This window comes from Paraburkholderia sp. CNPSo 3076, from assembly GCF_026343935.1.
Classification (GTDB): Bacteria; Pseudomonadota; Gammaproteobacteria; order Burkholderiales; family Burkholderiaceae; genus Paraburkholderia; species Paraburkholderia nodosa.
This window is the reverse complement of sequence record NZ_JAPMAL010000032.1, coordinates 57,011-108,933: the sequence shown is the minus strand read 5'-3', so window position 1 is coordinate 108,933 and position 51,923 is coordinate 57,011. Positions and strand designations below refer to the sequence as shown.

45 protein-coding genes (1 of these 45 cut by a window edge) are annotated in these 51,923 nt (G+C 66.4%); 24 read left to right on the top strand and 21 right to left on the bottom strand.

Annotated elements, in window-relative coordinates; translation table 11 throughout:
* Together M3A49_RS32055 and M3A49_RS32050 are read left to right on the top strand one after the other, a co-directional pair.
* Positions 1 to 328, top strand: a 328-nt coding sequence (locus M3A49_RS32055; protein ID WP_266232545.1) for an isocitrate/isopropylmalate family dehydrogenase, incomplete at its 5' end; no start/stop codon positions are given.
* Between the two features lie 16 nt (positions 329 to 344).
* Positions 345 to 1,307: a LysR substrate-binding domain-containing protein gene (locus tag M3A49_RS32050; RefSeq protein WP_266232544.1), complete on the top strand. Its 963-nt coding sequence runs from the start codon at positions 345 to 347 to the stop codon at positions 1,305 to 1,307.
* A gap of 18 nt (positions 1,308 to 1,325) precedes the next feature.
* Here M3A49_RS32050 and M3A49_RS32045 read toward each other — a convergent pair whose 3' ends face one another.
* Entirely contained in the window at positions 1,326 to 1,586 is a 261-nt protein-coding gene (locus M3A49_RS32045) for a hypothetical protein (RefSeq protein WP_266232553.1), read from the bottom strand.
* A 167-nt stretch (positions 1,587 to 1,753) separates the two neighbouring features.
* On the opposite strand from M3A49_RS32045, the gene M3A49_RS32040 reads away from it, so the two are divergent.
* Entirely contained in the window at positions 1,754 to 2,371 is a 618-nt protein-coding gene (locus M3A49_RS32040; RefSeq protein ID WP_266232543.1) for an HAD family hydrolase, read from the top strand.
* 73 nt (positions 2,372 to 2,444) lie between these two features.
* Complete coding sequence (locus M3A49_RS32035; protein WP_266232542.1) at positions 2,445 to 3,104, top strand: DUF4410 domain-containing protein; 660 nt, start codon at positions 2,445 to 2,447, stop codon at positions 3,102 to 3,104.
* A 13-nt stretch (positions 3,105 to 3,117) separates the two neighbouring features.
* Here the strand turns inward: M3A49_RS32035 and M3A49_RS32030 are convergent, their stop codons facing one another.
* From M3A49_RS32030 to M3A49_RS32010, 5 genes are all read right to left on the bottom strand, one after another.
* Entirely contained in the window at positions 3,118 to 3,822 is a 705-nt protein-coding gene (locus tag M3A49_RS32030; RefSeq protein WP_254357788.1) for a glutathione S-transferase N-terminal domain-containing protein, read from the bottom strand.
* A gap of 149 nt (positions 3,823 to 3,971) precedes the next feature.
* A complete protein-coding gene (locus M3A49_RS32025; protein ID WP_266232541.1) occupies positions 3,972 to 4,283 on the bottom strand; it encodes a cupin in 312 nt (103 codons plus the stop codon).
* Between the two features lie 46 nt (positions 4,284 to 4,329).
* On the bottom strand, positions 4,330 to 5,103 hold the full coding sequence (locus tag M3A49_RS32020; RefSeq protein WP_266232540.1) for a hypothetical protein: 774 nt from the start codon (positions 5,101 to 5,103) through the stop codon (positions 4,330 to 4,332).
* Between the two features lie 126 nt (positions 5,104 to 5,229).
* On the bottom strand, positions 5,230 to 5,952 hold the full coding sequence (locus M3A49_RS32015; RefSeq protein WP_266232539.1) for a dienelactone hydrolase family protein: 723 nt from the start codon (positions 5,950 to 5,952) through the stop codon (positions 5,230 to 5,232).
* A gap of 85 nt (positions 5,953 to 6,037) precedes the next feature.
* Positions 6,038 to 6,457, bottom strand: a complete 420-nt coding sequence (locus M3A49_RS32010; protein ID WP_028205404.1) for a secondary thiamine-phosphate synthase enzyme YjbQ — start codon at positions 6,455 to 6,457, stop codon at positions 6,038 to 6,040.
* 180 nt (positions 6,458 to 6,637) lie between these two features.
* Here M3A49_RS32010 and nfsB point away from each other — a divergent pair, with 180 nt between their 5' ends.
* Complete coding sequence (gene nfsB / locus M3A49_RS32005; RefSeq protein ID WP_266232538.1) at positions 6,638 to 7,288, top strand: oxygen-insensitive NAD(P)H nitroreductase; 651 nt, start codon at positions 6,638 to 6,640, stop codon at positions 7,286 to 7,288.
* An 88-nt stretch (positions 7,289 to 7,376) separates the two neighbouring features.
* Entirely contained in the window at positions 7,377 to 7,832 is a 456-nt protein-coding gene (locus tag M3A49_RS32000; protein ID WP_266232537.1) for a PACE efflux transporter, read from the top strand.
* 15 nt (positions 7,833 to 7,847) lie between these two features.
* Here M3A49_RS32000 and M3A49_RS31995 read toward each other — a convergent pair whose 3' ends face one another.
* The 4 genes from M3A49_RS31995 to M3A49_RS31980 are packed head-to-tail and all read right to left on the bottom strand — an operon-like array spanning position 7,848 to position 17,268.
* Positions 7,848 to 9,431, bottom strand: a complete 1,584-nt coding sequence (locus M3A49_RS31995) for an efflux transporter outer membrane subunit (protein WP_266232552.1) — start codon at positions 9,429 to 9,431, stop codon at positions 7,848 to 7,850.
* A gap of 32 nt (positions 9,432 to 9,463) precedes the next feature.
* The gene (locus M3A49_RS31990) at positions 9,464 to 12,778 is read right to left on the bottom strand and encodes an efflux RND transporter permease subunit (RefSeq protein ID WP_266232536.1); all 3,315 of its coding nucleotides are present in this window, start codon (positions 12,776 to 12,778) and stop codon (positions 9,464 to 9,466) included.
* On the bottom strand, positions 12,775 to 15,933 hold the full coding sequence (locus tag M3A49_RS31985) for an efflux RND transporter permease subunit (RefSeq protein ID WP_266232535.1): 3,159 nt from the start codon (positions 15,931 to 15,933) through the stop codon (positions 12,775 to 12,777). Before M3A49_RS31985 ends, M3A49_RS31990 begins: the two co-directional genes overlap by 4 nt.
* Positions 15,934 to 15,951: 18 nt before the next feature.
* Positions 15,952 to 17,268 carry an efflux RND transporter periplasmic adaptor subunit gene (locus M3A49_RS31980; RefSeq protein ID WP_266232534.1) on the bottom strand — a complete coding sequence of 439 codons (1,317 nt, stop codon included), beginning with the start codon at positions 17,266 to 17,268 and terminating at the stop codon, positions 15,952 to 15,954.
* Between the two features lie 370 nt (positions 17,269 to 17,638).
* Between M3A49_RS31980 and M3A49_RS31975 the strand changes: the two genes are divergently transcribed.
* On the top strand, positions 17,639 to 17,860 hold the full coding sequence (locus M3A49_RS31975; protein WP_266232533.1) for a hypothetical protein: 222 nt from the start codon (positions 17,639 to 17,641) through the stop codon (positions 17,858 to 17,860).
* A gap of 25 nt (positions 17,861 to 17,885) precedes the next feature.
* Here M3A49_RS31975 and M3A49_RS31970 read toward each other — a convergent pair whose 3' ends face one another.
* The 5 genes from M3A49_RS31970 to M3A49_RS31950 form a co-directional block, all read right to left on the bottom strand.
* Entirely contained in the window at positions 17,886 to 18,698 is an 813-nt protein-coding gene (locus M3A49_RS31970; RefSeq protein ID WP_266232532.1) for an AraC family transcriptional regulator, read from the bottom strand.
* Between the two features lie 46 nt (positions 18,699 to 18,744).
* The gene (locus M3A49_RS31965; RefSeq protein WP_266232531.1) at positions 18,745 to 20,475 is read right to left on the bottom strand and encodes an ATP-binding cassette domain-containing protein; all 1,731 of its coding nucleotides are present in this window, start codon (positions 20,473 to 20,475) and stop codon (positions 18,745 to 18,747) included.
* Between the two features lie 103 nt (positions 20,476 to 20,578).
* Positions 20,579 to 22,315, bottom strand: coding sequence for an asparagine synthase-related protein (locus M3A49_RS31960; protein ID WP_266232530.1), 1,737 nt, complete (start codon positions 22,313 to 22,315; stop codon positions 20,579 to 20,581).
* A 7-nt stretch (positions 22,316 to 22,322) separates the two neighbouring features.
* Positions 22,323 to 22,940, bottom strand: coding sequence for a lasso peptide biosynthesis B2 protein (locus M3A49_RS31955; RefSeq protein ID WP_266232529.1), 618 nt, complete (start codon positions 22,938 to 22,940; stop codon positions 22,323 to 22,325).
* A gap of 52 nt (positions 22,941 to 22,992) precedes the next feature.
* The gene (locus tag M3A49_RS31950) at positions 22,993 to 23,124 is read right to left on the bottom strand and encodes a hypothetical protein (RefSeq protein WP_266232528.1); all 132 of its coding nucleotides are present in this window, start codon (positions 23,122 to 23,124) and stop codon (positions 22,993 to 22,995) included.
* 336 nt (positions 23,125 to 23,460) lie between these two features.
* On the opposite strand from M3A49_RS31950, the gene M3A49_RS31945 reads away from it, so the two are divergent.
* From M3A49_RS31945 to M3A49_RS31935, 3 genes are all read left to right on the top strand, one after another.
* A complete protein-coding gene (locus M3A49_RS31945) occupies positions 23,461 to 24,690 on the top strand; it encodes an AAA family ATPase (RefSeq protein ID WP_266232527.1) in 1,230 nt (409 codons plus the stop codon).
* Positions 24,691 to 24,704: 14 nt separating this feature from the next.
* A complete protein-coding gene (locus M3A49_RS31940; RefSeq protein WP_266232526.1) occupies positions 24,705 to 26,480 on the top strand; it encodes a cobaltochelatase CobT-related protein in 1,776 nt (591 codons plus the stop codon).
* 118 nt (positions 26,481 to 26,598) lie between these two features.
* Positions 26,599 to 27,729, top strand: a complete 1,131-nt coding sequence (locus M3A49_RS31935; RefSeq protein ID WP_266232525.1) for a DnaJ domain-containing protein — start codon at positions 26,599 to 26,601, stop codon at positions 27,727 to 27,729.
* Positions 27,730 to 27,742: 13 nt separating this feature from the next.
* Here M3A49_RS31935 and M3A49_RS31930 read toward each other — a convergent pair whose 3' ends face one another.
* Together M3A49_RS31930 and M3A49_RS31925 are read right to left on the bottom strand one after the other, a co-directional pair.
* Complete coding sequence (locus tag M3A49_RS31930) at positions 27,743 to 28,084, bottom strand: DHCW motif cupin fold protein (protein WP_254357802.1); 342 nt, start codon at positions 28,082 to 28,084, stop codon at positions 27,743 to 27,745.
* Positions 28,085 to 28,129: 45 nt separating this feature from the next.
* Positions 28,130 to 28,555: a MarR family transcriptional regulator gene (locus M3A49_RS31925; protein WP_081771745.1), complete on the bottom strand. Its 426-nt coding sequence runs from the start codon at positions 28,553 to 28,555 to the stop codon at positions 28,130 to 28,132.
* Between the two features lie 231 nt (positions 28,556 to 28,786).
* On the opposite strand from M3A49_RS31925, the gene badH reads away from it, so the two are divergent.
* The 4 genes from badH to aliA all read left to right on the top strand — a co-directional run bounded on the left by badH (position 28,787) and on the right by aliA (position 33,365).
* Complete coding sequence (badH, locus tag M3A49_RS31920; protein WP_266232524.1) at positions 28,787 to 29,554, top strand: 2-hydroxycyclohexanecarboxyl-CoA dehydrogenase; 768 nt, start codon at positions 28,787 to 28,789, stop codon at positions 29,552 to 29,554.
* Positions 29,555 to 29,604: 50 nt separating this feature from the next.
* Positions 29,605 to 30,387 (top strand): 2-ketocyclohexanecarboxyl-CoA hydrolase, encoded by a 783-nt coding sequence (gene badI / locus M3A49_RS31915; RefSeq protein WP_266232523.1) that lies wholly within the window; start codon positions 29,605 to 29,607, stop codon positions 30,385 to 30,387.
* A gap of 61 nt (positions 30,388 to 30,448) precedes the next feature.
* Positions 30,449 to 31,600, top strand: coding sequence for a cyclohexanecarboxyl-CoA dehydrogenase (gene aliB, locus M3A49_RS31910; protein WP_266232522.1), 1,152 nt, complete (start codon positions 30,449 to 30,451; stop codon positions 31,598 to 31,600).
* Positions 31,601 to 31,646: 46 nt separating this feature from the next.
* Complete coding sequence (gene aliA / locus M3A49_RS31905; RefSeq protein WP_266232521.1) at positions 31,647 to 33,365, top strand: cyclohexanecarboxylate-CoA ligase; 1,719 nt, start codon at positions 31,647 to 31,649, stop codon at positions 33,363 to 33,365.
* Here aliA and M3A49_RS31900 read toward each other — a convergent pair.
* Entirely contained in the window at positions 33,301 to 34,884 is a 1,584-nt protein-coding gene (locus tag M3A49_RS31900; RefSeq protein WP_266232520.1) for an inorganic phosphate transporter, read from the bottom strand. The genes aliA and M3A49_RS31900 overlap by 65 nt on opposite strands.
* 316 nt (positions 34,885 to 35,200) lie before the next feature.
* Between M3A49_RS31900 and M3A49_RS31895 the strand changes: the two genes are divergently transcribed.
* Complete coding sequence (locus M3A49_RS31895) at positions 35,201 to 36,853, top strand: AMP-binding protein (protein ID WP_266232519.1); 1,653 nt, start codon at positions 35,201 to 35,203, stop codon at positions 36,851 to 36,853.
* A 27-nt stretch (positions 36,854 to 36,880) separates the two neighbouring features.
* Here M3A49_RS31895 and M3A49_RS31890 read toward each other — a convergent pair whose 3' ends face one another.
* The 3 genes from M3A49_RS31890 to M3A49_RS31880 form a co-directional block, all read right to left on the bottom strand.
* Positions 36,881 to 38,236: a PucR family transcriptional regulator gene (locus M3A49_RS31890; protein WP_266232518.1), complete on the bottom strand. Its 1,356-nt coding sequence runs from the start codon at positions 38,234 to 38,236 to the stop codon at positions 36,881 to 36,883.
* A gap of 136 nt (positions 38,237 to 38,372) precedes the next feature.
* Positions 38,373 to 39,551 carry a porin gene (locus M3A49_RS31885; protein ID WP_266232517.1) on the bottom strand — a complete coding sequence of 393 codons (1,179 nt, stop codon included), beginning with the start codon at positions 39,549 to 39,551 and terminating at the stop codon, positions 38,373 to 38,375.
* 121 nt (positions 39,552 to 39,672) lie between these two features.
* Positions 39,673 to 41,589: a bifunctional sugar phosphate isomerase/epimerase/4-hydroxyphenylpyruvate dioxygenase family protein gene (locus M3A49_RS31880; protein WP_266232551.1), complete on the bottom strand. Its 1,917-nt coding sequence runs from the start codon at positions 41,587 to 41,589 to the stop codon at positions 39,673 to 39,675.
* A 306-nt stretch (positions 41,590 to 41,895) separates the two neighbouring features.
* Here M3A49_RS31880 and aroQ point away from each other — a divergent pair, with 306 nt between their 5' ends.
* The 9 genes from aroQ to M3A49_RS31835 all read left to right on the top strand — a co-directional run.
* A complete protein-coding gene (gene aroQ / locus M3A49_RS31875; RefSeq protein WP_028205387.1) occupies positions 41,896 to 42,351 on the top strand; it encodes a type II 3-dehydroquinate dehydratase in 456 nt (151 codons plus the stop codon).
* Complete coding sequence (locus M3A49_RS31870) at positions 42,348 to 43,268, top strand: shikimate dehydrogenase (RefSeq protein ID WP_266232516.1); 921 nt, start codon at positions 42,348 to 42,350, stop codon at positions 43,266 to 43,268. Before aroQ ends, M3A49_RS31870 begins: the two co-directional genes overlap by 4 nt.
* Before the next feature lie 246 nt (positions 43,269 to 43,514).
* The gene (locus M3A49_RS31865) at positions 43,515 to 44,813 is read left to right on the top strand and encodes an MFS transporter (RefSeq protein WP_245623715.1); all 1,299 of its coding nucleotides are present in this window, start codon (positions 43,515 to 43,517) and stop codon (positions 44,811 to 44,813) included.
* 185 nt (positions 44,814 to 44,998) lie between these two features.
* Positions 44,999 to 45,667, top strand: coding sequence for a TetR/AcrR family transcriptional regulator (locus M3A49_RS31860; RefSeq protein ID WP_266232515.1), 669 nt, complete (start codon positions 44,999 to 45,001; stop codon positions 45,665 to 45,667).
* A 327-nt stretch (positions 45,668 to 45,994) separates the two neighbouring features.
* Positions 45,995 to 47,668 carry a methyl-accepting chemotaxis protein gene (locus tag M3A49_RS31855; RefSeq protein ID WP_266232514.1) on the top strand — a complete coding sequence of 558 codons (1,674 nt, stop codon included), beginning with the start codon at positions 45,995 to 45,997 and terminating at the stop codon, positions 47,666 to 47,668.
* 13 nt (positions 47,669 to 47,681) lie between these two features.
* A complete protein-coding gene (locus M3A49_RS31850) occupies positions 47,682 to 48,176 on the top strand; it encodes a chemotaxis protein CheW (RefSeq protein WP_266232513.1) in 495 nt (164 codons plus the stop codon).
* Positions 48,173 to 49,639, top strand: coding sequence for a CheR family methyltransferase (locus M3A49_RS31845; protein ID WP_266232512.1), 1,467 nt, complete (start codon positions 48,173 to 48,175; stop codon positions 49,637 to 49,639). Before M3A49_RS31850 ends, M3A49_RS31845 begins: the two co-directional genes overlap by 4 nt.
* A complete protein-coding gene (locus M3A49_RS31840; RefSeq protein ID WP_266232511.1) occupies positions 49,632 to 50,336 on the top strand; it encodes a chemotaxis protein CheW in 705 nt (234 codons plus the stop codon). Before M3A49_RS31845 ends, M3A49_RS31840 begins: the two co-directional genes overlap by 8 nt.
* Positions 50,333 to 51,923, top strand: the 5' portion of a protein-coding gene (locus M3A49_RS31835) for a hybrid sensor histidine kinase/response regulator (RefSeq protein ID WP_266232510.1). Its footprint extends 695 nt past the window's final position; only the first 1,591 of its 2,286 coding nucleotides appear in the window; it begins with the start codon at positions 50,333 to 50,335; its stop codon lies beyond the right edge, outside the window. The genes M3A49_RS31840 and M3A49_RS31835 overlap by 4 nt, the downstream gene beginning before the upstream one ends.

Sequence of the window (51,923 nt, the reverse complement as noted above, 5' to 3'; positions counted from 1 at the left end):
GGATCTCGGCCCCGCATGCACGGGCACGATCGGTCTGGCGGCTTCGGCGAACCTGAATCCCGAGCGCAAGTTTCCGTCGCTGTTCGAGCCTGTGCACGGCTCGGCGCCCGACATCTTCGGCAAGCAGATCGCCAACCCCATCGCGATGATCTGGTCGGGCGCGATGATGCTGGACTTCCTCGGCAACGGCGACGCGCAATACAAGGCCGCGCACGACGCGATCATGCAGGCCATCGAGAAGGTGCTGGTGGAAGGCCCGCGCACACCCGACATGGGCGGCACGGCGAACACGACCGAGCTGGGCGAAGCGGTAGCCGCCGCGCTGTGACGCCGCCGTGACGCCTATGCCGGACGCACCGAAAGCGCCGAAATCCGTCGCGTCGCCGGAGCTCGACGACTTGCGCGTGTTCTGCATGGTCGCGCGCAAGGCGAGCTTCACCGCGGCGGCCGAAGCGCTTGCGGCGTCGCCGGCCTATGTCAGCAAGCGCGTGGGCGTGCTCGAGGCGCGCCTCGGCACGCGCCTGTTGCACCGCTCGACGCGGCGCGTCGCGATGACGGAGGCGGGCGAGCGCGTCTATGCCTCGGCGGGCAAGATCCTCGACGACGTGGAGCGGCTCGTGGACGACGTTTCCACCACGCGGCGCATTCCACGCGGCACGCTGCGCGTGTCGAGCAGCTTCGGCTTTGGCCGCAACTTCGTCGCGCCCGCGCTCGCCGGGCTTTCCGAGCGTTATCCGCAACTGAGCGTGCGCCTCGAACTGTTCGACCGGCTCGTCGATGTGGCGGGCGAAGGCTTCGATCTCGACGTGCGTATCGGCGACGAGATCGCCGGCCATCTGATCGCGCGGCGTCTCGCCACGAACTATCGCGTGCTCTGCGCCGCGCCCGCGTATCTCGCGCGGCGCGGCGCGCCACAGGAGGTCGCCGATCTCGCCGAACACGCGTGTCTCGCGATCAAGGAGCGCGATCATCCGTTCGGCGTATGGCGCCTGGACGCGCATGGCGAAACGGTTTCGGTGAAGGTGGCGGGGCCGCTCTCGACCAATCATGGCGAGGTGGCCGTGCAGTGGGCGCTGGCGGGACGCGGCATCGTGCTGCGCTCGATGTGGGATGTCGCGCCATTGCTGGAGAGCGGGCGCCTGCAGCGCGTGCTGCCCGGCGTGACGCAGCCGGCCAATGTCTGGGCCGTGTATCCCGCGCGCCTCGCGCAGTCCGCGAAAGTGCGCGTGTGCGTCAATCATCTGGAAGAAACGTTCGCGCGCATCGGCATTGCCGCGCCTGCGAACGAGGACGAGAGCGGGCGCTGACCGGGTTCGGCGGGTGCCTTACTCGCCTTCGGGGAGATCGAGCGCCTTGCGCTCGCGTCGTTCCTCGTTGCCGCGCCGCGCACGCTGGCGCTGGCGCGAAAGCACGGTGATGATCTGGCCGGTGGTGGCGTCGGCGGGGATTTCGTTGCGGATTACGTTCGCGACCATCGGCAGCCCCTTGCGCTGGCGGTGCAGCGCCAGCGCGATCGCCTGGCGGCACGCTGGCCCGTGGCAATCCCATTCGTCGCGCAGTTTTCCGCAGTAACGGCAGGTGTCCATGCGTTCCAGTTTACCCAAAATCGATTGACGGTTTAGGGGCGCGATCGGCGCGCGCCGCGCTTGTGCCACTCGTGCGCCGCCAGGCGCGGGCCGGCGGTATGATCGGCTGCGGACGTGGCGGGGCCGCGGTGGGATCGCAGTGGGATATCTTGTGGCGGGAGCGGCAGATGGCGGCGATCGGCGTAGTGCTGTTCGACATGGAAGGCGTGCTGTCCCACTACGATCGCGACGCGCGCGTGGCGAGCCTCGCGGCCGCCACTGGCGCGCCGCCCGCAACGGTGCGTCACGCGATCTGGGGCTCGGGTCTCGAAGCGCGCGCCGACGCGGGCGAGCTCGATCCCGACGCTTATCTGCGCGCACTCGGCTCGATGCTCGGATGCGAGGTGGGCCGCGATATGTGGCTGGCTGCGCGGCGCGCGTCGATCACGCCGAACGTGGCGGCCCTCGCGCTGGCGCAGCGCGTGGCCGCGCGATGCCGCATCGCCGTGCTGACCAACAACTGCTCGCTCGTCACGCATCACCTCGACTATCTGAATCCGCCCGTGGCGCGGCTTTTCGGTTCGCAGGTCTACGCGTCCGCGACGTTCGGCGCGGTCAAGCCGGCCGCGCAGACCTACCTTGGCTGCGTTGCCCAGCTCGGCGCGCAGCCCCAGGAAACGCTCTTCATCGACGACAGCGAAGCGAACGTCACGGGCGCGCTCGATGCGGGGTTGCAGGCGTGCCACTTCGTCGAAGCCGATGCGCTCGCGAGCGACCTGGCGCGGCTCGGGCTGATCGACGGTTGATGGCCGTGCCGCACGCGGCCATGGCGTGAATGAATGAACGGATGGATGGCTGGCGAACGTACGGGAGCTTGCGATGAAAATGCAATGGAACTGGAAGCGGGTCGCGACACTCTGCCTGTGCGCGTTCGCGTCGCTCGCCGCGGCTCAACAACCGGGCGCGCCGCTCGTCTACGTGACGGACTTCGAACTCGACGCGGCCAACGTCAAGCAGGATTCGAATCCTGTGGAGAGTGCGCGCGAGCACATGGGCGGCTTGCTGCCACGACCGCTGTTGCGCCACCGCGACCCGCAGCAGCAGGCCGATCAGGTCGTCACGAAAATGGCCGATGCGCTGGTCAACGACCTGCGCGAGAAAGGCCTCGATGCGCGCCGCCTGCCCAGCGGCACGCCGCTACCCGCGCAGGGCTGGCTGGTGCGCGGCGTATTCCTGAGCGTGGACGAAGGCAACAGCATGCGGCGCGCGGTGGTGGGTTTCCGCTCGGGCGCGAGCCAGATCGAGCTGGCGGTGGCCGTTGACAACCTCGCCACCCAGGCGCCGCAGCCGCTTTATCAGGTGATCGACAGTCAGTCGAGCCACGCGAAGCCGGGCGCCGGCGCGGCCATCGCGCTCAATCCGTATGTGGCGGCAGCCAAATTCGTGCTTGCGCGCGCCGACGACCGCAAGAACGTGGACCGCGCGGCGGCCGAAGTGGCCGACTCGGTCGCGGCGCGCGTGAAAGCGGCGCCGCAATGACGCGCCGGGCGCCTTAGCCGCGCGGCGGAATGTTGAGCCCGCGTGCGACCGCAGGCCGCGCGACGAAGGCTTCGAGCACGCGCGCGACGTTTTTGAAATCGGCGTAACCCACGAGGTCACCGGCCTCGTAGAAGCCAACAAGGTTGCGCACCCAACCAAACGTGGCGATGTCGGCGATGGTGTATTCGTCGCCCATGATCCACTTGCGCCCTTCGAGGCGCTGGTCGAGCACGGCGAGCAGGCGCCGCGACTCGGCGACGTAGCGGTCGCGCGGACGCTTGTCCTCGTACTCCTTGCCCGCGAACTTGTGGAAGAAGCCCACCTGGCCGAACATCGGTCCAATGCCGCCCATCTGGAACATGACCCACTGGATCGTCTCGTAGCGCGCCGCGCCTTCACGGGCGAGGAAGCGGCCGCACTTGTCGGCGAGATAGATGAGGATCGCGCCCGATTCGAACAGCGCGAGCGGCTCGCCGCCTGGGCCGTTCGGATCGAGGATCGCGGGAATCTTGTTGTTGGGGTTCAGCGAGAGGAATTCCGGCGACATCTGGTCGTTCGCGTCGAAGCGCACCAGATGCGGCTCATACGGCAGGCCGCTTTCCTCCAGCATGATCGAGACCTTGACGCCATTGGGCGTGGGCAGCGAATAGAGCTGGATGCGCTCGGGGTGAAGCGCTGGCCACTTGTGGGTGACGGGAAATGCGGAAAGGTCGTTCATGCGGGGTCCTTGAAGTCCTTCAACGGCGGGGCGCGGGCAGTGCCTGGCGCGCCGCGGTCTGATCGAGAGGCGGGAGTGGAGTCAGGCCGCCAAGTTTAGTGGAAATGGCGCGCGCCGTCTTTTCGCCGCGAGGCGCGGATTACACGCTGCTACACGCTACCTTCGCGCTCGACCACGAGAATGCGCGCCTCGCCGCGCGGGTGCGCGACATGCTCGCAGCCCACGCCCGCGAAGAACACGTCGCCGGCTTCGAGCACCGCGACCTGCTCCGCACCGTCTTCGCGGTAATGCATGTCGACCACGCCGTCGAGCACGGCGAACACTTCCTCGCCGTCGTTGACGTGCCATTTGTATGGCTGGTCGGTCCAGTGCAGGCGCACGGTGGTGCCGTTCATGCTGGCGATGTCGAGCGCGCCCCAGGGGCGGCCGGCGGTGAAGGTTTTCGAACGGATGACTTTCATGGCTGTACGGGCATGGGCGTGATCGTGCGGCACCGCGGGACGGTGCTCAGGGATTGGCAGGCATGGATTGCGCAAGGCTCATCAGATTGAGCGGCGCGACGCGAATCAGGCCGCCGCGCGGGCTGTCGATATCGGCGATGAGCGTGAGCGAAAGCGTCACCGTAATGGGCAGGACGAGCAGCAGCACGCGCCGGCCGACCTGGCCTTGCGCGCCATAGCCCTGCATCAGGTTGCTGAAGATGGCAATCACGATCATCAGCGTCCAGGCGGCGACGGGAATGCGGTTGATCCACGCGGCTTGGGTGTAGCCCTGGGTGTTGATGACGTCGTTCATGCCGGCGACCACGAGCGCCATCACCGGATTCGGTTGCGCCTTCGCGGGATCGCGCACACTCGCCCAGAGCTGCGTCTGGAGCTCGCCGGTGTCGCGGTTGATCTGATCGAGTGCGCCGGGCTCGTGCACGACGTAGAAGTGGATGCGCGCCTGAAGGTAGCGCGCAAGCAGCGCCTGGGTCTGGGCCGCCGCCTCGCCGCCAAGAAGCTCGGCGCGCAGATACTCCGTGCCGATCGCGTTGGCTTCCTCTTCCTCCAGGTTCTTGCGCTGGTCGTAGCGGCCCACGGCCATCGAGAGCGTGAAGCCGATCAGGAGCGCGAGCAGCGTGAGCGTCGCGCCCTGCACGATCTTGTAGTTCTCACGCGCCTCCTCGGCGAGCGGAAAGTATTTATGCAGCACGTTTGCGCCGAGCGCGGCGGCAAGCGGCAGCGCCACGATCAGCACGATGAATAGAAGCGAGGGGCGCTGGAGGATGAGCGGCGTCATGGAGTCTCCGCGAAAAGCGTGAGAGGGACGAAGGCGCTGCAATGCAAATCGGCGTCGCCCGCGCGAGACGGGGCGACGCCGATTCTACGACAGATCCGCGCGGCGGCGCGGGGCGCTGCCAGCGCTTCAGCGCGCCGCGCGTTGCGGCCACATCGTACGGCCCCAGAACGTCAGCGAGCGGTCCCACGCGAGCTGTGCCCAGACCGGGTCGTACTGCGTGATGGGGATGCGGGTCGGGCCCACGGCGGTCTCGTTCGCAAACGCGTGGTGGGCAAGATAGCGATGGAATTCGACGTCGACTTGGGCGCCCTTGAGCTTCGTTTCGAGCTCTGCCACGGTTTCGATGCTGAAGGCCTGGTCCTGGGTCGCGAAGTGGCCGAGGATGGGCGCGGTAATCTTGCTCGCGTCGATGTATTCGAGCGGCGGGAAGCCGTACCACACCACGGCGCTCGAAAGGCCCGGCACCATGGTGGCCGCGAGCAGCGTGAGCGCGCCGCCCATGCAGTAGCCCGTCACGCCCACGCGGTCCGTGAGCGTCTTCAGATAGTTGACGGCGCCGAATACATCCTGCGAGGCCGCGTCCGCGAAGTCGAGGCCCGTCATCAGATGGTGGGCCTCTTCCTGTTCGACCGTGCTCTTGCCGCGATAGAGGTCGGGCACGAGCGCGAGGTAGCCCGCTTGCGCGAGCCGGTCGGCCACGCCGCGGATCTGGTCGTTCAAGCCCCACCACTCCTGGATCACGACGATGGCGGGCGCGCCTTCGGTCTTTTCCGGTTTGGCGAGATAGCCCTGGAGCGACTGGCCGTCAGGGCGGGTGAAGGAAATCATGGATCCGGCGGACTGTTTCATTTGGGGCAACCCTCGATGAGTCGGTTGAACGGAAGCCGTAGCATAGCGCTTGCGTACGGGATTTGCGTGTCTGCGCCTGATCTGCTCATTCGCCGATCAGATGCAGCACGATATCGCGCGTGTGCGCCGCGCGGCGATGTTCGAACACATAGATGCCCTGCCACGTGCCCAGCACGGGAGTGCCGTGCTCGACCGGGATGCAGAGCTGCGTGTGCGTGAGCGCCGTGCGCAAATGCGCGGGCATGTCGTCGGGGCCTTCGGTGTCGTGCTCGTAGCGCTGCGGATCTTCGGGCGCGAGCTGCTCGAAGTAACGTTCGAGATCGCGGCGCACCGAAGGATCGGCGTTTTCCTGGATGACGAGCGACGCCGACGTGTGGCGGCAAAAGAGGGTGAGCAGGCCGGTGGCGATGCGCTGTTCGCGCACGAACGCGCGCACCTCATGGCTGATTTCGACGAGCCCGCGCGTGCGCGTGCTCACCGGCAGATGATGGATGGCCTGGCGCATGATCGGTCTCCTTGCGGGCGGCTGCGCGCGGCTGCTGAGCCGTCGCGGCGATGCCAGCCTTCAAGCATAGCGCAGGCGCGCTGGGCGCGCAGACCGCCCCGCGGCCTGCGCACGATGCTGGTACGATGTCGGCCTTGCCGGGGCTTGCCTCGGCCGACCGCATACGAAGGAGAAAACCGCTTGAACCTCACCCGCTTCGCGAAAGCCCGCCACGCCACCAAGGCGTTCGATCCCGCCCGCAAGATTCCCGCGGCCGTCATCGACGAACTCAAGGAGCTGATCCGCTTCAGCCCTTCCTCGGTGAACTCGCAGCCCTGGCATTTCGTGCTGGCCGAAAGCGACGCCGCGCGTGCGCGTATCGCCAGGGGCATGGAAGGTTTCGCGTACAACGAACCGAAGGTCACGCGCGCCTCGCACGTGGTGGTGCTGTGCGTGCGCACCGAGATGGACGAAGCGCACCTCGCCGAAGTGCTCGCGCAGGAAGAAGCGGACGGCCGTTTCGCCAACGCCGAGGCGAAGGCGGTTCAGGAAAAGACGCGCTCGTTCTATGTGAACCTGCATCGCGAGCGCAACGACCTGCCGGCGTGGTTGGAGAAGCAGGCGTATCTCGCGCTCGGCGCGCTGCTGATCGGCGCGTCGACGCTCGAAATCGACGCCTGCCCGATGGAAGGCTTCGACGCCAAGGCGCTCGACGAGGAACTGGGCCTGCGCGAGCAGGGCCTCACCGCGCTCGTGGTGGTCGGTCTCGGCTACCGCAGCGCCGATGACTTCAACGCGAAACTGCCGAAGTCGCGCTTGTCCGCGGCTTCGGTATTCACCGATCTCGGTTGATTCGCGCAGGTTTTCGCCGCGCTCGCAGCAAGCGCGGCGATTGACACGGCACGAAGCCACGCGGGAACCGCATCAGGAGCATTCGTTCATGCAGGGTATCAAACGCCGGATCGTGTACGTCACGCTGTTCGAAGGCATCGCGATCCTGATTACCGGCACGAGCTTCGCCTCGCTCTCGGGCAGCGGCATGGACCGCGCGGGCGCGGCGGCGGTGTTTTCATCGCTGATCGCTGTGGGCTGGAATTTCGTCTACAACATGCTGTTCGAGCGCTGGGAAGCGCGCCAGACGAAACGCGGCCGCAGTGTCGCGCGCCGCATTGCGCATGCGGTCGGCTTCGAGGGCGGGCTGGTGGTGTTCCTCGTGCCGATGATCGCGCTCACGCTGCAAGTGACGTTGATCGAGGCGTTCGCGATGGATATCGGCCTCTCGGTGTTCTTTCTCGTCTACAACTACGTCTACAACCTGATCTTCGACGCCGTGTTCGGCCTGCCGGCCTCCGCCATGCCGGTGACGGGCGCTTCGGAAACGCGGCCGCGCGCGTAGCGCGGGTTCTCTCGATCAGGGGCTCGCAGCGGCGCCTTGCGTCCCGCTCGCTTCCACGTTCGCGGGACTGCTCGCGCTCGCGCCCGCCGCCGCGGCGTCGGAAGCCGGCGTCACCGCACGCGCCGGATGCTGCGCATCGTGCAGTTGCCCGGACCAGCCGCCGCCGAGATCACCGATCAACGAAGCCGTATCAAGCAGCCGCTGCTGATGCACGTTGAGCGCGCTCTGCTGATTGGTCACCTGCGTGGCCAGCGCCGTGGCGACCGTCGTGTAGTCCACGGTGCCCGCCTCATATTCGTTTTGCGCGATCTGCGCGCCACGGATGGCGTCGCGCACGGCGTCGTCGAGCACGTCGGCCTGCTGCGCGAGGATGCGCAGCCCCGAGAGATCGTTCTCCACCCCCTGGAACGCCGTCAGCACGGTGCCGCGATAGTTCGCCACCGCCGCGTCGTAGCTCGCGCGCGCGGCCGCCACCTGGCCGCTGCGCAGGCCGCCGTCGAAGATCGTCTGGGTCGCGCTCGCGCCGAGCGACCACACATAGTTGCTCATGTGCAGCAGGCCCGAAAGCGGCGACTGCGTGAAGCCGTCGAGCGCGGTGAGCGAGATCGACGGATAGTACGCGGCCACCGCCACGCCGATCGCCGCATTGGCCGACGCCATCTGCCGTTCGGCGGTCGCAATGTCGGGCCGCCGCTGCAGCAGCGTGGAGGGCACGCCGGCGGGAATCGCGGGCATCGCGGGAAGCTGCGTGCTGTGCGGGATATCGACTTCTTCTGGGTTGCGGCCCACTAGCACCGCAATGGCGTGCTCGTTTTGCGCGCGCGCCACGCCCAGGGCGATCAGGCTTGCGCGCGCCGATTCGAGCTGCGTGCGCGCGGATATCAGGTCGGACGGCGGCACCGTGCCCGCCTGGTCCTGGTTGGCCACCACGCGCAGGAAGTCCGTGTAGGCCTGCACGGTATGCGTGAGCAGGTCGATATCGGCATCGGTGATGCGCAGATCGATCACGGCGTTCGCCAACGCGATTTGTTCGGATAGCGTAGCGTTCGCCAGCGTCGCCTCGCTCGCCTGCGCCGTGGCCGACTGTTCCTCGATCTGGCGGCGCACCTGGCCCCAGAGGTCGATGTCCCAGCTCGCGTTCGCTTCGAGCGTGCCGCCGTTGACGATGCGCGCGCCGCTCGGCGTCGACGTGATGCTGCTCACGCTGCTGAGCGTGCCGGTGGAGGAGCGCTCGCGCGCGAGCGAGCCGGTAATGCCGACGGTCGGGAAGAGGCTCGCACGCGCGACGCGCACTTCGGCGAGCGCTTGCTGGTAATTCGCGTAGCTCTGCCGCACGGTCTGGTTCGAGACCTCGACGAGCGGTTCCAGTTCATCGAGCAGCGGGTCCTGGAAGACGGTCCACCATTCGCCCTTGGGTCCCTGGGCGGCTTCGGGCTCGGCCTGGGTCCAGCCGGGCAGTTCTTTCCACGTGGCGGGCGCGGCGACCTGCGGGCGGTGGTAGTCCGGCCCGACCATGCAGCCCGCGAGCAGCAGCGCGGCGGTGAGGGGCGCGAGCGGCAGCGCACGCGCGGCGGCGCTTGCGGCGGCGGAGATCAGCATTCGCATGAGCGATGGATTAAGGCGAGTCTTCATCATGATGCGCTCTCATCGGCCTCGCGACTCCACGGCAGGCGCGCGGCCCAGCGCGCGAGGCGTGCGCGCAGGCGGTCGAGGAACAGGTAAATCACCGGCGTGGTGTACAGGGTAAAGACCTGGCTCAGGAGCAGGCCGCCCATCACCGTCACGCCGAGCGGCTGGCGCAGCGAAGCGCCCTGGCCAATGCCGATGGCGAGCGGCAGCGCGCCGAGCACGGCCGCGAAGGTCGTCATCATGATCGGGCGCAGGCGCACCACGGCGGCTTCGTGAATCGCGCGGCGCGCCTCGACGCCCTCGTTGCGCTGCAACTGGATGGCGACGTCGACCATCATGATGCCGTTCTTCTTCACGATACCAATGAGCAGAATGATGCCGATCATCGCGATCACCGAGAACGGCGTGCCGAAGATCAGCATGGCGAGAATCGCGCCGATGCCGGCCGAAGGCAGCGTGGAGAGAATCGTGAGCGGGTGGATGGTGTTCTCGTACAGCACGCCCAGCACGATATAGACCACGGCGAGCGCGGCGAGAATGAGCAGCGGCACGACGCCCATGGACTGCGCGTAGGCCTGCGCCGCGCCCGCGAACGCGCCGTGGATGGAGGCGGGCATGCCGATGTCGCGCTCGGCCTGCTCGATGATCGTGCCGGCCTCGGAAAGCGAGCCGCCCTTGGGCAGATTGAACGAAATCGTGCCCGCCACTTCCGTGCCCTGGTGATTGACCTGGGTGGCCGTATGGCGAGTCTTCCAGTCCATGAGCGCCATGAGCGGCACCATGGTTTCGGCGGCCGTGCTGTCCGCGCTGCCGCTGGAGCTGCCGCCCTTGCTGTTGGCGATCGCGTTGTTCTGCTGATTGGCCACCGCGTTGGCGTTGCGCTCGTTGGTGGTGCCGCTCGCTGCGGTGGTCGTGGTCACGGCCGTGAAGGGCGTGACGCCGGAGATGACGCTCGACGGCATCTGCGTTTGCGCGGCGCCGCTCGCGTTGCCGGCCGCCGTGCTCAGCCAGATGTCCTGGAACGACTGCGGAAACTGCCAGTATTGCGGCGCTACTTCCATCACGACGAAGTACTGGTTGATCGCGTTGTAGATGGTCGAAACGGTACGCTGGCCGAAGGCGTCGTAGAGCACGTTGTCCACCTGGTTCGGGTCGAACCCGTAGCGCTTGGCGGTCGTGCGCTGCACCGTCATGTAGGCCTCCAGACCGTTTTGCTGCAGGTCCGAGTTCACATCCGACATCTGGCCGCGGTGCTTGTTCAGCTCGTCCACGAGGCGCGGCACCCAGGTGAAGAGGGCGTCGGCGTCGTCGCTCGTGAGCGTGTACTGATACTCGGCCGCCGACTGCCGGCCGCCGATCTGCAGGTCCTGCTGAGCCTGCATGAAAAGCCGTGCGCCCGAAACGGCATTGAGCTTGGGACGCAGGCGGTTCACGACCTCGGTGGCCGTAAGACGGCGCTCGTTGAGCGGCTTCAGTTCGACGAAGACTGTGGCCGAATTGAGCGCGCGCCCGCCCGTGAAGCCCGCCACCGATTGCACCGCCGGGTCGGCCTTCACGATGGCCTGTAACTGCGCGAGCTTCTTCTCCATCGCCGTGAACGAAATGCTCTGGTCCGCGATGATCTGGCCGATCAGAATGCCGGTGTCCTGCTCGGGGAAGAACGTGCCGGAAAGCAGCCGCGCGAGAAACACATTGCCGACCAGCAGCGCGAACAGGATGAAGATCGTGAGCCGCGCGTGATTGAGTGCGACGTCGAGCGTGCGCGAGTAGAACTGCTTGAAGCGCTCGAACTGCGCGTCGAGCCACACGGCCGCGCGCGAGGGCTTGCGGTGCAGCGTCTCGCGCTTCAGCACGTAGGCGCACATGGTGGGCGTGACAGTGAGCGAGATCACGAGCGAGATGAGGATCGCGATGGAGAGCGTCATCGCGAACTCGTGAAAGAGCAGGCCCACAATGCCGGGCATGAGCAGAATGGGCAGGAACACGGCGATGAGCGACAGGCTCATGGAAAGCACCGTGAATCCCACTTCGCCCGCGCCCTTGAGCGCCGCTTCCTTCGGCTCCATGCCGGCCTCGATGTGGCGCACGATGTTCTCCAGCACCACCACGGCGTCGTCCACCACGAAGCCCGTGCCGATGGTGAGCGCCATGAGCGAGAGATTGTCGATGCTGTAGCCGAGCAGGTACATGGGTCCGAACGTGCCCACGATGGAAAGCGGCAGCGCCACGGCGGGGATCAGCGTGGCGCGCGGCGATAGCAGGAACACGAACACCACGCCGATCACGAGCAGCACCGCGATGAAGAGCGTGCGCTCGGTGTCGGCCACGGAGGCGCGCACGGACTCGGAGCGGTCGATCGCCACGTCCACCTTGATCGTGGCGGGCAGCGCGGCCTCGATGGAGGGCAGGCGCGCGCGGATCTGCTGCACCGTCTTCACGACATTGCTGCCGGGCATCGGGTAGACGATCACGAGCACGGACGACTTGCCGTTGTAGAGACCCGCGTTGCGGATGTTTTCGTTGGAGTCGATGACGGAAGCCACGTCGCGCAGGAACACGGGCGAGCCGTTGCGATAGGCGATCACCACGTCGCGAAACGGCGCGGCCTTGCTGATCTGGTCATTCGACGTCACCGTGTAGCGCTGGTTGCCCTGGTCGATATGGCCTTTCGCGCTGTTCGCGTTGGCCGCGCCAATGGACGCGCGCACGTCTTCGAGGCCGATGCCGTAGCTGTTCAGCTTGCCCGGCTCCAGCTCCACACGCACCGAGGGCAGCGCGCCGCCGCCCAGCGTGATCTGGCCCACGCCGTCCACCTGCGAGAGCTGTTGCTGGATGACCGAATCGGCGGAATCGTAGAGCTGCGCCTTGGTGAGCGTGTCCGAGGTGAGCGCGAGCACCATGATCGGCGCGCTCGCGGGGTTGTACTGGCGGTAGGTCGGGTTGCTGCGCAGCGTGGTGGGCAGATCGGCGCGCGCGGCCTGGATAGCCGCTTCCACGTCGCGCGCCGCGCCGTTGATGTCGCGGTTCAGGCCGAACACCACCACGATGAGCGCCGAACCCGTGTTGCTGATCGAGGTGAGCTGGCTGACATCCGCGATGGTGCCGAGGTGGCGCTCCAGCGGCTCGGCTACGGTGGACGCCATGATGTCCGGGCTCGCGCCCGCCATGTTGGCCTGCACCACGATCACCGGGTAGGCGATGTTGGGCAGCGGCGCGACCGGCAGCCGGAAAAAGGCGAGCGTCCCCGAAATGAGGATCGCGATCGCAAGGAGTGACGTCGCGACCGGCCGCCGGATGAAGAGCGCCGAGAGGTTCACGGCGTGCCCTCGGGCGCGGGTGGCGCGCCGTTGCCGGAACCGCCGGCCGCATCGCCGCCCGCATGGCTTTCAGGCTTGCGCTTGCGGCCGAAGCGTTCGGCCAGCCGATCGAAGAGCAGATAGATCACGGGCGTCGTGAAGAGCGTGAGCATCTGTGAAAGCGTGAGCCCGCCGATGATCGCAAGACCCAGCGGACGGCGCAGCTCCGAGCCCGTGCCGCTGCCGAGCAGCATGGGCAGCGCGCCGAGCATGGCCGCGAGCGTGGTCATGAGAATAGGCCGGAAGCGCAGCAGCGACGCTTCGAAGATCGCGTCGCGCGGCGGCTTGCCCTGCACGCGTTCGGCTTCGAGCGCGAAGTCCACCATCATGATGGCGTTCTTCTTGACGATGCCGATCAGCAGCACGATACCGATAATGCCGATCACGTCGAGGTCCTTGCCCGCGATCATCAGCGCGAGCAGCGCGCCAATGCCGGCCGAAGGCAGCGTCGAAAGAATCGTGACCGGGTGCACGTAGCTCTCGTACAGCACGCCCAGCACGATATACACGGCCACGAGCGCGGCGATCAGCAGATACACCTCGCTCGCAAGCGAATCCTCGAACGCCTGCGCCGCGCCCTGGAACGACGAGGTGATCGAGGGCGGCAGGTTCACGGCGGCCTCCGCCTTGCGCACGTCGCGCACGGCGGCGGAGAGCGACGCGCCATCGGCGAGATTGAACGAGATCGTGACCGAAGGGAACTGCGCGAGGTGGCTGATCATGAGCGGCGAGCGCGTAATGCTGATCTTCGCAATGCCCTTGAGCGGCACCTGGCCTTCGCTGCTCGTCTGGCTCGGCAGATAAAGGTCGCCAAGCGATTCGACCGTGGGCAGCGCCTCGGGCTTCGCCACCAGAATCACGCGGTACTGGTCCGACTGCTGGAAGATGGTCGAAACGATGCGCTGGCCCAGCGCATCGTAGAGCGCGTTGTCGATGGTCGCCGCCGTGATGCCATAGCGCGCCGCAAGCTGGCGGTTCACTTCGACGTTGACGGAAAGGCCATCCGTGTTGAGGTCGCTCGTCACGTCGCGGATCGACGAGATCTGCTTCATGCGCGCGATGAGCGCGGGCACGTACTGGTCGAACGCGTCCTGCCCAGGCCCGCGCAGCACGAAGTTGTACTGGTTGCGCGAGACCGTGGTGTCGAGCGTGAGGTCCTGCTCGGGCTGGATGTAAAGGCGCACGCCCGCCACCTTCGCGACCGACTGCTGAATGCGCCGCCCGATTTCGTCGGCGGTTTCCGAGCGGTCGTCGTGCGGTTTCAGGTTGATGAGGAAGCGCCCGTTGTTGAGGGTGTTGTTGATGCCGTCGATGCCCACGTACGAGGTGAGCGAAACGACATCGGGGTCCTTGAGAATTTCCTCGGCCAGTGCGGACTGGCGCCGCACCATCGCCTGGTAGGAGATGGAGTTGTCGGCCACGCTGATGCCTTGCAGCACGCCCACGTCCTGTACCGGGAACAGGCCCTTCGGAATCACGACGTACAGCAGCCCGGTGAGCACTACCGTCACCACGAACACGACGAGCGTGAGCGTCTGGTGGTCGAGCACCCAGCGCAGGCCGCGCTCGTAGGCGTTGAGCGTCTTGTTGAAAAGCCCTTCGCTGATGCGCTCGAAACGGCTGGGGTGGCGCTCCGCCTGGGCGCGCAGGATGCGCGCGCACATCATCGGCACGACGGTGAGCGAGACCACGGCCGACAGCACGATGGTCACTGCGAGCGTGACGGCGAATTCGCTGAAGAGGCGGCCGATCACGCCGCCCATGAAGAGTAGCGGAATCAGCACGGCGATGAGCGAGATCGTCAGCGAAAGAATCGTGAAACCGATCTGGCCTGCGCCTTTTAACGCCGCCTGCAAGGGTTTGTCGCCTTCCTCGAGGTAGCGCACGATGTTTTCGATCATCACGATCGAGTCGTCCACCACGAAGCCCGTGGCGATGATGAGCGCCATCAGCGAGAGGTTGTCGATCGAGTAGCCCAGCTCGTACATGACCGCGAGCGTGCCGATCAGCGAGACCGGCACCGAGATGCTCGGAATGACGGTCGCGGGCAGATTGCGCAGGAACACGAAGATCACGGCCACCACGAGCGCCACGGCGAGCACGAGTTCGAAGGCCGCGTCGCTCACCGAAGCGCGGATCACGCCCACGCTGTTCGACACCACGGTGACCTGCATGCCCGCGGGCAGCGCCGCTTCGAGTTGCGGCAACTCCCGCATGATCTGGTTGACGGTGGCGATCACGTTCGCACCCGGCTGACGCTGCACGTTCAGCACGATGGCGGGCGCCTTGTTGTACCAGGCGCCGCGCTCCACGTCCTGCGCGGCCGTGGACACGCGCGCCACGTCGCGCATGAACACGGGCGAGCCGTTCTGATAGGCAATGACCGTGTCTTCGTAGTCCCTCGGGTCCGAGATCTGGTCGTTCGAATTGATCGTGTAGTTCAGCTCGGGGCCATCGAAGTTGCCCTTCGGGTTGCTCACGTTGACGTTGGCGAGCAGCGTGCGCAGGTCGTCGAGATTCAGGCCGTAGGCGGCGAGCTTCTGCGGGTCGGCCTCCACGCGCACGGCGGGCACGTTGCCGCCCGCCGTGGTGACGAGGCCCACGCCCGGCACTTCGGAAATCTTCGTGGCGAGACGGTTGTTGGCCGCGTCCTGCAGTTGCGTGAGCGACATCGACTTCGACGTGACCGCGAGCGTGAGGATAGGCTGGTCGGCCGGGTTCACCTTGGCATAGGTCGGCGGCGCGGGCAGGCCGCTTGGCAGGAAGCTGTTGGCCGCGTTGATGGCCTGCTGGACGTTCTGCTCGGCCACGTCGAGGCTCAGCGAGAGGTCGAACTGCAGCGTGATGACCGAGGCGCCCTCGGAGCTGTACGAGATCATCTGCTGCAGGCCCGGGATTTCGCCCAGTTGCACCTCGAGCGGCGCCGTGACGGTGGTCGCCATCACGTTCGGGCTCGCGCCCGGATAGAAGGTCTGCACCTGGATGGTGGGATAGTCCACCGCGGGCAGCGAGGAAACCGGCAGGAACTTCATCGCGACGAGGCCGATCAGCACCATCGCGATCATCAGGAGCGAAGTCGCGACCGGCCGCAGGATGAAGAGACGCGAAATATTCATCGGCGCTGGGTCCGGGGCTTAACCCGCTTGCGAGGCCGCGGCGCTCGCGTCGGAGGCGTTCGGCGCCGTGGCGCCGGGTTCGCTGGCCGCGCCCGGGGCGCTGCCATGATGCGGCGCACTGGCCGCGCCCGCGTGCGTGGCGGGCCTCGGCCCCGCGGGCTGGATCTTCGCGCCGTCGTTGAGGCGGTCGAGGCCGTCGGTCACGACCTGCTGACCCTGCTGCAAGCCCGCGGAGATCACCGTGTAGCGGCCATCGCTCGGGCCGAGCGTGACCTTGTGGACCGACACGGTGTTGTCGGCGTTCACGAGGTAGACGTAGTCGCCGGGCGCGCCGGTCTGCACGGCGGGCGTCGGCACGAGCACGGCGTTCTGCAGCGTGTCGACCAACAGCCGCACGTTGACGAACTCGTTGGGAAAGAGCGCCTCGCTGTCGTTGGGCACGCTCGCGCGCAGTGTGACCGTGCCGGTGGCCGTGGCCATCTGGTTGCTGAGCGCGAACAGCGTGCCGTTGGCGATCTGGCGGGTGTTGTCGCTGCTGAAGACGGTGATCGGCAGTTTCGCGCCAGCATTGACGCGCTCGAGCACGCTGCCGAGCGAGGTTTGCGGTATGGCGAACTGCACGGTGGTGGGCTTCATAGTCGTGATGACGGCAATGCCCGTGGAGCTGGACGAAGTCACGTAGTTGCCCGGGTCGACGAGCCGCAGGCCCACGCGCCCCGAGACCGGCGCCGTGATGCGGCAATAGATCAGATCGAGCTCGAACAGCCTGACGTTCGCCTTGTCGGCCTGCACCGCGGCTTCATACTGCTTGACGAGGAACTGCTGGTCGCTGTAGGTCTGCGCGGCGATCGACTGCTTTGCGTTCAACTGCGTGTAGCGCGCGAGGTCGGCGCGCGCCTGCGCCAGCAGGGCCTGGTCCTTGGCGAGCTGCGCGAGCGCCTGCTCCTTGCTGATCTCGTACTGGCGCGGGTCGATCTGCGCGAGGAACTGCCCCTTCACGACATCCTGGCCTTCCTTGTAGCCCACCTCGGTGAGGTAGCCGCTGATTTGCGGCAGAACCGTGACAGTGGCGACAGGCGTGACGGTGCCGAGCGCGTTGAGCGTCACGGGCATGGGTCCGAGCGTGGCGGCGGCCACGGTCACGACCTGCGGCGCCGCGCCGTGCTCCGTCTTCTTGTTGCGCATGATGTGCACGATCACGAGCACGCTCAGCAGGATCACGACAATGGCGAGAATGAGCGGACCGAGCCGGCGGCGCTTCGGCGCCTGCGGGGGCGGTGCGGGCGGCGGCGGTGGAGGTGGCGGCGCGGGTTGCGTCTGAGGGACGTCGCTCATGCCTGCCTCCAGGAGGTCGGACCACCGCGCGAGGCGGTGCGGAGAAACGAAGTCGGCGCGCTCAACGGCTTGGCCGCCGCGAATTGCTGCCGGTGACTGTCGAGTTGCTGCATACGCATTCTCATGATTGTTATGCCGTCGAAGCCGTGCCTCACCGTGCGGCGAAGGCCGAGACTCGCAGTCTAACCAACTCGTGCGCCAATTTCGAAACGTTAGTTATTTGTAAGGTTTTCGCGGGATTACAGCGGGCGGGCCGGATAAAAGTATGGGCATCGGCCGGGGTGTGCAATGCATCGCAGAAATGCTTGTTTGCGTGCGCGCCTCCGACTGTCTAGATTGGAAGGGATCAACGCCTTGCAAGGAGTCCGCAATGTCGAAGCTGTCGATGCTGTCCGTGTCGGCGTGGTTCGCGCGGCGCGGCCGGGCGAACCGGCCGCCGCCCACGCCGCAAGCCGATGAGCCCGAACTGCGCGACGCGTCGCGCGCAACCGAGCAGCTCGAACGAATCGCCACCTATGCACGGGCCGGTTACTTCAATATGGGCTATACGCCCGACATGTTTCCGCTAGTGGGCGATCTGCCGCCGCATTGAGCCGCGCCACGCGGCTACGCGCGCGTTACTGCGCCGCGCTTTCCTCCGCGAAACCCGCTGTGCCGCCAAGGGTGCCGGCGGGCCGGAACTCGCTGGGCGCAACGCCCAGTTCGCGGCGGAACATGTCGCTGAAGCTGCTGGGCAGAAAGCCCAGCCTGTGCGCCACGGCACTCACGGGCTCGCCTTCCGCGAGGCGCGACACCGCGAGTGCGAGTTGCACCTGGCGGCGCCATTTCGCAAACCCCATGCCAAGCTCGCGCGTGAAGAGCCGCGAGAGCGTGCGCACGCTCGCGCCCACCCATGCCGCGTGCTGTTCGAAGCCGATATCGGCCGAAGGGTTGTCGATCACCGCGCGGCACAGCGTGGCGAGGCGGCGGTCGGACGCATCGGGCAGCGGAATGCGCAGCGTGGAGCGCGGCGCGTGGGCGAGTTCGATCGATGCGAGGCGATGGGCCGCGTCTAGCCAGGCGTCATCTTCGCGAGTGCGTTCCGCGAGGCGCGTGATGAGTTCGCGCAGCAGGCCGTTGATCTCGAACACTTCGCACCGCTCGCTCAGGTGCCGGCTGTCGCATTCGTGCAGATAGAGGTTGCGCATCTCGACGGCGCTCAGCATGTGGATGGCGTGCTGCGTGCCGGGAGGCAGCCATACGGCGCGCTGCGGCGGCACGACGAGCGCTTCGCGCTCCACCTCGACCCACATCACCCCGGAGACGGCGTAGAGCACCTGCGCCCACGTATGCGTGTGCGGCTCGATCTGGAGGCCGCGCGGGTAGTGGCGTGCGAGCGAGCGGCCGCGTCCGGGCTCGTCGTCGAGTTCGGGTGGCGCGGCTTGTGGCATGGGCGGGGCTCCGGGTGAATTGCGGTGTGGCGAGTGCTCCGCGACATTATCCGCTCTGACTGGTCGTGGCCGCTTTTCTTCTGGCACCCGATTCGACGACGCACCCTTCATCAACCCGATAGATACGATCTGCCATTTCCAGCAACGCTTCACGATGTGTGATCGCGACGATCGTCGGAACGCGACGGCGGACCTGTTCCAGCACACGCGCCTCGCGGGACGGATCCTGTGAAGAGGTTGGCTCGTCGAGGACGATGACTGAAGTGCGGCGCGCAAGCGCGCGACCCAGCGCGACACGTTGCCTTTCGCCGCCGGAAAGCGCTCTGCCCTGTACGCCGAGGATGACGTCGAGTACGTTACCGCCCGACTCGCCGGCTAGTCCTTGCAGTTCCAGCGCGCAGACCAGCGCCAGCAATTGCTCGTCGGGCGGCGGGTCAGCGCAGCCGAAAGCGAGATTTTCACGGAGCGTTCCGCTGATGATCAGCGGATTTTGCGGAACGACCGCGACAATCCGCGATATCGAAGCCGGAGAGAGTGTAGAAACGTCCACGCCATTCAACTCGACTCGCCCGCGTTCGGGGCGCAAGAGGCCGAGCATCAGATTGACGAGTGTCGACTTGCCATGTCCAGATGGCCCGATCAGGACGGTTACCTCGCCTCGATTCGCGATAAGGTTGGCTCCGCGAAAAATAGTTCGCTTTCCGAATGAAATATTGACATCCGAAAGGGCATAAACGGGGTTTGCGTCGAGCGCAATTGCGACCTCGACGCCACCCGGCTCGGGTGGCAGTGCAAGAATGCCGAGGCCTTCGTGCAAGGCAAGCTGATTTCTGCGCAAATCGGAAAGCGAAGCGGCGAGGCCGGTGAATGGCGCGGTCAGCGCCACGACATAACCGGTAATCATTACAAAATCGCCGATTCGGAAAACGCCGCTCGTGACCGATGTCGCCGCGACGATCGTGAAGATTGTCAGCACGAGCCCGGTGAAAAACGCTTGCGCTGCAAGCAGCAGCGCAAGCCGTGCATTGCCGTGCGAAATTTGTGCGACATAACGGGCAAGGATGCGGTCGAGTCCGGCTTCTTCGCGCTCGTAGGCGTTGTTCAATTTGATGTCTAGCATAAAACCTAGCCGTTCCACGAGATGGCTGGAGAGAAGATTGGATGCATCGAAAATCTGGGCGTGCGCGCCTTTCGTTCTCGCAGCGAGCCGCCACGTCGCCACGAACAGTGCACCGATTGCGCCGACGAACGCGGCTGCAAATGCGAGGTTGGTCACGCGCCAAAGAATCGATGCCGTGACAACGAGCTGGAAGAGCGCAGGCACGATTACCCAGAAGAGGGTCAATGTGATTGCACTGAAAGCGGTGCGGCTCCTGGCGATGACCGATACCATCGCGCCAGGATCGATCGTCGCGAGCCGGGCGTATTCGACGCGAATAAGATGCGCATAGTAGGCTTTCTGAAACGCGGCGTCGGATCGGGCAAGCGTGGCGGACGAGAATATTGTTTTGACCCACTCCGAGACGCGTGCTGCGGTCCAGCATAGGCCATAGACGCCAGCGAGCGTGACGGCGGCTCCCCCGAAGCCAGGGGCTCGCTCGACCGAGAGCGCGTTTGTGCTTTCTCGCAATAGCCACGGCACTGCGCTTTCGAGAGCGACGACGGCGATCATCACCAGCGTTGCCGCAGCAAAGCGAGCGGGAAGTGCCTTGTCGTGGTTAACGGCAATCCGGTACGCGGCGATGTATTCGCGTACCAACTCCAACGGAAACGACATGCGGGCCCCTCGGGAATTGCGAGTGATGTGGGTTTGCGACTACGATGAAAATGTCGACATGTCATGCAGGCACGGGCTAAGTTATGTGCACGTGTGTAGACAGCTATGACCTGTGCCCGGCTCCTTGCAGGAATATCTCAGTTGCATAGATACGCGTGATCTCGCAAAGACCATCTGGGAATCCCAGCGCTGCGCGTTTGATGAGTCTTTCCAACGACTGCCGATGCACCAGAGATTTAGCAACGCAGAATCCATCGAGACAAGTCTCGCGGACGTGGTCGTAGTGAACATGAAGCCCTTGGAGGGCGGAGTGCGTCGTGTCCCCCTTGTCGGTTCGCCAGAGATTCGGCAGCTTTGATGTCGCGTAGGCCGAACGCCGAATGGTCAACCGATTATGGTAGCCCGTGAAGAGATCCTCGAGGGGCGTCCGTAATGCAAGCTCAATGATCGGCTGTGAGAGAAACGGCAGAATCGGCCTGCGTGCGGTCGGACGGACTTGAACGACCGTTTCGTCGAGCGTCGCTCCGAGGGCGGCGATCTGGTACCGCCGGCCTGGGCGCAAGCGCAACTGCCCTTGTGCCAGTACATCGTCATACACGCCGTGCGGCGCCGGCAACGGATAGGCTTGCACGACATCAAGCGAGGCATGTTGCCCAAGTGCGCCGCGGAAATATTGCGTCGTCGCACGCATTGATCGTTCGATGGCAGTCCAGATCGGGACTCGATACGTGATGGCGAGATCACGCACGACCGCGGCTGCTCGCAGAAGCCGGAAGCTGGCGGCCGCGTCCAGGGCGACGCCAAAGGGTGGTGGCGCGAGGAACAAGGCATCGCCTCCGTGCCCGTTTACAAGTGTCCCGTCTGCTCGCGCATGGCCGGCGTTAGCAAGACTGCTGGACTGCGCAAGGAAGCACAGTTGTGTTGAAGGGCGCGCAACAAACGGGATGATTGAAACTGGCGCAAACGGTAACTGCGCGAGCAAGGGAAAGGTCTTGTATCGCAACTTGCAGTGGCTGGCCACGCTTCGAGCGACGGATATTTCATTCGACGATGATCGACGCGGATCGAAATGTGTGACGGCGATAATTCGCGTGGAAAGGCCTGCACGATGCAAGGCAACGGCAAGCGCCGTTGACTCTATGCCACCGGACAACTCGAGTATTGCCTCTGGCACGGACTCGAGTAGAGAACTGACGACAGTGGTGAGCACGGCTATGGGGTCATCGTTCATCCGAGGACGAGTTGGCTTGGCTGGCGACCAGAGTCTCGAGAATTGGAGATTGCCGCCTTTGAACGTGAGCAGAGTGCCCGGCGGAAGCAGGGAGATACCCTTCCAGCCCGTCTCGTGCGCTTCGCCATAGCCGTACGTTAGATAGCCGTGGAGCCAGGAGATATTCGGTTGCGCGACGTCCCGCTCGCCGGGCGTCAAATCCGCGGCGTCGGATGCCAGATTGAGTTCGCCATTTGCGCCGGTTGAGTAATAGACGGGGAACTGGCCGCAGGGATCAGAGAAACCCAGAAAGCGGTCTCTTTGCCGATCGTAGACGACGATGGCATAGGTGCCCCAATATCGCTCAGGCACTCTTTCGCCGTCATGCAGCAATGTTGTCACCAGGTCCGTTTCACGGGCAGGCGACCCCTGTGACAGTGAGAAGATTTGACCGGCGATGCACCACGAGGCTGCTGCGCTCTCGCCGAACCTTACTGGGGAATCGACGCTTCCCTGGCGGGCAATGCGAAAGCTGGCGACGCGATCTGCACCGGAGGTCCATGTGCGCGCAGTCGGGGCATCGCCGCACGCGTGCCGGCGATCGCGTGCGTAGAGGGTGGCGTTGATCATTGGCGGCCTAGGTCATTTCATGGATTACGGCGAGTTGACGTCGACGCGCGGGGTCGTCGCCCACGACGCGACCATCCAGTTCGGCCCAGGCATGCGCAAAGAAAGGCCTGTTTTGAATACCGATTACCAGCTTCATGTCCAGTCCATAGCGGTAGCCCGCGATAATCAGCGTGCACGCCCATTCCAGACATTTGGTTTTTACGGGATAAAGAAAGCAGGTGAGGTTGAGTGACGCTGCGAGATCATTTTCATTTCGTATTATTCGCTTGTTTTTTCGCTGAATGCGCTCCGATTCAATGAGCTGAAGGAGACCGGATAATCGGTGATTTCTTGAGGTTTCGTGGACTTTGTGGAGAGTGGTAAATAATATCGCCGATTCAATAATGTTGAGGCGATTCCGCACCTGTCCTGGCGATAATTTCCAGCAGTTGACGGGAACGCCTGAAAGCTGGGGTGGCGCGCAAGTCTGGGCGTCGTAGCGGCAGGCGGAAATCGCCAGATGTTTTGCGATGAATGTCCTGGATTGATCGGGCGGCAGCACTATATAGCGGTCGTGCGCAATATCGAGCCCGATGAGTTGATCATCGAACCAGACGAAGTTCATATTTTGCGGCGGTATTTTCATGACATAGCCGCCTCATTTTCATGAGGCGGAAGACGGCCGTAAGTTAAGTGCCTTATTCGACGTATACCCATGAAATGCCTTCAAGCATAGCCCCGCCAGGGGTGCCCATCGTGCTGTCCGTGGCATTCGCCGATTCAACATCGGAAATTTCAAGAATTTCCATCAGATCGGTATCGTAATTCATCAGTGCTTCTCCTTGGCTGGCAGCGGAATTGCTGCATAACAAGCCTAGTAGTCAAATTTTTGTTATTCAATGTGGTGGTGCAAGAATGAATAAGATCTTATGATCTCGATTAAATGTAATTTCGATTTCTCTTATTTCTGATGCTTTTGGCATGGGCTTTGAAACAGATTCTCGATCGAGGAATTGACGTACCTCGATTGTTGATGGAGCAACTCAATCTCTGAAGAAGCGAAGATTATCGCGAGTGCGCACGTTGTCCGTAGCTTTTTGCGCACCTGCGGCAGGCGCGGGTAAGATAGGGCGACTTACCGCGCCACGCTGCCCGCTTCTTCTCCCATGAACGCCACCGATCCCGCACTACAAGACGAAGCCCCGCTTGGCCTCTACACCCGCGGCGCCGGCCAGGCGCGCGAATGGTGGCGCGTCACGCCTTCCGAACGCGCGCACATGTATCGCATCGAGCACGGCCAGGGCGAGGACGGTGAAGTCGACATCGACATCGACACCGAAATCGATCTCGACAATCTCGAAGCGAAACTGCTCAAGTGGCGTCGCGAGGGCTTCGTTTCCGAAGCGCAGCGCGCCGTTGAGGCGCGAGCCACACAAGCGGGCAGCACATTTTCGGCAGCGTTGCAGCGGGCCGTCGAAGCGGCGCGCGAGGCCAAAGCGGCTCGAGCCAGGCCGCAAACCCACACGCCCACCGTCCGCATCGGCCCTATAGACCTGCCGCGCGGCGAGCCAAACGCGCTGGTGCCGCGCGTGAATGCGGCCTACCTCTTCACCGAGCGCGGCAACGACATCGTTCAGGACATCGTAGAAAATCGCCGCGTCATGCTGATCGGCCATACGGGCTCGGGCAAGACGAGCTTCATCGAGCAGGTGGCGGCGCGCGCGGACTATGGCGTGCTGCGCGCGAACATGAACGGCCAGACCACCATAGGCGACTTCGTGGGATTTTGGACCGTGAAGGGCGGCGAGACGATCTGGGTGGACGGCGTGCTGCCCGTGGCGATGCGCGAGGGCCACTGGCTCGTCATCGACGAACTCGACTTTGCCGAGCCGTCCATTCTCGCGGTACTCACCGCCGTGCTGGAACCGAACGGCCGCCTGCTGCTCAAGGAGCGCGGCAACGAAATCGTCGAGCCGCATCCGTCGTTCCGCCTCTTCGCCACCGCGAACGCCGCGGGCGCGATGAGCGCGTACCGCCATCTGTACCAGGGCGCGAACCTGCTCAACGAGGCGTTTCTCGACCGCTGGCGCGTCTACGTGTTCGACTATCTCTCACTTGAAGAGGAAACCGAAGTATTGCTGCGCACGCTGCCGGTGCTCACGCGGCCGCTCGCGCACACGCTCGCTGCCATCGCCGCCGACTGCCGGGCCGCGTTCACCCGCGAGGATCTCGCGAGCGCATTCTCCACGCGGCGCTTGATCGACTGGGCCGAACTCATGCTGCGCACCGGCGATGTCGAACGCGCAGCGAGGCCGGCGATCTACGCGAAGGTGAGCGCGGACGACGCGGCGCTCATCCGCAGCGTCATCCGGCATCACGTGATCTTCGACGCGTGAGTGCGGAGGCGCCTGTGTCCAGCTTGCGGGACGAAACAGAACGTTTGACGGCGTGCGCCGATCCCGACGGCGCGCTCGGCCGTCTGGCGCGGGTGCTGACCGGCGACTCGCGCGTGAGCGTGACGTTCGGCGCGGGCGAGCCGCGCGTGGAAGGCGAACGCTTCGTGCTGCCCGCGCGCCTCGCGAGTGAAGGCGCAAATGAAGCCGCACTGCTCGGCGCGCTCGATTTGCTGGCGGCGCGGCATCGCTACAGCGAAGCGGCGCGTCTCGACACGCCGCAAGCCGGCGTGACGGGGCGCATTGCGCAGGCGATCGAGGACCGTCGCGTGCTCGCGCAGCTCGCGCGGGCGTTTCCTGGTGCGCAACGCTACGCCCACAGCTGGCGTACGCAGCGCGGCGAGGCGGTCGCGCGGCACTGGTCGAAACTGGCGTGGCGCGAGCGCCTTGCCTGGGCGATCGAGCGTACGCTGTGGGACGATGCGCCGGGCGTGCTGGAGCGCGATGCCGCGGCGCTTGCCGCCGCGCTGCGCGCGATCGACGCTCCGCTCGGCGCGGCCCGCGCAAGCCAGTCGACGCGCGCCAGCCTGAGCGCCGCCGCGGCGATCGTGGCGGGCGTGCGCTCGCTCGCGTCGCGCGGCGCGAACAACATGATGCAGACGGCGGGCCTGTCCGAAGGGCTCGACGACGAAGCGGCGCGGCTCGCGCAGGCGATGGACGTATTCGGCGAGGAAGGCGAGATCGAGCCGCCGGGCGGCGCTTTGCAGCCAGATGACGCCCGCGAAGGTGCTGGTGGCGCTTCGGCACGCGCGAGCGCCGAGTCCGATTCCGCCTCCGGCGCAGCGCTTTCCGAAGCGGATGCGCCTCACGCCGCCATGAATCGCAGCCCCGCGCCAGGGCGGCCACGTTTGTCGCTCCCGCTGACCACGGCTTACGACGCCGTCACCGATCTCACGGGCCGCGGCGACGCCGCCGCCTGGCGCAAGCTGCGCGCCTTGGCGCGCGCGGAGACCGGCGCGCTCAAGGCCCAGTTCGAGCGCCTGCTCAAGGCCGACGAGCTCACGCACTGGAAGCGCGAGCAGGAGCGCGGCGAGATCGACCGCGCGGCGCTCGCGCGTCTCGCCGCCTCGCGCGGCTACCGCACGCCGTTTCGCGTGGCGCGTCATGCGAGCGGGCGCGACACGGTCGTCACGCTGCTGCTCGACCTGAGCGGCTCGATGGCGGGCCGCAAGATCGAGCTGGCGCGCCTGTGCGCGGCGGCGCTCGCCGACGCGCTAACGCAACTCGCCTTCGATTCGGAAGTGCTCGGCTACAGCTCGACCGAAGCGCCGGAAATGCGCGCGCGCTACGAGCGCGAACGCGCCGCCGGCGCCGATCTGCGGGCCTATAACCGCTTTGTCGAGCGGCTGGATCTGCGCGTGTTCAAGCGCTTCGACTCGCGCGACCTGAGCGGACTCGCGGCCATCGAGTGCGGCCACGAGAACCCCGACGGCGAAGCGCTCGCCTGGGCGGCGTCCCGGCTCGCGCAGCGCAAGGCGCGCCGGCGGCTGCTTTTTGTCCTCTCGGACGGCTATCCTTCGACGAGCGACGGCGACCCGACTGTGTTGCGCAGCGACCTGCTCGCACGCGTGCAGGCGGTCAAGGAGCAGGGTATCGAGCTGGTCGGCATCGGCATCCTGGACGACGCAGTCGAGGCGTTCTATCCGCATGCCGTGGTCGTACGCAAGCTGCACGAACTGCCGGCCACCGCGTTCGCGACGTTGAGCTGCCTGCTCGCGGGCCGGCCGCACTGAAACCGGGCGGGCAATGGCAGCGGCGCTTTCCTTGCCGGACTGGGCGCATTGCGCTAACTTGAGCAGGGCAGGCGTTGCGCCGCCTGCCAACCCATCCACTGACGAATAGATACAGGTCATGCCAGGCCGCAATTACCGACCCGTGGATTACGACCGCCTCTACTACCGGCTCGATCTGGAGCCGGGGGCGAGCGAGGCGGACATCAAGCATCACTATCGCCATCTCGCGCAGATCCTGCATCCCGACAAATGGCGGCACCCCACGGCCGCCTCGATGCGCTGGGCCGACGACCAGTTCAAGCGCGTCAAGGAAGCGCGCGAGCTGCTCGAGGCGTACTGGTCCGTGCATCATGCGCCGCCGGTGAGCCGCTCCGCGCTGAGCGTGGCGCAGGCCGACGAACTGCACGCGCAGATGCAGGCGCTGCTGGCGCAGCGTGAACGCGTGCGCGCCGAGCTGGACGGGCTGCGCGCCGAGCGCACGCGTACCCTCGACGAGATCCAGCGCATGCGGACCGAACGCGACTCGCTGCACGGCGAACTCACGGGGCTGCGCGACGAAGCGGATGCCGCGCAGCCAGGCGAGCCGCAGGGCGCAACCGCGCCCGAAACCGATGACGTGCACGCGCGTTCAGGCGGTGTGCGCGATTTCCTGTTTGCGAAATTCGACGACCCGTCGCGGGGCTGGCTGCTCACACTCTCCGCGAGCGTGTTCGCGTGCATCGTGATCTTCGTTGCCGCGCACTGGATCGCGGGCTTGCTGCTCGCGCCCATTGCGCGCTTCGAGGTTGGCCGCTGGCTCACGCATATTCTGCAGTGGGCGCTCGTGGCGGGCGGCGTGGTGCTCACGTTCGGCTGGGGCTGGTCGCAGCGCACGCTGTTTCGCGCCGGGCGCGCCGGGCGCGAGCACCCCGTGGCCTTGCCTGCCGATGAAACGCGCCGGCGCGTGAGCGCGGCGTTGCGTCACGAGGCGCACTACGGAGCGGAGTGGAGTATCGAATCGTACGAGGCCGCACCCGACGATACGCAATTCGCGCTGCGTGCGGTCATGCGCTTCTCGCCTGGCTCGCAAACCGCCACGCGACGCCACATGGTGGCGTTCCGCTGCGGGGCGCACACGACCGGCGCCGCGCAGACGGCGCTCGCGTACGACTTCTCCGTGGCCGCGCCCACGTGGTGGCTCGTTCCCGCCGCGCGTGTGGTGCGCGACCTGCGCAAGCGGCTCGACGCCGATCTCGGCGCGCCGCGCTGAAGCGGCGTCGCTTTCAATCGACGACGAAAAGCTTCGCACCCGTGCGCGTGTACGACTGGTGCGCCTCGGCGTTGTCGCCCACCTGATAGCTCATGCCGGGCGTGAGGACGAACTTGCGCCCGTCGTCGAGCGTGGTTTCGAGTTCGCCTTCGAGGCAGAACAGAATGTGCCCCTTCTTGCACCAGTGATCCGCGAGGTAGCCCGGCGAATACTCGACCATACGCACGCGGATCGGGTCGGCTTCGTCGCCGAAGAAACGCGTGCGCCAGGTGGCCATGCCCGTTTCCCCGTTGTGTTGGGTGGGTTCGACGCTGGACCAGTCGGTGGTGCCGAAGCGAAATGCGTCCATCTTCATGCGGTTTTCTCCTTGTGCGTTACGTCAGAGTGTAGCGGAGCAGGCTCACGCATCGTCGTCGTCCGCCACGCGCTCTCGCTCGTCCACACGCTTCATGTTATCGAGCAGCTTCAGCAGATAGTGCAGCGTGTGCGTCATGTCGTCCGACGAAAAATTGTCCAGCACGGCTTCGTAGTACGCCTCGATTTTCGGCGTGGCCTGCGCAACCCATAGCTTGCGGCCCGGCCCGGTCATGCAAACGAGGCGCGAGCGGCGATCGCGCGCATCCGCCTGAGTACTCACGTGGCCGTCGCGTTCCATCCGGCTGATCAGGCCCGAGAGATTCTGGCGGCTCACCATCAAATAGCGCGCGAGATCGCCCACGCTCATCCCCGGCTGGGCTTCCGGGCGCGAGAGCGCGCCGAGCACTGCCCATTGCTGCGTGGTCAAACCCTCGGCTTCCACGGCGCGCGTGCCGGTTTTATGCAACATGTTTGCGCATTGATAGAGCCGGAAGAAGAGCCGGTTGGCGAGATCGAAGCGGCTTGAATCCTGAATTTTTAGCGTTTTAGGCAAGGGTTTCTCCTGGTGATTCCGCGCTTGTCTTCGAATTGGGTGTTACCTAGTATACGTCAATATATTGACGTAATTCGCGACGGGGCCAAAAGGCAGGCCCGGCGTCGAAGGCGTCTATGGTACTGCTCAACCGAATGGAGGATCGCGGTGCGAAAACTCGAAGGCAAGACGGTCGTGGTGACGGGCGGTGGCGGCGGCATCGGCGGGGCGACCTGCCGGCGCTTCGCGGCCGAGGGCGCGCGTGTAGCGGTGCAGGATCTGTCGCTCGAAGCGGCGCTGAAGGTGGCCGGGGAGATTCACGAAAAGGGCGGCCACGCGCTGGCGCTGCGTTGCGACATCACGAACCGCGCGGAGGTGGAAACGGCGCTCGAGCAAGCGCAAGCACAGCTCGGTCCCGTGGATGTGCTCGTGAACAATGCGGGCTGGGACGTATTCCGCCCGTTCACGAAGACCGAACCGGCGCAGTGGGACAAGCTCATCGCCATCAATCTCACCGGCGCGCTGCACATGCATCACGCGGTGCTGCCTGGCATGGTCGAGCGCAAGCGCGGACGCATCATCAACATCGCCTCGGACGCCGCGCGCGTGGGCTCGTCGGGCGAAGCGGTCTATGCGGCGTGCAAGGGCGGCCTTGTGGCGTTTTCGAAGACCATCGCGCGTGAGCATGCGCGCCACGGCATCACCGTGAACGTGGTGTGCCCGGGCCCGACCGACACCGCTCTCTTCGCCGAATACAAGGAAGGCGCGGGCAACCCCGAAAAGCTTCTGGAAGCGTTCCAGCGCTCCATTCCGCTCGGCCGCATCGGGCAGCCCGACGATCTGCCCGGCGCGATCGTGTTCTTCGCGAGCGACGACGCGAACTACATCACGGGCCAGGTGCTGAGCGTATCGGGCGGCCTGACCATGGCGGGCTAACGCCGACGAACGCGCGCTCTATCGACTACGAAATATCAAAGGCATCGATCATGAACTACGAAGACATTCTCTACGAAGTGCGCAACGGCGCGGCATGGATCACCATCAACCGGCCCGACAAGATGAACGCGTTTCGCGGGCGCACCTGCGATGAACTCATTCACGCGATCAACAAGGCGGGCTACGACCGCGAGATCGGCGTGATCGTCCTTGCGGGTGCGGGCGACAAGGCGTTCTGCACGGGCGGCGACCAGTCCGCGCACGCGGGACAGTACGACGGGCGCGGCACGATCGGCCTGCCGATGGAAGAGCTGCACACGGCGATTCGCGACGTGCCCAAACCCGTGATCGCACGCGTGCAGGGTTATGCGGTAGGCGGCGGCAACGTGCTGTGCACGATCTGCGATTTCACCATCGCTTCGGAAAAGGCCGTGTTCGCGCAGGCGGGCCCGAAGGTCGGCTCGGTCGATCCGGGTTACGGCACGGCGTTTCTCGCGCGCGTGGTGGGCGAAAAGAAGGCGCGTGAAATCTGGTATCTGTGCCGACGCTATCCGGCCGCCGAAGCGCTGGCCATGGGCCTCGTGAACGCCGTCGTGCCGCACGATCAACTCGACGCGGAAGTGCAGAAGTGGTGCGACGAGATCATGGAAAAGAGCCCCACGGCCATTGCGATCGCCAAGCGCTCGTTCAATATGGACACCGCGCATCAGGCCGGCATTGCTGGCATGGGCATGTATGCGCTCAAGCTCTACTACGACACGGAAGAATCGGGCGAGGGCGTGCGCGCTTTCCAGGAAAAGCGCAAACCCGAGTTCCGCAAGTACGCCAAATAAAGGCGTCTCCATGACGATCAGGATGACGAATGAATAGAGCAGGCCGCTTCAAGGAGACACGATGAATCCGTATATCGACGAAGACCTCGCCGCGCTCGGCGAGCACGCGCGGCGCTTCGCACAAGGGCGCGTCGCGCCTGGCTTTATCGAGCGAGACACCACACGCGTGCTCGATCGCGGGCTCATGCTCGAAATGGGCGAGATGGGCTTCATCGCGCCGGAGTTGCCTGAGCAGTATGGCGGCCAGGGCCTGGGCTGCCTCGCCGCGGGGGTGATCCACGAGGAGATTGCGCGCGCGGACCTGAGCCTCTCGTACATCAACCTGCTTGCCTCGCTCAACGGACAGATCCTCGCCAAGCACGCCGCGCCCGAGATTGCGCGCCCGTGGCTCGAGCGCCTCACGCAGGGCCGCGCGCTGCTCGCCATCGCGCTCACGGAACCGCGCGGCGGCTCGGATGCCGCGAACCTGCGCCTGAGAATGGAGCGCATAGGTGATCACTACGTCCTCAACGGCGAGAAGACCTCGATTTCGGCCGCCGATCAGGCCGACGCCGCGGTGGTGTTCGCGCGCACCGGCAGCGTGGCAGACGGCGCGCGCGGCGTCTCGGCCATTCTCGTGCCGATGGATCTGCCGGGCGTCACGCGCAACCGCTTCGACTGCCACGGGCAGCGCGCCATCGGACGCGGTTCGATCTTCTTCGAGAATGTGCGCGTGCCGGTGGACCACCTGCTGGGCGGCGAGGGCAAGGGCTTCGTTCAGGTGATGCAGGGCTTCGACTTTTCGCGCGCGCTGATCGGCCTGCAGGTGCTTGCCGTGGCGAGCGTGAGCCTCGAAGAAACGTGGGAGTACGTCGCCCAGCGCGAAGCCTTTGGCAAGCCGCTTTCGGCATTCCAGGGCGTGTCGCATCCGCTCGCCGAATACGCAACCCAGGTGGAGGCGGCGCGCCTGCTGTGCCTGCAAACGCTGTGGCTCAAGGACCGTGGACTGCCGCATACGGCCGAAGCGGCCATGTGCAAGTGGTGGGGGCCGAAGCTCGCCTACGACGTGGTGCATCAATGCCTGCTTTCGTTCGGGCACGGCGGCTACGATCGTGGGCCGCTCGAACAGCGCCTGCGCGACGTGCTCGGCTTCCAGATCGGCGACGGCACGGCTCAGATCATGAAGACCATCATCGCGCGCTCGAACGCGGGCCGCGACGCGGTGCCGGCATGATGCGCGCCGCCTGCGACGTTTCCTGCAACGCCACGGGAGGCTGCATATGGAGTTCGACGCGGTATTGATCGGGCCGCGCCGCGCGCGGGAGGAGGCACGGCGCTGGTGGCCCGGGCGCACTATCAACGACGAACTGGACGCCTGCGTGGCGGAGTGTCCGGCGAAGACTGCGCTCACGGCGGTACGAATCGAAGACGGAGAGACCACGCGCTTCACCTACGCGCAGATGGCGCGCATGGCGGACCGCATTGCCGTGGGCCTGGTCAGGCTCGGTGTCGCGAAGGGCGACGTGGTCTCGATGCAGCTGCCGAACTGCTGGCAGTTCACGCTGCTATATCTCGCGTGCTCGCGCATCGGTGCGGTGCTCAATCCACTCATGCCGATCTTTCGCGAGCGCGAGTTGTCGTTCATGCTCAACCATGGCGGCAGCAGGGTGATGATCGTGCCGCAGCGCTATCGAGGCTTCGACTACGAGGCCATGCTGCGCGCGCTGCGGCCTGAACTACCTGCCTTGGAGCACGTGGTGGTCGTGGGCGCAACCGACGAAGGCGAGCCGGCGCGCAACAGTTTCGAAGCGCTCCTGAGCGGCCCGCGCTGGGAAGAAGCGAGTGACGCCAAAGCCATCCTCACGCGCAATCGCCCAGGCCCCGACGACGTGACGCAACTGCTCTACACCTCCGGCACGACGGGCGAGCCCAAGGGCGTGATGCACACGGCGAACACGCTGTTTTCGAACATTCTTCCTTATGCGCAGGCCATGCGTCTCGGCCGCGACGATGTCGTGCTGATGGCCTCGCCGATGGCGCATCAAACCGGCTTCATGTATGGCCTCATGATGCCGATCGCATTGCGGGCGAGCGCCGTCCTGCAGGACGTATGGCAGCCCGAGACAGCGCTCGCACTCGTCGCACAGGAGCGAGCGACGTTCACGATGGCGTCCACTGCGTTTCTCGGCGATCTCGCCCACGCGGCCATCGAGACGGGCACGCGCGTGCCGACGCTACGGACGTTCTTGTGCGCGGGCGCGCCGATTCCCGGCGCACTGGTCGAACGCGCACGCACGGCGCTGGGGGCGAAGATCGTCTCCGCGTGGGGCATGACGGAGCTGGGCGCGGTGACGCTCACGCGTCTGGACGACGATGACGAACGCGCGTCCACGACCGATGGCGCGCCGCTGCCGGGCGTGGAAGTGAAGGTGGTGGACGAGAACGATCACGCGCTGCCGCCGAGCGTAGCGGGCCGGCTTTTCGTGCGCGCATGCTCGGGTTTCGGCGGCTATCTCAAGCGCGCGCACCTCAACGCGACAGATGCGCAGGGCTGGTTCGACACAGGGGATCTCGCGATCGTCGACGAGCGCGGCTACATCCGCATCAGCGGCCGCAGCAAGGACGTGATCATTCGCGGCGGCGAGAATATTCCCGTGGTCGAGATCGAGTCGCTGCTCTATCGTCATCCCGCGGTTGCTCAGGTGGCGATCGTCGCATACGCGGACGAGCGGCTGGGCGAGCGCGCCTGCGCCGTAGTGGTGGCCAGGCCTGGCGCAGTTGTCGATCTGCCTTCGCTCGTAGGCTTTCTCAAGTCGCACAAGGTGGCCGCGCAGTACCTGCCCGAGCGGCTATGGCTGCTCGACGCCATGCCGACCACGCCCGCAGGCAAGGTGCAGAAGTTCCGTTTGCGCGACATGCTGCGTGAAGCCGATGTCAGAAAACCTGCCGGAACATCCAGTAAAGACCAGCAGCCAGCGCAATCGAAGCAGGCAACGTGAGCACCCACGCGAGCACGAGGTTGCGCACGGTGCCCCACTGCAGGCCCGAGCCGTTCGCGGCCATCGTGCCCGCCACGCCCGAAGCGAGCACGTGCGTGGTCGACACCGGCAAGCCGTAGACATCGGCCATGCCGATCGTGATCATGGCCACCGCTTCGGCCGAAGCGCCCTGACCATAGGTAAGGTGCTGCTTGCCGATCTTTTCGCCCACCGTCACGACGATGCGCTTCCAGCCCACCATCGTGCCGAGACCGAGCGCGAGAGCCACGGCCACCTTCACCCAGGTTGGAATGAACTTGGTCGAGTGGTCCATCTGCTTGCGGAAGGTGTCGAGCACCCTGGCGTCATCGGGTGACATCTCGGGTGCCTTCGCCTTTTGCATCAGGCGGATCGCTTCGCTCGCGACGTACATGTTGTTGCGCACGTTGTCGACGATCGCGTCGGGCACCGTCGCCATCGAGCCGGAAAGGGCAACCTGGTCGCCGATGGTGTCGGTGAGCTGGCGCAGCGCGGGCAGTGTGGCGGGCGTGAGCTGGCGCGTGCGCACGAACGCCTCGACCTCGGCGCGCGCGTTGTCGGGCGGCGTGCCGTGCGCGTATCGGCCTAGCGTTGCAGACGCCTCGCGCGCCACGACCACGAACGCCGCGGTTTGCTCGGGCGTGACGGCCTTGTTGAGCGCATAGGCGGTCGGCACGACGCCGATCAGGATCAGCATGATGAGGCCCATGCCTTTCTGGCCGTCGTTTGAGCCATGGGCGAACGAAACGCCGGTGCAGGTGAGGATGAGCAGCGTGCGGATCCAGCGCGGAGGCGCCTGGTTGGCTTTGGGCTCGGCATAGAGCGCGGGCACGCGCACGAGCAGCTTGAGGACGAGGAGCAGCAGCGCGGCCATGACGAAGCCGACCACGGGCGAGAACAGCAGCGCTTTACCCACGCCCGCCGCCTGGTCCCAGTCCACGCCGCTCGTGCCCGAAGGCCCGCTGATGAACTGGTTCATGATCCCCACGCCGATGATCGAGCCCACGAGCGTATGCGAACTGGATGAAGGCAGCCCGAAATACCAGGTGCCGAGGTTCCAGACGATTGCGGCGATCAGGAGTGCGAACACCATGGCGAAGCCTGCACCGCTGCCGACCTGAAGGATGAGTTCCACCGGCAGCAGTTGCAGGATGCCGAACGCGACCGCGCCGCTGGAGACGAGCACGCCGATGAAATTCCACGCGCCCGACCATGCCACCGCGAGATGCGGATCGAGTGAGTTCGTGTAGATGACGGTAGCGACGGCGTTGGCGGTGTCGTGAAAGCCGTTCACGAACTCGAAGCCGAGCGCGATGAGGAGCGCAAGCCCGAGCAGGATGAAGGGCAGCGCCGAGCTTCCGCGCACGGCGCGCAAATCAACGACGAGATGATCGATGACATAAATCGCCCCGGCCGCGATGACGGCGAGAAATAGGACGATGCCAATACCGCGGCGGCGTGCGCTCGGCGCGCGGTAGGGGGACAAGGGTATGTCCGGCATGAAAGCGTGGTGGCTCTGGTCAATCCGCTGGGGAAGCGCCTCGGCGCAGCGTATGCGGGTTCGCAAACTTGCGTGGCGCGGTGCCGCCTCGGCACGCTGGAAAAGCGCTGCAGACGAGACGACGCAGTGTCGCACAAATGACAAAAATCAGACACGGACGTGACGCCGCACGGGTCCGCGCGCGGGCGCGCTTTTGTGACTTTTCACAATCACCTTATCCGCTTTCCCAGTTCTCCCGGCGCGGCCAAGCCCGTAGCATGGGCGTGAAACGCGGCACCTCGCATACAAGCCGCGAATTGAATTCATGGAGACGAACGTGTCGAAAGCCCCCTGGTTCGCCAGCTATGGCGAGATTCCCGCCACCATCAATCCCGATCGGCATCCGTCGCTCGCGCATATGTTCATTGAGGCGATGCGCGAACATGCGCACCGGCCGGCATTGCGCGCGGGCGACGCCACGCCGGGCGACGCTTCGCCGGGCGACGCTTCGCCGGGCGACGCTTCGCTCAGCTACGCCGATGTCGATCGTCTCTCGCGCGACTTCGCGGCGTATCTGCAGCACCTGGGCGTGAAGAAGGGCGACCGCGTCGCCGTGATGTTGCCGAACCTGCTCGCGTTTCCCATCGCGCTGATCGGCATCGTGCGCGCAGGGGCGGTGCAGGTGAACGTGAATCCGCTCTATACGCCGCGCGAGCTTCAGCACCAGCTGGTGGATTCCGGCGCGCAAACGCTCGTGGTGTTCGAGGGTGCGCTGCCCACTTTCGATGCGATCAAGGCGCATACGGCCGTGCAGACCGTGCTGAGCGTTGCTGCAAGCGATTGCGCAAGCGCGGGCGGCGAGCGCGATGCGCAGCCCGGCTCGTTTGCGGCGGCGCTCGCACAGGGCGCCGGCTTGCCGTTCGAAGCCCCTGTGTTGTGCGGCGACGATCCGCTCTTCCTGCAATACACGGGCGGCACGACCGGGCTTTCCAAGGGCGCGCTGCTCACGCACCGCAACCTCGTCGCCAACGTCGAGCAGTTCAAGGCCTTCATGCCGGGCTTCATGAACCCGGGCGAGGAAGTCGTCGTGACCGCGCTGCCGCTCTATCACATCTTCGCGCTGACGGTGAATCTGATCACCTACTTCTCGATTGGCGCCGACAACTGGCTCGTTGCGAATGCGCGCGATCTCGACGGCATGATCGATGTGTTCAAGGCCGCGCGGCCCACGAGCTTCATGGGCGTGAATACGCTCTATGCGGGGCTCGTTGCGCATCCGCGCATCGGCGAGGTCGATTTTTCGCGGCTGCGGCTCGCGGGCGGCGGCGCGGCGATCATTCCTACGGTGTCCGAGCGCTGGCAGGCCATTACGGGCGGCTTCATCCGCGAAGGCTACGGGCTGTCGGAGACGAGCCCGGTGCTGTCGTTCAACCCGGGGAGCGTCGATCGCTTCACCGGGACGACGGGGCTGCCGTTGCCCTCCACCGACGTCAAGCTGATGAACGACGGCGTCGAGGCCGCGCCAGGCGAGCCGGGTGAGATCTGCGCGAAGGGCCCGCAGGTGATGCAGGGCTACTGGAACCAGCCCGAGGCCACGCGCGCCGCGTTTACGGACGATGGCTACTTTCGCACCGGCGACGTGGGCGTGTTCGACGCGCGCGGCTTCCTGCGCATTGTCGATCGCTCGAAGGACATGATCCTCGTTTCGGGCTTCAACGTGTATCCGAATGAAATCGAGGCGGTCGTGACCGCGCTGCCGGGCGTGGCCGAATGCGCGTGCGTGGGCGTGGCCGACGAACGAAGCGGCGAGGCCGTGCGCGTGTTCGTGGTGCCCGCGCGTGAGGCGGCGCTGAGCGAGGAAGCCGTGATCGCACATTGCCGGGCGCAACTCGCGGCGTACAAGGTGCCGCGCGTGGTGAGCTTCGTCGAGGCGCTGCCGAAGTCGACGGTGGGCAAGATCTTGCGGCGTGAATTGCGCGACGCGGGGTGAAGCGCGAGAGCGGGCGCGCCGCGTCATTCAGCGCGCCGCGCTCTTCGCCTTCTTCACCCCGAGGCGCCCCTTCTTCTCCATCTTCTTGCCATCGCGCTGGGCACCCTGCGTCGCCCCGCGCAGCTTGAGCGCGATATCGAGCCGCGCGATCCAGTGCGCGTCGGTGAGCTTCGCGCCCAGCAGCGTCTCGATGCGCTCGAGCCGGTAGTCGAGCGTATTCGGATGCACCCCTAACGTTTCAGCCGTCTGGCGCCGGCGCTGCCCACTGGCGAACCACGCTTCGAGCGTGGCGAGCAGGTCCGCCTCTGTCGCCAGTTGCTCGGCGAGCGAGACGAGATAGCGCAGCACGTTGGCGCTGCTGCGCACACTCTCCTCGATGGCGATCGACGAAAAGCGGTGCACGCGCAGGAAGTTGCCGGGTTCGTCGCCATTTTCGTCGCCGTCGTCCGCGCGGCTGCCACGCGGCGCAAAGTCCACCGCCTTGAGCGCCTCTTCCACCGAGGCCGCCCAGCCGCGCGCCCCTTCGTTCATGAGCCCGATGCCGATGCTGCGCACACGCGGCTCGGCGCGCGTGAGCGCGGCCGCATGCTCGGCCACGCGCTGATCGTTGCGCGTCATCGAATCGCCGCGCACGCACGGCAGCCAGAACACCAGCCGCTCGCGGTGCCACGCGCGCACGAGCGCGTCGGGCTTCAGTTCGAAGTGCCGCGCGGCGCTGAGTGCGAAACGGTCGAGCGCATCCTCGCGCACCGAAGGTGCGTGGTCGCGCAAGTCCAGATCGACGGCGAGTGCAATGCGCGGCAGCGTGGCGTCGAGGCCGAGCGCCTCGACGGTCTCGCGAAAACGTGCGGCGTCGTCGGGGGCATGGAACACGAGGTCGTAGAGCTGCTGCAGCAGCGAGCCGCGCCAGCGCGCCTGCTGGTGCTGCTCGTCGAGATAGGCCTCGGCGATGTGCTCGGCCATCGCATCGAAATAATCGAGCAGATAAGGCGAAATATCGAATAGCAGTTCGTGCGCGAGCGCCGGGTCGGCTTCAGCAAGCTCCGTGCAGGTGCGCCACAACTCGCGCGCGCCCAGGCGAAAGGCGCGCAGCAGCGAGCGCAGCGGCACGTTCTGGTGCACGCGGCGGCGCGCGAACGCCGCGGTCTGGTCCATGACTTCGGAGGTGGGCGGCGTGCCGTCGAGCAGGCACTGGAACCACAGGTTCGCGGAAAACGCGATCGACGAGAAGATGTCCTTGCGCGCCGCCGCCGAGAGCGCACTATAGCCTTCGAGCGAGAGCAGCGTGTCGTAGGTGCGCTGGACCGCCTTCGGCTGGGTTTTGGCGAGCGTGCGAAGCCTGCTGCGCAGGCGTGGGCTGATTGAGGGAACGGGGGGCGGCACGGTGAGTTCGCGGATTCGCGCGGGTTCGTTTAGGCGATACCCGCGAGTGTACTCAGCGCCGTGCCGTTGCGTCGAGGGGCTGCAGGCGAAACCGGGGGCCGTGCAGGCGACCCCCGGCGGTGCATCGGCACAACGTTCAGAACAACAGCGCGATACCCGCCATGCCGACGAACTGCGAGCGCGTGGACGAGGGCGTCGAGTTCTGCGAGTCGCCCACGGCCGGGCTCGCGTTGACGATGTTGCCCGCGCCGTTCGCGCCGAGCGTCTGGCCGCCCGCGTGCTGGTAGGCCTGCAGCGCATAAAGCGTGGTGCGCTTCGAGAGGTGGTACGACTCCTTGAGCGAGTACTGCTGATACCGCGCCGCGCTCGTGATGCCGTTGGCCTTCGAGGCCAGCGTGTAGGCGAAGCCGCCGCCCACGTCGAAGGCCGGCGTGAAGCGGTACACGGCGAGCGCCGCCCAGGTGTTGAAGATGGCCGTGTCGTGGAAGATCGACTTGCCACCCGCAATGTACTGAACGTTCGAATACGACGCGCCGAGGACCAGGTTGCCGATCGTGTAGTTGCCGCCGGCCGCGATGTGCTGGACCGCGCTCGCCGAGACATAGCCCGTATTCAGCGACGACTTGCCGAAGCTGCCGGTGGAGGAGCTGTCGAATCCGCTCGTCAACTGCGCGTTGTCCATACGCAGGATGGCCGCGGCGAGGCTCACCGGGCCGGCGGAATAGCGCAGCGCGGCGCTCCACGTCTGGCCCTTGCCGGTGCTGCCCGCAATGCCGCCGAGCGCGTACATGGCGCTGGCCTGCACGCCGTAAAAGATCGGCGAGGTGTAGGTGGCTGAATTGTTGATGCGCACGGTCGTGTCGAGACCGTCGATATCGCCGGGGTGCGCGCCGGTTGCGCCCGTGAGCCACGAGCTTCCCGTGAGCGGCCCGACGAACAGGTAATACGGCGTGTACTGGCGGCCAGCCGTGAACGTGCCCAGGTTCTGGTTCTGCAGGCCCACGTAGGCCTGGCGATTGAAGATCAGTCCGCTCGACGACAGCGCGCCCGAGTTGAGGTCGAAGCCGTTCTGCAGGTCGAAGATCGCGAACGTGCCGCCGCCGAGATCTTCCTTGCCCTGCAAGCCGAACTTGGACGCATACAGGTTGCCCTGGCGCAGATAGACGTTCGAGTGGCCGTTCTGGTTGTTGACGTAGGTAATGGCGTCGTCGACGGCGCCGTAAAGCGTGACGCTGCTTTGCGCGAACGCGGGGCTGGCCACGAGGGCCGCGCTGGTGGCGAGGAACGTGCCAAAACCAAGGCCTGCTTTCTTCATCGTTGTGTGTCTCCGGGTGAGATTTGGACTGCTTATATTTTTCTTTGCTACGCCGCCTGGTTTTCAGGTCGATGCGGCGTGCGTACTGCTGCGCGAAGTGACTACGGTGACTGCGTTTGAATCAATCCTGCGGGTTGCGCGCGCCCTCAGCGGCGAGTGCGCGCTGGCGCGCCTGCGCCGCGAGGCGCACGGCGGCGTTGGGCGCGCCGTAGCCGTCGTAGCCGCCGCGCCGCTCCACGATTTCCAGGAAGAAGCGCTGGTCGAGCGTTTCCGTGTAGGCGTGCAGGAACTCGCCGCCGCGCTCGTCGCGGTCGTAGAGCAGGTTGTGGTTGCGCAGCGCGTCGAGAAACTCGGGGTCGAGCGCATGGCGCGCGTCGAGATCGTCGTAATAGTTCGCGGGTACGCGCAGGAGCGGCACGCCGGCCGCCTCGAATTCGGTCACGGCGCGGAAGATGTCGCCGGTGTTGAATGCCACGTGGTTCAGGCCCGTGCCGTGGTAGGCGCGCACGGTTTCTGCCGCGGCCGTGTGCTGGTCCACCGAGGCGTTGAGCACGACGCGCAGCCCGCGGTCGCGGCTCATGAGCGCGCGGCTGCGCACGAGGCCGTACGGATCGGGCAGCAGCACGGCGGGCGTCGCTTCGAGCCCGAACGCCGACTTCAGGAACAGCACCCACGAGTCGAACGAGCCGGCAGGCAGCGAAAGGCTCACGTGATCGATGCCCGCGATCGGTCCCACTTCGACCGGACCGTCGATATCCGTGAGCGCGAAATCGGCTTCGAAGAGGGTGGGCTGGCCCGGCTCCTCGTTAACGAAATAGTTAAGACTGCCGTCCGGCCCCTGGACCGCGGGTACCACGCGCTCGTTCGGACCCACGCGGCCCGAGAACGGCTGGTAGCCAAAGCCCGCCGCGCGTTCGAGTGCAAGGCGCGCATCGTCCACGCGAAACGCCGAGGCGCAGAGCGAGAGCCCATGGCGCTGGAAAAACGCGCCGGCGAACGAGTCGGGCTCGGCGTTGAGCACGATGGCGGCCGAGCCGTGCTGATAGAGCGTCACGTCCTTCGAACGATGCTGGCCCGCGCGGCGGAAATGCAGCTTTTCGAGCCAGTTCGCCACATGCGCGCGCGCTGTATCGTCCACGGCGAACTCGAGGAATTGCCATTGCGCGTTCGCGGGCGCGGCGCTCGGGTGGTAGAGCGCGCTCGCATCGACATGCTCCGCCTGCAGGGTTTCGCGCGTGAGCGATTCGAGCAGCAAGAGCGAGCGATGGCCGTCGGCGGCGGTGGCGGCGGGCGGCGCGCCGCGAAAGCCGTCGTTGAAGATTTCGAGCGAGAGCGGGCCCGTGTAGCCGCTTTTCACCACCTGCGCCGTGAAATCCGCGAGCGCGAAGTCGCCCTGGCCCGGGAAGCAACGATAGTGCCGGCTCCATTCGAGCACGTCCATCTGCATTCTCGGTGCATCGGCGATCTGTACGAAACCGATGCGCGAGCCCGGAATCGCGGCGATGCCGTCGGGCGCGTCGTCGAGCGAGAGCGTGTGGAAGCTGTCCAGCGCGAGCGTCAGGTTCGCGTGATCGACGGTGTTGACGAGCCGCCACGCGTGGCCATAGGTGCGTACGTGGCGCCCCCATGCAAGCGCCTCATAACAGATCGTCACGCCCGCGTCTCCGGCGGCTTGCGCGAGCGCGCCAAGCTGTTCGGCCGCGAGGCCGTCGTCGCAGATCGTGTCGGGCGAGACATTGCTGCACACCAGCAAACGGTCCGTGCCCAGTTGATGCATCACGTCGAACTTGCGCTTCACGCGTTCGATATTGCGCGCGAGACGCTCGGGCGCGACGCCCTCGAAGTCACGGAACGGCTGGTATAGCACGATATCGAGGCCGAGACCGCCAGCCATGCGGCGCACGTCGGCGGGAGAACCTTCGAAATAGAGCAGATCGTTCTCGAAGATCTCGACGGCGTCGAAGCCCGCGGCGCGAATCGCGGCGAGCTTTTCGGCGAGCGTGCCGCTGATCGACACCGTGGCGATCGAGCGGCGCAGCGCGCGAGAGGGGGTGTGGAGCGGCTTGGACATGGGCATGGCGAGCGTGCTGACGGCGACTTCGGTGTTGAACAAGGGTCCGGTGCGGCGGCATGGGGCGGGCGTTTAACTAACTGGCGCACCGCAGACACACTTGCCGCTGGAGTGTCCGAAGGATACGCCAAACTAACTAGTTAGTACAAATTCTGGCAAACCCCAGGTGACCGGTGCACCGCTTCGCGGCACACTGGCGGCCATGCGGTGAAGCATGCAACGTCTCTTCAGCATGCGCCGTGCCAGTCGTCAAGCTGTTCTGGAGTGTGTGTAATGGGAATGCCTTCGGTGCTGGTCCTGAACGGGCCGAACCTGAATCTGCTGGGAACGCGGGAGCCCGCGATCTACGGCGCCGAAACGTTAGATGACGTTGCCAACCTGTGCCGCGAAGCGGCGGGGCGTCTTGGACTCGAGATCGATTTTCGCCAGTCGAACGCCGAACATCAGCTGATCGACTGGCTGCATGAGGCGCGTACGCGCGTGGACGGCGTCGTCATCAATCCGGCTGCGTATACCCATACGTCGGTGGCGATCGCCGATGCGCTTTCCGCCATCGCGAAGCCCGTGATCGAGGTCCATATCTCGAACGTGCACAAGCGCGAGGCGTTCCGGCACCATTCCTTCGTTTCGCCCATTGCAGAGGCCATCATCGTCGGCTGCGGCACGCAAGGCTATGTGCTCGCGCTGGAGCGCATGGCCACGCTGCTCGCCAGGAAGGTGACGAAATGAGCGCCCAGACCAACGCCAAAGCGAATGCGCTGGGCGCGCGCGCAACCGCCAACTCGTTTCTCTGCGGCCTGATCGGCTCGGGCATCGGCGGCTCGCTCACGCCCGCGATGCAGGAGCAGGAAGGCCGCGAACTCGGCTTCAATTATGTATACCGGCGCATCGACCTCGAAGCGCTGAAACTCACACCCGCCGCGCTGCCCGATCTGTTGCTGGCCGCCGAGCGCATGGGTTTCGACGGTTTGAACATCACCTTTCCGTGCAAGCAGGCCGTGATCGAACTGCTCGACGAACTCTCCGACGACGCCCGCGCGCTCGGCGCCGTGAACACAGTGTTGTTCCGCGACGGCAAGCGCATCGGCCACAACACGGACTGGTCGGGTTTCGCGCGCGCGTTCCAGCGCGGCCTGCCCGACGTCTCGCTCGAAGCGGTGGTGCAGCTGGGCGCGGGCGGCGCGGGCGCGGCGGTCGCACACGCGGCGCTGCAGATGGGCGCCCAGGCGCTCACGCTGTTCGACGTAGACGCGTCGCGCGCCGAGTCGCTCGCCGGCGAATTGCAGGCGCGCTTCCCGGCGGCGCGCGTGAGCGCGGGCGGCGATCTGCGCGACGTGCTCCAGCACGCCGCGGGCCTCATCCACGCCACGCCCACCGGCATGGCGAAGTTGCCCGGCATGCCGCTGCCTGCGGAGTATCTGCACGAGCGGCTGTGGGTGGCGGACATCGTGTATTTTCCGATCCGTACCGCGCTGCTCGAAGCGGCCGAGGCGCGCGGCTGCCGCACGCTGAGCGGCGGCGGCATGGCGGTGTACCAGGCAGTGGATGCGTTCCGGCTGTTCACGGGTGTCGAGCCCGACGCGGAACGCATGTATGCGCATCTGCAATCCATGCTGGCGGCGAACGCTGCCAGCGCCGGCGAATAACAACGACAGCGCGCGGCGGTAGTCGGCGCTAAAGCGCTAACTCCTGTCGACCGCCACATGGGCATGGGACGGGAGTAAGCGCTAAAGCGCCAACTCCCGTCGACCGCCACATGGGCATGGGACGGGAGTAAGCGCTAAAGCGCCAACTCCCGTCGACAAATCGGAGACGAAGACATGGCACCACCCGTATCCACGGGGCGCGGCGACGCGCCGAACCTTTCCGCAGCCGCGCCCGCCGAGGGCGCGATGCGCCGCTCGAAAGCGCGCTATCGCATCCTCGGCCTGCTGGCCGTCGGCACGATGATCAATTACCTCGATCGCACCGTGCTCGGCATCGCAGCGCCGCAACTCACCAAGGAACTGGGCATCAATGCGGCGCTCATGGGCCTCGTGTTCTCGGCGTTCTCGTGGAGCTACGTCGTCGCGCAGATTCCGGGCGGCGTGTTCCTCGACCGCTTCGGCAGCAAGTTCACCTACTGGCTTTCGATGACGCTCTGGTCGATGTGTACGCTCGCACAGGGCTTCATCAGCGGCGTGGGCGCGCTGTTCGCTTGCCGCCTGGGTCTGGGCGCCGCAGAGTCGCCGTGCTTCCCGACCAACAGCCGCGTGGTCGCCACGTGGTTCCCGCAAAGCGAGCGCGCGTTCGCCACGGGCACCTATACAGTGGGCGAATACATCGGCCTCGCGTTCTTCAGCCCGTTCCTCTTCGCGCTGATGGGCGCCTACGGCTGGCGCTCGCTGTTCTACGTGGTGGGCGGCGTGGGCATCGTGTTCGGCCTCGTGTGGTGGTTCCTGTATCGCGAGCCGCACGAGCACCCCGCGGCCAACCGCGCCGAACTCGACTACATCGAGGCAGGCGGCGGTCTGGCGCGCCACGAGCGCAAGGCCGACACGCAAGCCGCTGCCGGGCAACCGAAAAAGCAGGGCTTCGACTGGCGCATGGCCGGCAAGCTGGTGCGCCGCCGTCAGCTCGCGGGCATCTGCCTCGGGCAGTTCGCGGGCAACTCGACGCTCGTGTTCTTCCTGACGTGGTTCCCGACCTACCTCGCCACCGAGCGCCACATGGGCTGGCTCAAGATCGGCTTCTTCGCGATCATGCCGTTCATTGCTGCGTCGATCGGCGTAATGTTCGGCGGTACGTTCTCCGACTGGATGCTGCGCCGCGGCATCTCGGCCAACGTGGCGCGCAAGCTGCCGATCATCGCCGGTCTGCTGCTCGCCTCGACGATCATTCTCGCGAACTTCGTAGATAGCAACGTGGCCGTGATCGCGATCCTTTCGGTGGCGTTCTTCGCGCAAGGGATGGCCGCGCTCGGCTGGACGCTCGTGTCGGATATCGCGCCGGCCGGCATGCTCGGTCTCACGGGCGGCATCTTCAACCTGGCGGCCAATCTCGCGGGCATCATCACGCCGCTGGTCGTGGGGCTGATCGTGGGTGCGACGGGCTCGTTCGTCTGGGCGCTCGTGTTTATCGGCGTGATCGCGCTGATCGGCGCGGCGTCGTACATCTTCATCGTGGGTGATATCAAGCGCATCGAGCTTTGAGTCGCTGGTTCTGGGTCTTTGGCGGTTCCTTGTTTTCGTGTCGATCTGCAGGCGTTGGCATACCGACACGAACACAAGGAAAGGCCAAAGCAAACCCGAAGCAACCCCAAGGCCCGGCGCTTTAGCGCCCCATCCCCCATGCTAGAATCCACCGCATCCCATCCCTGCTGCGGGCCACAAAAAACATGGCAAGACCGGTGGCTTCGGCCGAACGCAACGATGCTCAATCCGAAAGCCGGCGCAAGTACGATCCCGAGCAGACCAAGCGCAATATCCTCGAAGTGGCGACGGCCGAATTCTCGGCCATGGGTCTCGCAGGCGCGCGTGTAGACGCGATCGCCGAGCGCACGAACACGACCAAGCGCATGCTGTATTACTACTTCGGCAGCAAGGAAGGGCTGTACGAAGCGGTGCTCGACAAAGTCTACGGCGACATCCGCGCGCTCGAACTGGACCTGCACATCGACGAACTGGATCCCACCGAAGGCCTGCGACGGCTCGTCGAATTCACCTTCGACTATCACGACCGCCACCGCGACTTCGTGCGCCTCGTGACGATCGAGAACATTCACGGCGCGAAGTACATCGAGCGCCTGAAAACCTTCCGCAGCCGCAATGCCAGCGCGATCCGCACGATCGAAGACCTGCTCGCGCGCGGCGTGTCGAGTGGCGCGTTCCGCGAAGACATCGATCCCATCGACCTGCACCTGCTCATCAGCTCGATGTGCTTTCACCGAGTGGGCAACCGGCACACGTTCGGCGCCGCGTTCGGGCGCGACCCCTCGCATCCGCGCCTGCGCGCGCGCCATCGCGAGATGGTCGTCGACGCCACGCTGCGCTTCGTCAAGAAGTAAGGCGGCCCCGGCACCGCGGCCGCCCCGGGTTTTTCCCGGGCGCCCGCCGATGCGGAACGCAATGGCCGCGGCGGGCTCGCCTCCCCGCACGGCGCCGCGCAGGGCTGCCAAAAGGCCCCGGCGAACTCCGCAGATTTATCTCCAAAAGTCCGTTGAGCCCCGTCCTGCGTGGCTGTCAGCTAGCATCGCTTGTCCCATAAAAGTGCGCAAACGCATTACACTACGGCGGTCAAGGCCGCCGCGCGCGGCCTCGCCCTGCGCAGCCGCGCCCCGCCTCGCCGGCGGGGCGGGCGCGCCGGTCCACGCCACCGGAGAGTCTTTAGCGCAATGAGCACCGCCATGCCCCGTTCCGGCCAAGCCGGCCTGCCTCGACAGACTCAGGGTCGCTATACCCTCGGCACACGCATCGTCCTCAGCTTTGGCTTGCTGTTCGTACTGATGCTCGCGATGGCCGCGGTCTCGTGGGATCGCCTGCGCGCCATCGACAGCGAGGCGATGAGCCTCACGGGCGATTCGGTGCCGGGCCTGTTCTACGCGACCTCGCTGCGCGCGGCGGCCAACCAGACCTATAGCCTCGTCGAGCGCGCGGCCTTCGTCGATGCCGACGCGGACAGCGTGGCCCGCGACCTGTCGGGCCTGCCCGCGGCCGTGGCGCAGGTCGAGGAGACCGCACGGCAGTACGAACGCACGCTTTTTCGCAGCGACGACCGCGAGCGCTTCCAGCGCTTTCGCGACGCCTACTCGCGCTATCTACCACTGGCGAAGGCGGTAGCGAGCCAGTTGCCCGCCTCGCGCCCCGCCGCGCAGGCCGCGTTCGCGCAGATCGGCCCGGCCTGGCAGGAGGTGCTCGCCACGGCCAACGGGCTCGTCGCCGAAAACCGTCAGCAGGCCGACGAGTCCGCGCAGACCATCCGCAACTCGGTCACGGGCACGGAGATCACGCTCGCCACGGCGCTGGGCGTCGTGCTGCTCGCCGCGCTTGCCACGGGCTACGCGCTCTATCGCGCGATCACGGTGCCGATGGCGCGGCTCGTGGAGGTGCATGACTCCATGCGTACCGGCAACCTTTCGCAGCGCCTCGCGCTGAACCGCGGCGACGAATTCGGCGTGCTCGAAGACGGCTTCAACCGCATGAGCGACGAACTGGCCAGCCTCGTCGCCCAGGCTCAGAAGTCGTCGCTGCAGGTCACGACCTCGGTGGCCGAAGTGGCCGCGACGTCGAAGGAGCAGCAGGCCACCGCGAGCGAGACGGCGGCCACCACGACCGAGATCGGCGCGACTTCGCGCGAGATTTTCGCCACGGCGCGCGACCTCGTGCGCACCATGAGCGAGGTGGCGACGGTGGCCGAGCAGTCGGCCGGGCTCGCCAGCACGAGCCAGAGCGGCCTCACGCACATGGAAGACACCATGCGCAGCGTGATGGAAGCGGCGGGCTCGGTGAACGCCAAGCTCGCCATCCTCAACGAGAAGGCCGTGAGCATCAATCAGGTCGTGGCGACGATCACGAAGGTGGCTGACCAGACCAACCTGCTTTCGCTGAACGCGGCGATCGAAGCGGAGAAGGCGGGCGAGTACGGGCGCGGCTTCTCCGTGGTCGCGACCGAAATCCGCCGCCTCGCCGACCAGACGGCCGTGGCGACCTACGACATCGAGCAGACTGTGAAAGAGATCCAGTCGGCGGTGTCGGCCGGCGTGATGGGCATGGACAAGTTCGCGGAAGAAGTGCGGCGCGGCATGCACGACGTGCAGGCCGTGGGCGCACAGCTTTCGCAGATCATCGGCGCGGTGCAGACGCTCGCGCCGCGCTTCCAGGTCGTGAACGACGGCATGCAGGCGCAGGCCACCAGCGCCGAGCAGATCACCCAGGCGCTCACGCAGCTTTCCGAGGCCGCCCAGCAGACGGCGGAGTCGCTGCGCCAGTCGTCGCAGGCCATCGACAATCTCACGCTCGTCGCCAACGAACTGCGCACCGGCGTGTCGCGGTTCAGGATCGAGGCGTGACGCGGGAGCGGCGATGCTCTTCCTGGTGTTCGAACTGGACGGCGAGCGTTACGCGCTCGATGCCCGCGAGATCGCGCACGTGCTGCCGCTCGCGCCCGTGCGCGCGTTTCCGGGCACGCCCGCGTATATCGCCGGCGTGATCGACTACGAGGGCGCGCCCGTGCCCGTGGTCGATCTGCCGATGCTCGCGCTCGGGCGGCCGGCACGCATGCTCATGTCCACGCGGCTCGTGCTCGTGTATGACCGCGACGATGACGCCGGCGCGGCTGCCGCTCATGCGAATCCGCGCCGCCTCGCGCTGCTGCTCGAAAGCGCGACGCGCACGCAGTCGATTGCCCCCGAGCGCTTTGCCGAAGGCGGCATCGCCACGCCCGAGGCACGCTGGCTCGGCCCCGTCGCGCGCGACGAGCGCGGTTTCGTGCAGTGGGTGAAAGTCGCCCAGCTGCTCGACGCGCGCGTGCGCGCGCGGCTCTTTCCCGATCCGCCTTCGTGGCAAGGCGCGCCATGAGACAGGCCGACCCGCGCTTCGCCGCCTGGCTGCTCGACGAAACCGGCATCGACGCCGAATCGCTGGGCGCCAACGCGCTCGCTCGCGCGGTGGGCGCACGGGCGGCGGTGACGCTCGAGGTCCACGCCGATCTGCATCCGGCCGTCACGCGTAAGGCGTGGATGAGCGGCGCCGCGCTGCCCGAATGGGCGCGCGAAGCCTACTGGCAGCGTCTCACGGCCACGGCTGCCGAGCGCCAGGCGCTGATCGACGCGCTCGTCGTGCCCGAGACCTGGTTCTTTCGCGAGCGCGAGGCGTTCGCCGCGCTCGCGCGCCTCGGCGCGAAGCGGCTGGCTGCGCAGCCGGGCGACGTGCTGCGCGTGCTGAGCGCGCCGTGCTCGAGCGGCGAGGAGCCGTACTCGGCGGCCATGGCGCTGCTCGACGCGGGCCTCGCGCACGAACAGTTCGCCATCGACGCGATCGACATCAGCGGCCAGTCGATTGCGGCGGCCGCGCGCGGCGTGTACGGCCGCAATGCGTTTCGCGGCGACGGCCTCGCGTTTCGCGAGCGCTATTTCGAGCCGGCGCCGGACGGATGGCGTATCGCCGCGACGGTGCGCCGCGCCGTGACCTTCGAGCGCGCGAACCTGTTCGAATGGCTCGCACCGCACCCGGTGCGCTACGACTTCATTTTTTGCCGCAACGTGCTGATCTATTTCGACCGCGCCTCGCAGGACCGCGCCATCGACTTGCTGCGTGCGCGCCTCACGGCGGGCGGCATGATCTTCGTCGGACCGGCGGAAACCGGGCTGATGATGCGCCATGAGATGGTGTCCGCCTATATTCCGCTCGCGTTCGGTTTTCGCGCGCCGGAACCCGGCGCGACGGCGGATCATCAACATCCAGCGAGCCCGGCGGCCGCCGTGCCGCCTGCGCTCACGCCGCTACCGGTCATTGCCGCTACGGCGGCGGCGCCCGCATTCGGCAGCGCGCCGGTGTTCGCGCCGCTGGACGCGCCCGTGGCCGCGGCGGCACGCGGGCCCGCGCCGCCGCGGCTCTCGCTGCGGCCCTTGCACGGCGCGCCGGCTCCGCGCGCGGCGGCCGTGGTGAGCGCCCATGCGGCGGCCGGGCAGCCCACCGGTGCCACGCCCGAAGCCGCGCTCGCCGACGCGCGGCGCCTCGCCGACGCCGGCGCGCTCGACGAGGCCGAACGCCTCGCCGCGCAAGCGGCGCAGGCGTTGGCGCAGAACGCGGGAACCTGGTACCTGCTAGGCCTGATCGCCGATGCGCAGGGCCGCGCCGTCGAAGCGCTCGCGCACTATCGCAAGGCTATCTATCTGCAGCCCACGCACTACGAAGCGCTCACGCATCTGGCGGCGCTGCTCGAAGTGCAGGGCGATGCCGAAGGCGCGCGCCGGCTGATGCGCCGTGCGCAGCGCGCAGCGCAGCGCGGCGAACCGGACGCAGGAGGCCCGCATGCCTGAGCGCGAACTCGAGCAGGACCGCGCGCAGGACCTCGCGCCGGCGGCGCAACTGCCCGAGCACTGCTGGAAAGTCATCGGCACGCTGGGTGACAACTCGTGCCCGCGCCTCGAAACGTGCGTGCGCTGTCTGAATTGCCCGGTGTTCGAAGAAGCGGCGGCGCGCATGCTCGACCGTCCCGCGCCGCTTGCGCCAGCTGCGCTTGCGCTCGAACGCGCGCCTGAGTCCGTCGGCACGCAGACGCGCCACGAAGGCTCGCTCGTGTTTCGCGTGGGCGGCGAGTGGCTCGCGCTGCCCGCCACCGCGCTGCGCCAGGTGCACGAGGCGCGCGCCATCCACACGCTGCCGCACCGGCGCAGCGCCGCTGTGCTGGGCGTCGTGAACGTGCGCGGCGTGCTCACGCTCGCGGTATCGCTGGCCGCGCTGCTGCGCATCGATGCGGCAGCGCACGCCGCACCGTCGCGCGCCGCCACCCCGCGCCTGCTCGTGACCGAATGGGCGGGCGCGACGACGGCGTTTCCCGTCAATGCCGTGGAGGGCGTGGCGAGCTTCGGCGCCGACGCGCTCCTGCCTGCGCCCGCGACGCTCGCGCAGTCGGCCGGGCGGCACGTGCGCGGCGTGACGCACTGGCGCGGGCGTTCGGTGGGCGTGCTCGACGCCGAGGTGCTATTCGATGCGCTTGCAAGGAGTTTGCGATGAGCGACGACGAACTGAGCCGCCGCTCGCTGCTCGACCTCTTCCATGAGGAGGCGGCGGCGCAGACGCGCACGCTTTCCGCGGGCCTGCTCGCGCTGGAGTCCGCGCCCGCGGATGCCGCCACGCTCGAAGCCTGCATGCGTGCGACGCACTCGCTCAAGGGCGCAGCGCGCATCGTCGGACTGCCGGAGGCGGTCGAGGTGGCGAGCGCGATGGAGGACTGCTTCGTGGCCGCGCAGCGCGGCGAACTGCGCATCGACGCGGCGCGCATCGATGCACTGCTCGTCGGCATCGACCTGCTGAGCGCGGCAGGCGATGCCGCGGCGGCGCCGCTTGCGCACGAGGCGGTCGAGGCCTTCGTGGCGCGCCTGCAGGGCGGAGCGCAGCCCGGCGCGGCCAACACCGCCGCGAGCGCACCCGGGACCACACCCGAAACCGACGACCTCGCCGCACTGGCGGCGTCATTGCGTCTGCCCGAGCCGGAGCGTGAGGCGGCGGCGTCCGGCGACGTCGAACCCGCGCCATCCCGTTCAGCCGACGCCGGGCGCATGCTGCGCGTGCGCGCCGGCACGCTCGACCGCCTGCTCGGCTTCGCGGGCGAATCGCTGGTGGAGTCGCGCCGCATGCGGCCGTTCGCGGAGGGGCTCTTGCGCACGCGCCGTGCGCAGGGCAACGTGCTCGCGGCGCTGGGCCAGTTCCAGGAACGCCACGGAGCGGCACTCGACGTCGACGCTCGCGCGGCGCTCGCCGATATCCGCAATGCGGTTGCGTCGCTCGATCGTCAGCTATCCGAACGATTTGACGACGTCGATCGCATCGACCGGCGCGGCACGCAACTCGCGCAGCGCCTCTACGAGGAGGCCCTGCAATGCCGCATGCGGCCATTCGGCGACACGGCGCACACTTATCCGCGCGTGGTGCGCGACCTTGCGCGCTCGCTCGGCAAGCGCGTGCGCTTCGCGATTGCCGGCGAGTCGACGCAAGTGGACCGCGACATCCTCGAAATGCTCGACGCGCCGCTCGGCCACCTGCTGCGCAACGCGCTCGATCACGGTATCGAGGACCCCGAAACAAGACGGCGCGCGGGCAAGCCGGAAGAGGCAAGCCTCACGCTCGAAGCGCGCCATAGCGCCGGCAAACTGCTGATCGCCGTGGCCGACGACGGCGCGGGCATCGATCTGGACGCACTGCGCGCGAGCATCGTCGCGCGCTCGCTCGCGCAGCCCCAGGCCGCTGCCGCGATGTCCGACGCCGAGCTGTTCGACTTCCTGCTGCTGCCGGGCTTCTCGCTGCGCGATACCGTCACCGATGTGTCGGGCCGCGGCGTAGGCCTCGACGCCGTGCAGAACTTCGCGAAGGCCGTGCGCGGCACGGTGCGCATCGAGAGCGCGGCGGGGCAGGGCACGCGCTTCGTGCTGCAGTTGCCGCTCACGCTCTCGGTGGTGCGCAGCCTGATCGTCGAAGTCGCGGGGGAGGCCTATGCGTTCCCGCTCGCGCACGTGCGCCGCGCGCTCAGCGTGCCGCGCAGCACGATCGAGATGCTCGAAGGCCAGCAGCACATTGCCTTCGAAGGGCGACCCGTGGGGCTCG

Excerpts from the sequence above, each read along its gene's own strand:
- M3A49_RS31840 (WP_266232511.1), top strand. The coding sequence starts at position 49,632 with ATGCCTGAGCGCGAACTCGAGCAGGACCGCGCGCAGGACCTCGCGCCG.
- M3A49_RS32000 (WP_266232537.1), top strand. The coding sequence starts at position 7,377 with ATGCAGGGTATCAAACGCCGGATCGTGTACGTCACGCTGTTCGAAGGC.
- M3A49_RS31860 (WP_266232515.1), top strand. The coding sequence starts at position 44,999 with ATGGCAAGACCGGTGGCTTCGGCCGAACGCAACGATGCTCAATCCGAA.
- M3A49_RS31855 (WP_266232514.1), top strand. The coding sequence starts at position 45,995 with ATGAGCACCGCCATGCCCCGTTCCGGCCAAGCCGGCCTGCCTCGACAG.
- M3A49_RS31865 (WP_245623715.1), top strand. The coding sequence starts at position 43,515 with ATGCGCCGCTCGAAAGCGCGCTATCGCATCCTCGGCCTGCTGGCCGTC.
- M3A49_RS31885 (WP_266232517.1), bottom strand. The coding sequence starts at position 39,551 with ATGAAGAAAGCAGGCCTTGGTTTTGGCACGTTCCTCGCCACCAGCGCG.
- aliB (WP_266232522.1), top strand. The coding sequence starts at position 30,449 with ATGAATCCGTATATCGACGAAGACCTCGCCGCGCTCGGCGAGCACGCG.
- M3A49_RS32010 (WP_028205404.1), bottom strand. The coding sequence starts at position 6,457 with ATGCGCCAGGCCATCCATCATCTGCCGGTGAGCACGCGCACGCGCGGG.
- M3A49_RS31850 (WP_266232513.1), top strand. The coding sequence starts at position 47,682 with ATGCTCTTCCTGGTGTTCGAACTGGACGGCGAGCGTTACGCGCTCGAT.
- M3A49_RS31960 (WP_266232530.1), bottom strand. The coding sequence starts at position 22,315 with ATGATCAACGCCACCCTCTACGCACGCGATCGCCGGCACGCGTGCGGC.
- M3A49_RS32035 (WP_266232542.1), top strand. The coding sequence starts at position 2,445 with ATGAAAATGCAATGGAACTGGAAGCGGGTCGCGACACTCTGCCTGTGC.
- M3A49_RS32050 (WP_266232544.1), top strand. The coding sequence starts at position 345 with ATGCCGGACGCACCGAAAGCGCCGAAATCCGTCGCGTCGCCGGAGCTC.
- M3A49_RS31950 (WP_266232528.1), bottom strand. The coding sequence starts at position 23,124 with ATGAATTACGATACCGATCTGATGGAAATTCTTGAAATTTCCGATGTT.
- badI (WP_266232523.1), top strand. The coding sequence starts at position 29,605 with ATGAACTACGAAGACATTCTCTACGAAGTGCGCAACGGCGCGGCATGG.
- M3A49_RS31965 (WP_266232531.1), bottom strand. The coding sequence starts at position 20,475 with ATGTCGTTTCCGTTGGAGTTGGTACGCGAATACATCGCCGCGTACCGG.
- M3A49_RS32030 (WP_254357788.1), bottom strand. The coding sequence starts at position 3,822 with ATGAACGACCTTTCCGCATTTCCCGTCACCCACAAGTGGCCAGCGCTT.
- M3A49_RS31930 (WP_254357802.1), bottom strand. The coding sequence starts at position 28,084 with ATGAAGATGGACGCATTTCGCTTCGGCACCACCGACTGGTCCAGCGTC.
- aroQ (WP_028205387.1), top strand. The coding sequence starts at position 41,896 with ATGGGAATGCCTTCGGTGCTGGTCCTGAACGGGCCGAACCTGAATCTG.
- M3A49_RS31925 (WP_081771745.1), bottom strand. The coding sequence starts at position 28,555 with ATGTTGCATAAAACCGGCACGCGCGCCGTGGAAGCCGAGGGTTTGACC.
- M3A49_RS31845 (WP_266232512.1), top strand. The coding sequence starts at position 48,173 with ATGAGACAGGCCGACCCGCGCTTCGCCGCCTGGCTGCTCGACGAAACC.
- M3A49_RS32020 (WP_266232540.1), bottom strand. The coding sequence starts at position 5,103 with ATGACGCCGCTCATCCTCCAGCGCCCCTCGCTTCTATTCATCGTGCTG.
- M3A49_RS32015 (WP_266232539.1), bottom strand. The coding sequence starts at position 5,952 with ATGAAACAGTCCGCCGGATCCATGATTTCCTTCACCCGCCCTGACGGC.
- M3A49_RS31900 (WP_266232520.1), bottom strand. The coding sequence starts at position 34,884 with ATGCCGGACATACCCTTGTCCCCCTACCGCGCGCCGAGCGCACGCCGC.
- M3A49_RS31980 (WP_266232534.1), bottom strand. The coding sequence starts at position 17,268 with ATGAGCGACGTCCCTCAGACGCAACCCGCGCCGCCACCTCCACCGCCG.
- M3A49_RS31945 (WP_266232527.1), top strand. The coding sequence starts at position 23,461 with ATGAACGCCACCGATCCCGCACTACAAGACGAAGCCCCGCTTGGCCTC.
- M3A49_RS31985 (WP_266232535.1), bottom strand. The coding sequence starts at position 15,933 with ATGAATATTTCGCGTCTCTTCATCCTGCGGCCGGTCGCGACTTCGCTC.
- M3A49_RS31970 (WP_266232532.1), bottom strand. The coding sequence starts at position 18,698 with ATGCCACAAGCCGCGCCACCCGAACTCGACGACGAGCCCGGACGCGGC.
- M3A49_RS31995 (WP_266232552.1), bottom strand. The coding sequence starts at position 9,431 with ATGCTGATCTCCGCCGCCGCAAGCGCCGCCGCGCGTGCGCTGCCGCTC.
- M3A49_RS31870 (WP_266232516.1), top strand. The coding sequence starts at position 42,348 with ATGAGCGCCCAGACCAACGCCAAAGCGAATGCGCTGGGCGCGCGCGCA.
- M3A49_RS32025 (WP_266232541.1), bottom strand. The coding sequence starts at position 4,283 with ATGAAAGTCATCCGTTCGAAAACCTTCACCGCCGGCCGCCCCTGGGGC.
- aliA (WP_266232521.1), top strand. The coding sequence starts at position 31,647 with ATGGAGTTCGACGCGGTATTGATCGGGCCGCGCCGCGCGCGGGAGGAG.
- M3A49_RS32040 (WP_266232543.1), top strand. The coding sequence starts at position 1,754 with ATGGCGGCGATCGGCGTAGTGCTGTTCGACATGGAAGGCGTGCTGTCC.
- M3A49_RS32045 (WP_266232553.1), bottom strand. The coding sequence starts at position 1,586 with ATGGACACCTGCCGTTACTGCGGAAAACTGCGCGACGAATGGGATTGC.
- M3A49_RS31975 (WP_266232533.1), top strand. The coding sequence starts at position 17,639 with ATGTCGAAGCTGTCGATGCTGTCCGTGTCGGCGTGGTTCGCGCGGCGC.
- M3A49_RS31935 (WP_266232525.1), top strand. The coding sequence starts at position 26,599 with ATGCCAGGCCGCAATTACCGACCCGTGGATTACGACCGCCTCTACTAC.
- M3A49_RS31955 (WP_266232529.1), bottom strand. The coding sequence starts at position 22,940 with ATGAAAATACCGCCGCAAAATATGAACTTCGTCTGGTTCGATGATCAA.